Raw genomic sequence first — 56,146 nt, 5'->3', positions numbered from 1 at the left:
GTTGGCGATCGATCCGACGCCGTACTTGCCGATCGTGAAGGCCATGGCGCCGAAGGCGCCGATCGGGGCGGCCTTCATCAGGATGGCAACGAGCTTGAAGACGGGGGCCGTCAGGGCGTTGAGGAAATTGACGACCTGCTCGCCCTTTTCGCCAACCATGGCGAGCGCGATGCCGAAGAGCACCGAGAAGAACAGCACCTGCAGAATATCGCCATCGGCAAAGGCGCCGACGATCGTCGACGGGATGATATTCGTCAGGAAGCCGACGATGCTCTGCTCATGCGCCTTATCGGCAAAGGTGGCGACGGCCTTCGGGTCGAGGGATGCCGGATCGATGTTCATGCCGGCGCCGGGCTGGACGACGTTGGCGACGATCATGCCGATGACGAGCGCCAGCGTCGAGAAGGTCAGGAAGTAGAGCATCGCCTTGCCAGCGACGCGGCCGACCTTCTTCAGGTCGCTCATGCCGGCAATGCCGGTGGCCACCGTCAGGAAGATGACCGGCGCGATCACCATCTTGACGAGCTTGATGAAGGCATCGCCGAGCGGCTTCAGCTGGGTGCCGAGGTCGGGATAGAAATGACCGAGAATGATACCCGCAGCGATAGCGGCGAGAACCTGGACGTAGAGATGGGAATAAAAGGGCTTCCTGCCCTTGCTGTCTGCGACTGTATCGAGTGGTGCTGCGATCATGATTTCCTCCTAAAGGCTCGTCCGGAACGAACTCCGGCCTCCCGAGCCGTTCGCTTCAATCCAACAGCTCAGCCGTTGTTGCCATCTCTTTCGCAAGCGCCGTGCCAGTTTCGCGCCACCTTTCTAGAGCCTTGTATTTCCAGCATAAAAACTTTCTGTAGGCCGATGGCTCGTTCAGGAGATGCGAAAAGCCACACAAATCTATTTGCGTCTCGTGCGGAAAAATGCACAAATCCCCCATGTCCTTGTCAGTCTCGCAAAGGCCTTGGCCCGCCTTGCCCTTGCAGCACCGCATCCGCCGGATGTGGTGGGCCTATGCAGTGCTCGCCCTCTCGGCCATCGTCGCAAGCCTCTGGGTCAGCGGCGAGATCGGCCGGCGCCGGGCGGAGGCTGCCCTGGAGGAACAGGCCCGCAACGATGCGAGGATGAACGTGGCGCTGCTGCGCACCGTCCTCGAAAAATACCGGGCGCTGCCCTTCGTGCTGTCGCAAGATGCCGCGCTCGCCGCCGCCCTGGCTGGACGCGACGCCGGCACTTTCGAGCAGTTGAACCGGAAGCTTGAGACACTGGCCGCCGGCACGAAGGCCGCCGTCATCTATGTCATCGACAAGAACGGAATCGCGGTTTCAGCCAGCAACTGGCGCGAACCGACGAGCTTCGTCGGCAACGACTATCGTTTCCGCGAGTATTTTCAGGGCGCTGTCGCTCGAGGGCAGGCAGAGCATTTCGCGCTCGGCACCGTCAGCAAGAAGCCCGGCCTTTATATTTCCGAGCGGATATCAGGCGATGACGGTCTCCTGGGCGTCGTCGTCGTCAAGGTCGAATTCGACGATATCGAGACGGATTGGAATGGCTCGGGCGCCCCGTCCTACGTCATCGACGATCGTGGCATTGTCCTCATCACCAGCATTCCCTCCTGGCGGTTCATGACGATCGGCCGTATCGCCGAGGATCGGCTGACGGCGATCCGCGAGAGCCTTCAATTCGGCGACGCGCCGCTTCAGCCGCTGCCGCTCGATATCATCAGTCACCTAGGCGACAGGCTTGATGTCGTCGAGATCGTCACGCCCGGCGGCGCGGGAAAAACCAGCTTTCTCGATGTGGGGATGCCGATCCCTGCGACCGGCTGGCATCTGCAGCATCTTGTTGCATTGGGGCCGTCCATCGATGCCGCGGTCCGCGAAACGCGCATGCTGGCGCTGCTCTTGCTTTTGCCGCTGCTGGCGGGCGCAGCCTTCCTCTTGCGCCGCCGCCAGACGACCACCCTTCGAATTTTCAGGGAGCAGCAGGCGCGCGAAGAACTGGAACGGCGCGTGGCCGAACGGACGCTTGATCTCAGCCAGGCGCGGGATCGGCTGCAGGCCGAGATCGCCGGTCACCGCAGCACCGAGCAGAAGCTGCAGGCCGTGCAGCAGGATCTGGTGCAGGCCAACCGGCTGGCAATCCTGGGCCAAGTGGCCGCCGGCGTCGCCCACGAGATCAACCAGCCGGTGGCGACCATCCGCGCCTATGCGGACAATGCCCGCACCTTCCTCGACCGCGGCCAGACGGCGCCCGCCGGTGAAAATCTTCAGAACATCGCCGCTCTGACGGAGCGCATCGGCTCGATCACCGAGGAGCTGAAGAGCTTCGCCCGCAAGGGCCGCGGCAGCGCCGAGCCGACAGGCCTGAAGGACGTCATCGAGGGCGCGGTGATGCTGCTGCGTAGCCGATTTGCCGGACGCATGGATACGCTCGACATCGAGCTGCCGCCGGCCGAACTGCAGGTCATGGGCAGTAGGATCCGTCTCGAGCAGGTGCTGATCAACCTGCTTCAGAATGCGCTGGAGGCCGTGGCCCCGAAAGCCGACGAGGCGCGCGTCGAGGTCAGGACATCGAATGACCAGGAGATCGTGACGCTGACGGTCGCCGACAACGGCCCCGGCATTTCGCCCGATATCCGCAAGGGCCTGTTCACGCCCTTCAACACCTCGAAGGAAAAAGGTCTCGGCCTGGGCCTCGTTATCTCCAAGGATATCGTCGGCGATTACGGCGGCCGGATGGAGGTGGAGAGCGATGGCAGCGGGACAAGGTTCATCGTTCATCTGAGGAGGGCCTGATCATGGCCACACCGATGCCCGTTGCGCTGATCGACGACGACAGGGATCTGCGCCGTGCCACCGCCCAGACCCTCGAACTCGCCGGCTTCTCCGTCTCGGCCTATGACGGCGCGAAAGCCGCCCTGGAGGAACTAACGGTCGATTTTGCCGGCCCCGTCGTCACCGATATCCGCATGCCCGAGATCGACGGGCTGCAGCTGTTCGCCACGCTGAAGGGCATGGACGGCGACCTGCCGGTGATATTGATGACCGGCCACGGCGATATTCCGATGGCCGTTCAGGCCATCCAGAACGGCGCCTATGATTTCATCGCCAAACCCTTCGCTGCCGATCGGCTCGTGCACAGCGTACGCCGCGCAGGCGAGAAGCGGCAGCTTGTTCTGGAAAACCGCGCGCTGCGCCGGGCCGCCGAAGACGCGCAGGAGACTTTGCCACTGATCGGCCAGACGCCTGCCATGGAAAACCTGAGGAAAATTCTGCGCCACATCGCCGATACCGATGTCGACGTGCTGGTCGCCGGCGAAACCGGCAGCGGCAAGGAAGTCGTCGCCCAGATCCTGCATCAGTGGAGCCACCGCCGGAAGGGCAATTTCGTGGCGCTGAACTGCGGGGCACTCCCCGAAACCGTCATCGAAAGCGAACTGTTCGGCCACGAGGCCGGCGCCTTTACCGGCGCGCAGAAGCGCCGTATGGGCCGCATCGAGCATGCAAGCGGCGGCACGCTTTTCCTCGACGAGATCGAAAGCATGCCTGTCGCCACGCAGGTCAAGATGCTGCGCGTGCTTGAAATGCGCGAGATCACCCCGCTCGGCACCAACGAGGTGCGCCCGGTCGATCTGCGCGTCGTCGCGGCCGCCAAGATCGACCTTGGCGACCCCGAGGTGCGCGGCGATTTTCGTGAGGACCTCTATTACCGGCTGAATGTCGTGACGATTTCGATTCCGCCGCTGAGGGAACGCCGCGACGATATTCCGCTGCTGTTTTCCCACTTTACCGCCCGCGCCGCCGAGCGCTTCCGCCGCGATGTGCCGCCGCTTTCGGAGGCGGTTCGCCACCACCTTGCCACCCATTCATGGCCAGGCAACGTCCGCGAACTCTCCCACTATGCCGAACGCGTGGTGTTGGGCCTCGAAGGCAGCGCAGACCCATCCTCTCCCCCGCAGCCGACCGGCGGCACGCTGCCCGAGCGGCTGGAGCGCTACGAGGCGGAAATCATCCGCGACGCACTCGCCAGCAACAACGGCGACGTGCGCCGCACCATCGAGGCGCTCGGCATTCCGAGAAAGACCTTTTACGACAAGCTGCAGCGCCACGGCATCCACCGGGGCGGCTACGCCTCGCGCAAATAGCCATGTCGCGCAAAAGTGTGCAGCGGTTTTGCGGCAACGACATGGGTAAAAGCAAAACCTAAAGCGCAACGAGCGAATCTGAAAGATCGCGACGCGCTTTAGGTTGTTTCAGACTTCGACCAATCCGAGCTTCTTTACCTGCCGGATCGTCAGCATGGTGCGCACGGTGTCGACATGCTCGTTCGCCGTCAGAATCTCTATGACGAAATCCTGGAAATGGGTGAGATTCTCCGCCACGCAATGCAACAGGAAATCGCTGTCGCCCGAGACCATCCAGGCCTGACGCACCAGCGGCCATTCGGTGGTGGCGGCGGCAAACGCCTTGAGATTGCCTTCCGACTGGTGTTTGAGCCCGACCATGCAGAAAGCGACCAGATCGAAGCCGAGCTTCGGGCTGTTCAGCATGGCGTGATAGCCTTCGATGATCCCGGCTTCCTCGAGTTTGCGGACCCGGCGTAGGCAGGGCGGCGCCGAGATGCCAACGCGATCGGCGAGTTCGACATTGGTCATGCGGCCATCGGCCTGCAGCTCCCGCAGGATCTTTATGTCGATGACGTCGAGTTCCGTGCGACCCACATCGCGGCCTTTCTTTAATTCGTAGCGGCGAGCTTCTATATAAAGCGGCGAAATACGCAAGAAAGTTTCAAGCCGATGACGGAATCTTGCACAACAGCGTGATTTGCCTTGTTGGTAATGCAAGGCTGCCCTTGAATAATAGCATTGGACGTTCATAAATGGCGCATGGACCGCGAAACGGCCGCAATCGCCTTTTAGCCGCCGCCCTCCTGCCAGTCGAAAGGAAATGACATGCCCGCCCGCCATACGAAGGTGCTCATCATCGGTTCCGGACCCGCCGGCTATACCGCCGCGGTCTATGCCGCGCGCGCCATGCTGAAACCGGTCCTGATCGCCGGTCTCGAACAGGGCGGCCAGTTGATGATCACCACCGATGTCGAGAATTATCCGGGCTTTGCCGATCCGATCCAGGGCCCCTGGCTGATGGACCAGATGCTGCAGCAGGCAAAACATGTCGGCGCCGAGATCGTCAACGACCTCGTAACCGAAGTCGACCTGAACCAGCGTCCCTTCGTCGCCCGCACCGACAGCGGCCAGGTCTGGACCGCTGATACGCTGATCATCGCCACCGGCGCCAAGGCGAAGTGGCTGGGCATCGAAAGCGAGCAGCATTTCCAGGGCTTCGGCGTTTCCGCCTGCGCTACCTGCGACGGTTTCTTCTATCGCAACAAGGACGTCATCGTGGTCGGTGGCGGCAACAGCGCCGTCGAAGAAGCGCTCTATCTCTCCAATATCGCGAAGTCGGTCACATTGGTGCACCGCCGCGACTCCTTCCGCGCCGAGAAGATCCTGCAGGAGCGCCTGTTCGCCAAGGAAAACGTCAAGGTGCTGTGGAACACCGAGGTCGCCGAAATCACCGGTACCCCGGCCAAGCCGCCGATGCCGCAATCGGTGACTGGTGCGCGTCTGCGCGACGTCAGAACCGGTGCGATTACCGAAATGCCGATCGACGGCGTCTTCGTCGCCATCGGCCATGCCCCGGCAACCGAGCTTTTCAAGGGCAAGCTGAAGCTGAAGGACAATGGCTACCTCTGGACCGCGCCGGATTCGACCGCGACCAGCCTGGAGGGGGTCTATGCCGCCGGCGACGTGACCGACGATACGTTCCGCCAGGCAATCACCGCCGCCGGCTTGGGGTGCATGGCAGCGCTCGAAGCCGAGCGATATCTGACGGGCCACATGCCTATCGCCGTGGCTGCGGAGTAAGACCGGCATGAGGGGTGGGGGAATGCCATTGGATTGGGACAAGCTGCGTATCTTTCACGCAGCTGCCGAGGCGGGTTCGTTCACGCATGCGGCGGACAAACTGCATCTGTCCCAATCCGCCATCAGCCGCCAGGTCAGCGCGCTGGAGCAGGATGTCGGTACCAAGCTGTTTCACCGCCACGCGCGCGGCCTGATCCTGACGGAACAGGGCGAGTTGCTCTACCGCACCGCTCATGACGTGCTGCTGAAGCTCGAAACCGTGAAGATGCAGCTCACCGAGACGACCGAGACACCGTCCGGCAAGCTGCGTGTCACAACGACGGTCGGCCTCGGCCAGGGTTGGCTCACCGACAAGATCCAGGAATTCCTGCAGCTTTATCCCGACGTTCAGATCCAGCTGATCCTCGACAACGAGGAAGTGGATGTGAACATGCGCCATGCCGACTGCGCGATCCGGCTGCGCCAGCCGCAGCAATCCGACCTCATCCAGCGCAAGCTCTTCACCGTGCACATGCACGTCTATGCGGCCCCCTCCTATATCAATCGCCATGGCGAACCACAGAAGATCGAGGATCTCGACAATCACCGTATCATCACCTTCGGCGAGCCGGCGCCGAGCTACCTGCTGGACGTCAACTGGCTCGAAGTCGCCGGCCGCTCCTCCGACAACAAGCGCATCCCGCATCTGCAGATCAACAGCCAGACCTCGATCAAGCGCGCCTGCCTGCTCGGAATCGGCGTCGCCTGCCTGCCGGACTATATCGTCGGCCGCGACCCTGGCCTGATTCAGCTGCCGATCAATGCCGACGTGCCGTCTTTCGACACCTATTTTTGCTATCCCGACGAGATCAAGAATGCCGCCAAGCTGAAGGCTTTCCGCGATTTCATCGTCAGCAAAGCGAGAAACTGGAACTTTTGAGCCAGTTTTATGGAATGATTTCCATACTATGCATTGCGTGCATGACTGGCATGCACAAATGAGGGTTGCCGTTTGCCCATTAAACCACCATATCGCACATAGCTGATGCACATGGTGGCTTTTCCTCCCAGTTCCACCGCATTAGCTGTTCCCCTCTGGAGGTTTTTGAACCTTCACAATTATAAGGGCCCTGGTTTTCCAGCGGCCCTCTTTTTTTTGCCTTGCCGCTTCGAGAAATGCCGCGCCGCAAAAAAATTGTGCGGCGCATAGCAGGCATGCACAAAAAAGCATTGAAACCTGCCTAAGGAAGCACCATATCCAATCCAGCTGATGCATTTCGTGGTTTCTCTCCCAGTTCCACCGCATTAGCTGTTCCCCTCTGGAGGTTATTGACCTTCACAATTCAAAGGGCCCTGGTTTTCCGGTGGCCCTCTTTTTTTGCCCAAAATTTGCCCAATCAACAAAAGCTGCCGCCTCACGTCTCCGTGATTTGCATATCGGCATCCCACGATCAATATATCGTTCAAACACGATTTATAGTTCGGTAAGCGACGATGGACAAAGACGAGATCATCAAGGCTCTCGCCCACCCTACCCGGATGGACATTCTGAGCTGGCTGAAGAATCCCGCGGAACATTTCCCCACGCAGGAGCATCCCTTTGAAATGGGCGTCTGCGCCAGCCAGTTCGAGCGTTGCGGCCTATCTCAATCCACCGTCTCGGCTCATCTCGGAACCCTGCAGCGCGCCGGCCTCGTCACCACGAAACGTGTCGGCCAGTGGATCTTCTACAAGCGCAACGAAGAAACGATCGCTGCTTTCCTCAAGCAGCTGACACGGGATCTCTAGAATGCCCCTCGCCCTTCTCGTCCTCGCCTTGAGCTCCTTTGCGATAGGCACGACCGAATTCGTCATCATGGGTCTGCTGCCGGAAGTCGCCGCCGATCTCTCGGTGACCATCCCGCAAGCCGGACGGCTGGTGACGGGTTATGCGCTCGCGGTCGCGATCGGCGCACCCGTCATGGCAATTTCGACAGCGAAGCTGAAGCGCCGCATCGCCCTGATTGCGCTGATGGCCTTCTTCATCGCCGGCAACCTGCTTTGCGCTCTGGCGACCGATTATTGGGTGCTGATGATCGCTCGCATCGTGACCGCGCTCTGCCACGGCGCCTTCTTCGGCATCGGCTCGGTCGTCGCCGCCGGCCTGGTCGCCGAAGACCGCAAGGCCCGCGCCGTCGCGCTGATGTTCACCGGCCTGACCCTTGCCAACGTCCTCGGCGTGCCGCTCGGCACCGCGATCGGCCAGGCCTATGGCTGGCGCGCCACGTTCGGCGTCGTCACCGTCATCGGCACCGTCACCATTTTTGGCCTGATCGCCATCCTGCCGAAGGACAAGAAGCAGCAAACCGGCAGCATCCTGCGCGAGATTGCGGCACTCAGGAATGGCGGCCTTTGGCTGGCGCTTTCCACCACCGTCTTCTTCGCTGCCTCGATGTTCGCCCTCTTCACCTATATCGCGCCGCTCCTGCGTGACGTCACCGGCGTTTCGCCTGAGGGCGTCACCTGGACGCTGTTCCTGATCGGCCTCGGGCTGACTGTCGGCAATCTCATCGGCGGCAAGCTTGCCGATTGGCGGCTCGGCGTCACACTTGCCGGCGTCTTCGCCGCCATCGCCGTCACTTCGATCGCCTTCAGCTATACGAGCCGTTTCTTCATCCCGGCTGAAATCACCCTCTTTCTCTGGGCGACCGCAAGCTTTGCCGCCGTGCCGGCGCTGCAGGTCGGCGTCGTCGGTTTCGGCAAGGATGCGCCGAACCTCGTCTCGACGATCAATATCGGCGCCTTCAACACCGGCAATGCGCTCGGCGCCTGGGCGGGCGGCCTGGTCATCGATGCCGGCTTCGATCTCACCCGCGTTCCGCTCGCCGCAGCCCTGATGGCCCTGATCGGCCTGGGTGCGACGGCGCTCACCTATCTCTCCGCCAAGGGCCGAGCTGCGCTTGCCCCCGCAGAGTGATCCTCCCGCAAAAGAAAGGACCATCATGGCCAAGCTTTTCGAACCCACCAAGGTTGGCGATATCGCCGTCAGGAACCGCATCGTCATGGCGCCGCTCACCCGCAACCGTTCGCCGGGCGCGATCCCCAACGACCTCAATGTCGAATATTACCGCCAGCGCGCCACGGCGGGCCTGATCATCACCGAAGCGACCGCGATCACCCATCAGGGCCAGGGTTATGCCGACGTGCCCGGTCTCTACAGCAAGGAAGCGCTCGACGGCTGGAAGCGCGTGACCGACGCCGTCCACACCGCCGGCGGCAGGATCGTCGTCCAGATGTGGCATGTCGGCCGCATCTCGCACACGACGCTGCAGCCGGACGGCGGCAAGCCGGTTTCCTCGACCAATCGCGTCGCCAAGGCAAAGACCTATCTGGTCAACGCCGACGGAAGCGGCAGCTTTGCCGATACCTCCGAGCCCCGCGCGCTCGAAACCTCCGAAATCCCCGGCATCGTCGAGGATTACCGCAAGGCAGCCCGCGCCGCGATCGATGCCGGCTTCGACGGTGTCGAGATCCATGGCGCCAATGGTTATCTGCTCGATCAGTTCATCCGCGATGGCGTCAACGATCGCACCGACCAATATGGCGGCTCGATCGAGAACCGCGCTCGCCTGACCTTCGAAGTCGTCAATGCTGTCGTCAGGGAAGTCGGCGCAGGCCGCACCGCAATCCGCATCTCGCCGGTGACGCCGTCGGGCGAAAGCTATGATTCCAATCCGCAGGCGACCTTCACCCATGTCGTCGAAGGGCTGGCGAAATACGGCCTCGCCTATATCCACGTCATCGAAGGCCAGACCGGCGGCGAGCGCGACTACAAGCAAGGCGACAACCCCTCCTTCGATTACAAGGCGCTGCGCCAGGCCTATGAAACCGCCGGCGGCAAGGCCAGCTGGATGGTCAACAACGGCTATGACCGCGATCTCGCGATCGATGCCGCCGAAAGCGGCCGCGCCGATCTCGTCGCTTTCGGCAAGCCCTTCATTGCCAATCCCGATCTCGTCGAACGGCTGGCAAAGAACCTGCCGCTCAACACGCCCGACCAGTCGACCTTCTACGGTGGCGCCGCCAAAGGCTACCTCGACTATCCCACCCTCGAAAAGGTCGCTTGAGACTTCTTCTACGCATCAAGAAATCCCATCGAGAGGTGGGATTTCTGCGTTGAGTATCCCTATATGGGACGCATGTTTGCTTCCCATCTCGATCGCTGGTCCCTCATATCGGACGGCGAGCCCATCATCACCCATTCGAGCCGCCTGCTGCCGGTCCTCTGGCAGGAGAGGCCCGCCATGTTGAAAGTCGCGACCGATATCGACGAACGATACGGCGCCCTGTTGATGCAATGGTGGGACGGCGACGGCGCTGCGCATGTCTATGCCCACGAAGACGACGCCGTATTGCTGGAAAGGGCAACTGGGAAACGCTCGCTGCTTGCCATGGCGATGAACGGAGAAGACGACGAAGCGAGCCGCATTCTCTGCCGCACCGCAGCCCGGCTGCATGCTCCGCGCGAAAGACCGCTCCCCGATCCCATTCCCCTCACCCTCTGGTTCCGCGAACTCGAGCCAGCCGCCGCCAAATATGGCGGCACGCTTGCCGATTGCTCGGCGGTCGCCAACGTCCTCCTTGCCGATCAGCGCGATCTCTCCGTCCTCCATGGCGACATCCACCACGGCAACATTCTCGATTTCGAGGAGCGCGGCTGGCTGGCGATCGATCCGAAACGGCTCCGCGGCGAGCGCGGTTTCGATTTCGCCAATATCTTCGCCAACGAGGAATTGCCCACCATTACCGACCCCGCCCGTTTCCGCCGCCAGCTCGACATCGTCTCGGCAGAAGCCCGGCTGGAGCCGAAGCGGCTGCTGCAATGGATCGCCGCCTATTCGGGCCTTTCCGCCGCCTGGTTCCTTGGCGACCCCAATATCGAGCAGGCGGAGACGGCGTTGACGGTCGCGCGGATCGCGCTTTCCGAGCTTCGGGCCTAGAGCATGTCGCAGCACAATGAGGTTGGCGCCTCAACTGGCGCTGGGTCGCGGATTGATTCCTCAGAGATTTTCCTTGAGAAGGACCTCGATCCTTATTCTCTCCTGTTCCGCCAGCGGCTCGCGGGCGTCCGAGCGAGCCCGCATGATACGGATTGCGCTGCGCACCGCATGACCAGGGTCCTGTGCGATGACGGCGTCGATGCGGTCGTCGCGCAAGGCTTCCTCGCTGAACGGCGTACGCTCATGGACGACCACTGCGAGGTTGACGAGATCGACTTTCCCAGCGGTTGCCGAAAGAGGAATGCGCGCCTCGGAACTCAGAACATAAACGGCAATGATGTCCTTGTTGTTATCGAGCACGCGCCCGATGATCTCGTTCGCGCGCCGCTCATCGGCATGCGTCTCTATCGAAGGAAGAGACCTAAGGAACGGGAATCGCTCATTAATTATGGTGTCGAAACCGTGCCGGCGCTGAATGCTGTCAAGCGATTGCATCGTCTCGGCCACCACCATCACCTTGCCCGGCGTTCGGCAGGCAAATGTGCCGATCAGCTTTCCGGCGGTCGCCCCGGCCGCGAAATTGTCCACGCCGACGAAATCGGCCGCGGGAAGCTTTTCCTGGCCGGACAGAAACTGCACGACCTTGATGTTTCGTTCGAGCAGCCGCGCCACGGCATCGCGCACCTGGGGCGATTCCGGCGCCATCAGCGCCACTCCGTCGAGCTCTTCCTCACCTATTCCAGCAAGATACTTCGCCACCCCATGCGCGTCGTCGGTGGAAATTTGAACATAATCGATATCGGTAAGATCGCCCTTCAGGGCTTGCCCCAACTCCTCCACCCGTCGCAAAAGCTCGCGAAGATAAAGATCGCCAGACTTGGGCAGGACAAACCTGAACCGATAGCTCTTGTTGCGCGCCAGGCTCACAGCCGCCGGGTTGCGGATAAAGCCAATCCGTTCAATGGCTTCGTGAACGCTGCGAACCGCTTTTTTGCTCACGTTCGGGCGATCGTTCAATACGCGATCAACGGTCGCGAGGCTGACGCCGGCGGCTTCCGCAAGGTCTTTTGCTGTTGGCCGCATAAGGGCTCCTGATGCGATTTGGACGGTTCACGTTTCCCTCAAAAAAATGAAAATTGCAAGAATTGAAGTGCGCACCTCAAAATTTGCTTGCGCTGAGGTGCGCACCTCAGTTATAAATAATTTACGACGGGCTCTTCGGGCCAGACCGGAAAGGGCAGTCGATAACGCGGCCACAGCGCGCTCCAGCATATGCGCCCTTGCCGCAATGCTTTTCATTCACCCTCGCGATGGAGGTCGGGAGGTTCAACGGGAGGATCGCAGTTATGAAGTCTCTTTTGATGAGCTCGGCACTCGCTGCCGGGATGTATATCGTCGCGTCTGCCGGTACGGCTTCGCATACCCAGGCCGCAGACCTCACCCTGTGCTGGGCGGCATGGGATCCTGCCAATGCGCTCGTCGAGCTCAGCAAGGATTTCGAGGCGAAGAGCGGCAACAAGATGCACTACGAATTCGTGCCGTGGCCGAATTTTGCAGATCGCATGCTCAACGAACTGAATTCCGGCGGCAAACTCTGCGACCTGCTGATCGGCGACAGCCAGTGGATCGGCGGCGCGGCCGAGAACAAGCAGTACGTCAAGCTCAACGATTTCTTCGACAAGGAAGGAATCAAGATGGACGATTTCATCCCGGCTACCGTCGTCGGATATGCCGAATGGCCGAAGAACTCGCCCAACTACTGGGCAATGCCGGCCTTCGGCGACGTGGTCGGCTGGACCTATCGCAAGGACTGGTTCTCACGTCCCGAATTGCAGGCCGAGTTCAAGAAGAAATACGGCCGTGATCTCGCCGTTCCGAAGAACTGGGACGAATTGGTCGATATTGCCCAGTTCTTTCAGGGGCGCGAAATCGACGGCAAGAAGGTCTACGGCGCGGCGATCTATACGGAACGGGGCTCCGAAGGCATCACCATGGGCGCGATGAATGCGCTCTACAGCTACGGCTTCGAATATCAGAACCCGAAAAAGCCCTACGATCTCGAAGGTTTCGTCAACTCGCCCGATGCAGTCGCCGGGCTTGAAGAATACAAGAAGCTCTACGATTGCTGCACGCCGCCCGGCCATTCCGACGCCTACATGACCCAGGACGTCGACGCCTATAAATCCGGCCAGGTCGCATTGCAGATGAACTTCACCTTCACCTGGCCGGGGATCAACGCCGATGGCAATGTCGGCGGCGACAAGTCTGGCTACTTCCCCAATCCGGCCGGCCCGAAGGGTGTGCAGTTTGCCCAGCTCGGCGGCCAGGGCATTTCGGTCGTCGCCGCTTCCGACAAACAAACGGAAGCGCTCGACTACATCAAGTGGTTCGGTCAGCCTGAAATCCAGCAGAAATGGTGGAAGCTCGGCGGCTACTCCGCGCTCCGGGCAGTCGTGGAAGATCCGGGCTTCGCCTCCAGCCAGCCCTACTCCAAGCCGTTCCTCGATTCGATGGCGATCGTGAAGGACTTCTGGGCCGAACCTGCCTACGCCTCTCTCCTCCAGGCATCGCAGAAGCGCTTCCACGACTATGTGGTCGCAAACCAGGGCAGCGCTAAAGTCGCGCTCGACGGCCTCGTGAAGGATTGGAGGGGCGTCTTCGAGGACGACGGAAAATACTGACGCTGACAGCCGCTTTCTCCCAGCAGTGAGCGTCGCGCAGGGCCGGCCATGTGGACCGAGCCGGCCCTGCATACCACCATCTTTCATGCCAAGGAGATGAACATGCTCCATTCCCCGATCGATCGGGTCGCCAGCGCGACTCCGCCTGCAATCGCGGCCCGGGTCAAAGGCCTGTCCGATCGCGCAATAGCCTGGCTCTTCGTAACACCGTCGATCGTGTTGCTGCTCGCCATCAACATCTTTCCACTGATCTGGACGATCAGGCTGAGTTTCACCAACTTCAGGGTGAACCGGCCCAACGCGCCGATCGAGTTCGTCGGCTTGCGCAACTACATCAACATCCTGACGGATAGCGATATCTGGCAGAGCATGCAGGCCACCGCTCATTTCCTGATCTGGACCATCGTGCTGCAGGTGCTGATCGGCTTTTCGCTTGCCTATCTGATCAACAAGAAGTTCCGCGGCAACGACCTATGGACGACGATCATCGTGCTTCCGATGATGCTGAGCCCCGCCGTCGTCGGCAACTTCTGGACCTTTCTCTACCAGCCGCAAATCGGCCTGTTCAACTACGTGGTCGGCTTCCTCACAGGGAACGATCCTTCCAGCTTCTCGATGATCGCCAACACGTCGCTGGCACCTTGGGCCATCGTCATCGTCGACACCTGGATGTGGACGCCCTTCGTGATGCTGATCTGTCTTGCAGGACTGCGCTCCATTCCAGACAGCATTTACGAGGCGGCCGAATGCGACCGCGCGAGCAAATGGCGTCAGTTCTGGACCATCACCATCCCGATGGTGCTGCCGTTCCTGATGCTGGCCGTCCTCTTCCGCGGCATCGAGAATTTCAAGATGTTCGACCTCGTGGTTCAGCTGACCGGCGGCGGTCCGGGATCGATCACCGAACTGACCTCGATCAATTTGAAGCGCGCCGCTTTCGAGCAATGGCGAACCGGCTACGCATCCGCCTACGCCGTCATTCTTTTCGTCACCGTCTTCGGCCTTGCGTCGATCTACGTCAAAGCTCTGAACAAGGTGAAACAACGATGAGCTATTCCGTAACCGAACCATCCGGGCGTCAGAAGTGGGTTGCCGGTATTCTGGTCGTCTTCTACGCCGTCGTCACCCTCCTTCCGCTGCTGTGGATCATCGGGACCGGTTTCAAATCACCTGAGGACGCGATCGCCTATCCGCCCAAAATGGTGTTCCAGCCGACGGTCGAGGGATATGTGAACCTCTTCACGACCCGCACCCGCGTGCCTGAGGATCAACTCAAGGCACTGGGCGAACCGACGACCTGGTACGATAAACTGGTCCGCAAGGAGGGCGTCGTCATTACCGGTGCTTCGCGCTTTGCCGAGCGGTTCTATAATTCCGTCATCATCGGATTTGGCTCGACCGTCCTGTGCATCACGCTCGGCACGGCGGCTGCCTATGCCTTTTCGCGGTTCAAGGTGCCGTTGAAGGACGATCTTCTCTTCTTCATTCTGTCGACGCGCATGATGCCGCCGATCGCCGTCGCCATCCCGATCTTCCTGATGTTCCGATCGCTGGGTCTCAGCGACACGCATGCCGGCATGATCCTGCTCTATACCGCGGTAAACCTGTCCCTCTCGGTCTGGCTGCTGAAGGGTTTCATCGACGAAATCCCGATCGAATACGAAGAGGCGGCACTGATCGACGGCTATACGCGCTTCCAGGCCTTCTACAAAGTCGTGCTGCCCCAGGCCGTCACCGGCATCGCATCGACGGCGATCTTCTGCCTGATCTTCGCATGGAACGAATATGCCTTTGCCGTCCTCCTCACATCGGGCAACGCGCAAACGGCGCCGCCGTTCATCCCGACGATCATCGGCGTCAGCGGCCAGGACTGGCCCGCCGTCGCCGCCGGCGCCACCATCTTCCTGGTGCCGGTCATGGTCTTCACGATCCTGCTTCGCAAACATCTCCTGCGCGGCATTACCTTCGGAGCGGTCCGCAAATGACGACCTTTCTCAATCGCCTGTTCCGCCTGCGCCGCGATGCATGGGAAATGGTGGCGTCGATCCTGATCGCGCTTGGCGTGGTGATGCTGATGCAGCCCCTGTCGCTGTCGCTCTACTCCTACTCTTTCATCGTGACGCTTGTGGGAACAGTGATGTTCGTCGTCGTCAGCCATTTCCCGGAGTGAAGCATGGCACAGATCAGAATTCAGAATGTGCGCAAGGATTTCGGAGCCTTCAACGCGGTGAAGGCTTCCACCTTCACCGTTGAAGACGGCGAGTTCTTCATGCTTCTCGGCCCGTCCGGCTGCGGCAAGACGACAACCCTGCGGATGATGGCGGGGCTCGAGCTTCCAACCAGCGGCGAAATCTACATCGGCGGCGAAGAGGTGGGGATGAAGAGGGCGAGCGAGCGCGACATCGCCTTCGTCTTCCAGATGTTCGCTCTCTATCCCCACATGAACGTCCGCAAGAACATTTCCTATCCCTTGGTGAGCCAGGGCATGAGGAGGGCCGAGGTCACCGCGCGCGTCGCGGAAGTCGCAAAGATCCTGAAGATCGAGAACATCCTCGATAAGCCGGTCGGTGGCCTCTCCGGCGGCGATCGGCAGCGCGTCGCGCTCGGTCGCGCCATCGTGCGCAATCCGAAGGCCTTCCTCATGGACGAGCCGCTCGGCGCGCTCGACGCCGAGTTCCGCGAGCACATGGCCGAAGAATTGCGGGCTCTGCATGATCGCATGGGCGCGACCACCGTTTATGTGACCCATGACCAGCTGGAAGCCATGCAGATGGGCGACAAGATCGTGGTGATGAACCACGGCGTCGTCGAACAATTCGGCAAGCCCCAGCAGATCTACGACTGGCCAGCGACGAAGTTTGTTGCGAAATTCATCGGCTCGCCGCCGATGAATTTCCTCGAATTTGAAGGCTCGATCGGCGCCGGCGACGACCAGGTCAGCCTCGCCGGACACGTGGTGAAGGTTCCGGTCTGCCGGGACGAACGCCTTGGCAAACTCGCCCTGGGCGTAAGACCCGAACATATCAGCTTCACCGACGATTCAGCCTATCGCGGGCGGGTTATTGCCGTCGAATATCTCGGCACGACGCAGATCGTCACGATCGACACCGCCCACGGTGAGATCAAGGCCCGCACACCGTCCAATCAATCCGCACATGTCGACGAACTGATCGGCCTGGATTTCGATTCCAGGAACCTGACGATCTTTGACTCTGCGACCGGAAACGCGCTTGTTTCCGAGGCCAACGAAGGAGTGGTGCGCCGTGGCTGAGGTCATCCTGAAAAACATCACCAAATCCTTCGCCGGCCATCGTGCACTCGATGACGTCTCGATGATCGTCCCCGACGGCTCGTTCGTGGTCCTTCTCGGACCGACGGGTGCGGGCAAGACGACGACTTTGCGTATGGTGTCCGGCCTCGACAACCCCGATGTCGGCGAAGTCATGATCGGCGGACGGTCCATGCGCGGCCTGACGCCGGCCCAGCGCAACGTCGCCATGGTGTTCCAGCAATATTCGCTCTATCCGCATCTGTCGGTCCGCCAGAACCTGGAATTTCCCCTGAAGTCGCCCTTGCTGAAGACGCCGCAGCGCGTGATCGACGAGAAGGTGAACGCGATTGCGGAAATCCTCCAGATCTCCCACAAGCTCGACAACAAGGCGACCGCGCTATCGGGCGGAGAAATGCAGCGCGTGTCGATCGGGCGCGCACTGGTCAGGAACCCGCAGATCTATCTGATGGATGAGCCGCTGAGCTCACTCGACGCCAAGCTTCGCGCCGATCTCCGAATCGAGCTCAAGAATATCCAGGCCAGATCCGGCGCGACGCTGCTCTATGTCACCCACGACCAGGTCGAGGCGATGACGATGGCAACCCATGTCGGCGTTCTCCAAGAGGGCAGGCTCGTCCAGTTCGGCTCCCCGCGTGAGATCTACGAACATCCGGTCAGCATCTACGCCGCGACGCGCCTCGGGCAGCCCCGCATCAATGTCATTCCCGCGGAGCTCTTCCCAGGCGCGCCGGCGAAGGCCAAATCGATCGGCTTGCGGCCCGAGCATATCGATCAGGGCGATGGCCAGGATGCGACGGTTACGCGCGTCGAACATCTCGGCGATCAGACGCGCCTCCATATCACGTTCAAGACACATAATCTGATCACCGTCACCGACGCCCATACCGAGCTCAAGGGCGGTGAAACCATCAAGATCCAGCCGAACAAGCCGCTCTATTTCGACGCGGCCGGCATGCGCTTAGTTTAAGGGAGGCGAGAATGTCACAGTTCCTCAACAGCAAGGAAAACGCGGTCACCGAAGCACTCGACGGCCTTCTGGCCGCATCCGGCGGCGCGCTCAGCCGCCTCGACGGATATCCGCATATTCGCGTCGTCGTCCGCTCCGATTGGGACAAGGGCAAGGTTGCGATCGTCTCCGGCGGCGGCTCGGGACACGAGCCCGCACACGCCGGTTTCGTCGGCAAGGGGATGCTGACTGCAGCCGTATGCGGCGATGTCTTTGCCTCGCCGAGCGTGGACGCGATCCTTGCCGGTATCCTGGCCGTCACCGGACCAGCCGGCTGCCTGCTCATCGTGAAGAACTATACCGGCGACCGCCTCAATTTCGGTCTCGCCGCCGAACGCGCACGCGCCTTTGGCCTGAACGTCAGCATGGTCATCGTGGATGACGACATCGCGCTGCCGGATCTCCCGCAGTCCCGCGGCGTGGCCGGAACCCTGTTCGTTCACAAGATCGCGGGTGCGCTCGCCGAGAGCGGCGCCGACCTCGGGGCGGTGAGCAAAGCCGCGCGCCGGGTGATCGAAAACACCAGTTCGATCGGCATGTCGCTCGATACGTGCACAGTGCCGGGCTCTCCGAAGGAGCACCGAATTCCGGACGGTCACGCCGAGCTCGGTCTCGGCATTCACGGTGAAGCCGGTGTCGAGCAGGTCGAATATTCGGGTGCGAAAGGCGCGGTCGCCGCGATGGTCGAGCGTCTTGCGCAATCGATGGATGACAGATCTCACGTCGTCCTCGTGAACAACCTCGGCGGCACCTCGGTCCTGGAAATGTCGGTCGTCGTTCACGAACTCCTCCAGTCAGCCATCGCGGGCAGGATTTCACACATCGTCGGACCGGCGCCGATGATGACGTCTCTCGACATGCAGGGATTCTCAATCTCGGTCTTCCCTGCCGGCAAGGCAGAACTGGAGCTTCTTTCCAAGCCGGTTGAACTTGCCGCCTGGCCGGGCGTGACAGCCGTCAAACCTGTTACGGTGCTTTCGCTGCCGGACGGATTGACGCCGATCGCCCCGATTGCATCAAGGCACGAACCCACCCGCCAGTTCCTGACGGATTGCTGCAATCTTCTCATCGGCGCGGAGAGGGACTTGAATGCGCTCGATGCGAAGTCGGGCGACGGCGATACCGGTTCGACCTTGGCCGGTGCTGCCCGCGCGCTCATCGAGGCGCTTGATCGTCTCCCCCTCTCTGATCACACCCAGCTCTTCCGGGCCATGGGGCAGGAACTCAGCCAGACCATGGGCGGCTCCTCGGGTGTGCTTCTCGCAATCTTCTTTGCCGCGGCCGGCGATGGCGCATCGAGCGGGCTGAGCATTCGCGAAGCCCTCAAGGCCGGCCTCTCCCGAATGCAGGAGATCGGCGGCGCGCGTCTGGGCGATCGGACGATGGTCGATGCTCTCTCGCCGGCCCTGGATGCGCTCGACGTGGGATTTGCCGCGGCTGCGGAAGCCGCCCGCGCCGGCGCGGACCTGACCGCCACGCTCGTTCATGCGAAAGCCGGACGCGCCGCATACATCAACGCCAAGCAGCTCGAAGGCCATATCGATCCCGGCGCGGAAGCGGTGGCCCGGCTCTTCGAATTCCTGGCTCTCCGCCCCGATGAGGCGGCAGAGACCGGCAGGCGCATCACCGGCTGAATGTCGACAATGACGATTATCCAGGACATGGAACTTGGCGGGCCTATCTCAGCGATCGAAATGAAGCGTTACCAACCTTAACGAGGTGAAACCGGCGAATGCGCAATGAAGGCGGCCGCTGTGTCGTGATGCGGTTCGGGCAGGCAGCCGAGGGCCACGAGTGTGGCTCTCACCGCCTCATCGATCGGTGTGCGCGGCTCCTTGCCGAGTTCGGCCACAAGCTTGGCGTTGCTCATCCTGAGCGGCACCTTCCAGAGATAGCGCATTTCCTTGATCTCCCTCATGATGGGCATAAAAGGCGCGGCGAGCGGCACGATCCACCACGGGAAGCCGGCGATCTTTGCTTTGCCACCGGAAACGCGCTTGATCATTTCCGCCATCTGCATGCCATCGGCATCCCAGAAGCCATCCATATGATAAACGGCAAAGGGCGGCAGCCGATCGGCCCGCTCGATGAGCTGGACGATGGTTTCCGCCATGTCGGGCAGAAAGGTCCACTGATGGCCGACGCCGCGCCGTCCCGGATTCTTGATCGTGCCAACCAGCTTGCCCGGCGTCACCAGCCCCGATGAAAACCAGCTGTTGGCCGTTGCGCCCGGACCGAAGAAATCGCCGGCCCGCACGATGATCGCGCCCGCGCCGGATTGCGATGCCGCCTTCAGCCGCGTCTCCATCTCGACACGGATCGCACCCTTCCTGGTCACCGGATGCTGCGGGCTTTCCTCCGCCGGCGCCGGCAGAGCATCGGGACCGAAATTATAGACATTGCCCGGCAGAACGATGCGCGCACCGACGGCGCGAGCGGCGGCAATGGTATTGTCGAGCATCGGCAGCACGAGCTTTTCCCAGTCGCGATAGCCGGGCGGATTGACCGCGTGGACAATCAGGTCAACACCTTCAGCCGCCTCCAGCACGTCGCTGGCATTCATCGCGTCGCCCTGCACCCATTCGAATGCCGGCTCGTTCTTCGATGCCTTGGCGGCGTCGCGGTTGAGCGCCCGGATGCGCCACCCGCGGGCGAGAAGCTTGCGGGCGATTGCGCCGCCGATGCCGCCGGTCGCGCCGAGAACCAGCGCCGTGATCTTCGTCTCTCCACTCATCGCAATCATCTCCTTTCAATTGCATGAGATGACTATGCCCCTGCTTCCAGATAAACAAAATTGACGAAATAAGTGGATCAGTTATACAAAAACATATGCCTCTCGAACCAAGCTGGGATTTCTACCGCAGTTTCCTGACCGTGCTCCAGCAGGGGTCGCTTTCGGCCGCCGCGCGCGAACTGGGGCTGACGCAGCCGACCATAGGCCGCCATGTCGACGCACTGGAACAGGCGATCGGCGCCGAGCTCTTCATCCGGTCGCCGAACGGCCTCGTGCCAACCGACGCCGCACAGGCGCTGAAACCCTATGCCGAAACGCTGGCGGCAACCGCCGCCGCCCTTTTGCGCACCGCATCCGGCGAGCGCGAGAGGGTAGCCGGAACGGTCAGGGTCAGCGCCAGCGAGGTCGTCGCCGTCGAGATCCTGCCTCGGATTCTCGGGCCGCTGCAGGAAGCCTATCCCGAACTCCACATCGAGCTCTCGGCATCCGATGCGATCGAAGATCTGGTAAATCGCGAGGCCGATATCGCCGTACGCATGGCCGAGCCGCAGCAGGATGCTCTCATCGTGCGCCGCATCGGCGACATCCCGATCGGCTTCCACGCCCACCGCCGCTATCTCGAACGGCACGGCATTCCGCAAACCATGGCGGACCTCGCCAACCACCGGCTCATCGGCTTCGACCGGCAGACGGCCTACGTCCGCATGGTGATGAAACGCTATCCGGCGCCCGAAGGGATCAAATTCTCCTACAGGACCGACAGCAATCTTGCCCAGCTCTCCGCAATCCGCGCCGGCGTCGGCATCGGCCTCTGCCAGATCGGACTGGCCCGCGAAAACCCCGACCTCGTGCATGTGCTTCCCGATGCGTTCGAGATTCCGCTCGGCACATGGGTGGTCATGCACGAAAGCCTGAAGACCTCACCGCGCTGCCGCGCCACTTTCGACGCGCTGGTCAAGGGGATCCGGGCTTACCATCGTCATTCCACCGGCGCGCAAGCGGAGATCGAGATCGATTTTCGATGAGAATCATGGGCAATCTCGCAGCATCTATGGAGATAACGATGCACAAGCCGGTTGAACTCGTGAGCTATGACAGGGAATGGCCGGAAGCTTTCCAGCGCATCCGAGCCAAGCTGTTGGCTTTGCTGCCGCAGGCGCTCGCCATCGATCACGTCGGCAGCACCGCCATACCCGGTATGGCCGCCAAGCCCCTCATCGATATCGACATTGTCCTTCCCGGTCTGGAGCATATCGAGAATGCGACGCAGGTGCTTCTCTCGGAAAACTACGAACCGCGCGGCAACCGCTATGACGACGAGGTTTGGGCATTCTTATCGAGAGGTTCGATGCCGGCGGAGCGCGTCTACCTTTGCCCGGCCGGCAACGGCACGCATCGAAACAGGCTGGCTTTCCGGGATTATCTCATCGCGCATCCCGAGGCGGCGGCCGATTATGCCGCGCTGAAACGCAGGCTGGCAGCTGAATTCCGAATGGATGGCGATCGCTATACCACTGAGAAGCGCGAGTTTGTCGACACGATTGTCACGCGGGCATTGAGGGGCTAGGTGCATGTCGCGCAAAAGCGCGCGGTTGTGCGATAACGGCATGCGCAAAGACAAGGACCTAAATCACAGCGAGCGAATCTGAAAGATCACGACGCGCTTTAGGGTTAATGTCCAGCGCTCTGCGAGGCTCCAGCCGATCGCTCCTGCCATAAGCCGTCGACCACCTCGGTTTCCGGCCGGTCACCGCCCTCAGCATATTCCTCATGCCATTTGCCGTTTTCGTCCTGCCAGCTGATCTCGGCGGAATCGCCGCCGACCTGCTGTTCGGCCGCGACGATGCGCGCAGCTTCCAGCGCCTCGGCATGGGTCGGGAATGCCTCGGAATAGACGCCTCCAAGCCTGTAGGCCCAACCGCCGTCATGCGGCACGACTTCATAGACCACCTTGATCATGCATCCGTCTCCTCATCATCTTGTTGCGCATTCGCATGCTTCCGGACAGGGTCCGGATCATCGCGGCCGCGTGACGAGAATTCGAGGACGCCGCGATCTGCTTTCCGGCCCCGATGGCGTTCAGTATTCCATTAAACGCCGAAGACTGCAAATAGCAGAGTGCCACCGTGCGCTTCCCTTCCGAAATCAGTGACTTAGTTAAAAGGCGTGAATCACAACGGGAGCCGAGGCTTGGGTATCGCGTCACGCCTTAACGAGGAGAGGTTTCTGGTCACCGCACTCGTCGTCGCGGTGATGGCCTATCTTCTGGAACACACGGTTATCGAGATGGGGCGCGGCTTGGCGCTCATCGCCACCGCCGCCTTGGTCGCCACCATCGTACTCGCCTCCATCCGCGTCGCCCATCATGCCGAACTCCTCGCCGTCAAGGTCGGTGATCCCTACGGCACGATGATTCTGACACTTTCGGCTCTCGCCGTCGAAGTCATCATCCTCGCCACCATGATGAGCGGCGAGAGCTCGCCGACGCTCGTGCGCGACACGATCTACTCGGCCCTGATGTTCGATATCAACGGCATCCTCGGCCTCGCGGCCCTCCTTGGCGGCCTCAAGCATGGAGAGCAGCCCTACAACGACAATTCGGGCAAGACCTACGGCGTGATGATCCTGACCGCCATGGGCATTTCGATGATCGTGCCGGAATTCGTGCCGAGCGATAAGTGGCACTATTATTCCGCCTTTACCATCGTCGCGATGATCGCTCTCTACGGCCTCTTCCTGCGTATGCAGGTCGGCCAGCACAGCTATTTCTTCAGCTACAGCTATCCGCGCTCCGAGCGGAAGCGGGAAAGTCAGGAAGAACACGGCGCCGACGGACCGGCCGCTGTCTCGATCGCCACCATCCTCGTCGGCGTCGTCATCATCGGCCTGCTGGCGGAGTTCATGTCGGCTTTCATGACCGAATGCCTGCGCGACAGCGGCGCGCCGATCGCGGTGACCGCCGTCGTCGTCGCGGCGATTTCGGCCGCGCCTGAAATCCTGACCGCGTTGCGGGCGGCGCTCAAGAACCGAATGCAGGCGACCGTCAACATCGCCATGGGCGCCTCGCTGTCGACGGTGATCCTGACGGTGCCCGTCATGGAGGCGATCGCACTCTATACCGGCCAGCCCTTCATGATGGCGATGACCCCGGTGCAGACGGTGATGGTAACGATCACCTTGATTGCCGCCGCGATCAACCTCAACGACGGCGAGACCAACGCCATAGAAGGCATGACGCATTTCATCCTCTTCGCCACCTTCGTCATGCTGACGGCGCTTGGTCTCTGAGGGCTCCCTCACCGCGGAAAAAGGGAAAGAACAGGCTGTTTAGGCGGACTGTTGGGCGAAGAGCAGGCGTTCGCGGGCCGCGAACCATTCCTCGGCGTAATCGTCGTTCTTGTGTTCCTCGAAATAAGGCCCGCCATCGGTGAAATGGACGTTCTTGGCGTCTTCGCGGTAGTCGTATTCATTGACGAGGTAATTCCACGTCACCGGCAATTCGCCGATGAGGTCTTCATTCTCCAGCCATTTGAACTGATGGAGTTGCAGCCCGGTCGCGGTATTGACGTAGTCGGGCGTCAGCGCGCGGCATTCGTCATTGTTGAAGAGGATGAGGCTCGACCAGTTCTTCTTTTCGTACTTGGTCTGTGCCTGGCCGAGGAACTTGGTGTCGATCTTCGGCTGGTAATCGTGTTTGACGCACATGGCGGCGTAACGCTCGTCGCGCAATGCCCAAAGCTCGGCGATATCGGCACGCATCAGCATGTCGCAATCCATGAAGATGCTCCAGCCGTCGTAACCGCTGAGATAGGGCGTCAGGAAACGCGAGAAGGAAAACTCCGTGGATTGCATCGCGTTGCGCTGGCGGGTGAAAATCCCGCCAAGGTTGGAGAGCGCAATGGGCGAGAACTCGATTGGGATCGACGACTTCTCGATGATGCTCTGCACGAGAACGTGGTAGGCGACCACTTCCTTGGGATCGAATCCCACAAATATTCGAACGTTCTGTTGTTCCATTGTCCACCTTGATCGCCAGTATCGGCAACAGCTTTCGTGGCCACCCACGCCTGTTAGCAAAGGCCCGCGACAGTCATCCCTTCGACTTTTCGAGAAAACGCTGCTTGCGGGTTTTCGGTTTGAACCGCCGAAAGAAATTGTCGACGGCGCGGATGAACTTGGTGACGGACATCAGCCTGTCGATCTGGCTGTTCGTATTGTCGAGCCGCTCCGACAAGACCTCAGCCGCAGTCATCGCGATCTCGATCGGCGGCACCTCAGGAAACCGTTTGGCGAGCGCCGAATAGGGGCTGGCATCGACGCCGCCCATCATCGAGATCGATCCCATGCGCGCAAAGAGACGCAGGAAGATCTGCTCGAACGTCCAATCGTGCACGTCGAACACCTTCCACTTCTCGCTCCGTTTCGCCGAAAAGCCGGCAAGCAGGATCTTGCCCGGCAACTGCAGATCGGCGAGCCACAGCGCCACCGCAAAGCCGCTCGTCGCGATCTTGCCGATCGGATAGAGATCGGCGAGCATTTGCGTCAGATCAAGGTGACGGGCCTTAGCGCCTTCGAAGCGGCTCTTTTCGCTGAGATTTTCCTTGACGGAGACCCGGATGTTGACGACGCCGAGGAAATCGTCGCCGCCAAAGAACCGCAAGACATCCGCCGCCTCGCGCCGGTGGACGATATGGGCGCCCATCACGTCGCTGCGGGCAACCAGCATGGAATGGCCGACGAAGGGTTCGTCGAGCACCTTGTAGACCTTGTTGAAGAAGACGTAGAGCGCCGTCTCCGGCAATTCGCTCCGCAGCCGTTCAATATCGACCGCCTCGCTGTTTGCTACCAGCACGATATGGGAATAGCCCGACAACAACGCCTTCCACGCTTCCGGCGTCAGGAAATTGAAGCCACCATCCGGAGTGGTCGTAGCCTTGTTATCGCTGGGGATTGCTTCCATATCGCCTCACATGCACTTTCCAAGGACGACGCGTTCCGCCCGCCCGACTAGCTGTTGCTGAAATAGGCGCGCATCCGGGCAAGCCGCGTCAGCCCGCCGATCTGCTTTCCCACATGCGAGAGGAAGCCCGCCACTCGGTCCGTCGTCGACGGTTGCCTGCAGAAAGACGCCCAGGACGTGTTGCGAAGATCTTCGGCATAACGATCGGCCATCCGCCGGTGCACCCAGGGAACGTTCGCCTGCCACGGCTTCTTGCGGCCGGTAAAATGAAAGATGGCCGGCCGGCCGACGAAAGGCAGCAGGCCCGTCTGCGTATTCCAGCGCGGATCGAGCACCAGCCAATCGCTATCGAAAGTGACGTTCAGTGCATCCTGGTCGTTGTTCTCGAACAGGTGCGACCGTTCCTCGAAGATCTCCCGGGTCCTTGCGAAAAGCCCCCTCGCCCGGCAGGCCGACCAGTCGAACAGCAGCACGCCGGCATTGAAGTAACGGCCGCCCTCGCTCATGCCGATCTTGCGCTGGCGTGCGCCGGCCTTTTCGGGAAAGGCCATGACATAGTCGTCGACGGCAGCAAGCGCCTTGCCTTGGAGATCCCGCGTGAAGAGTTCGTCGACGGATGCCACTGCGAGCACATCGGCATCGAGGTAAAGCAGGCGCTCGATATGTTCTGGTATATCCCGATCCATATAGAGCCGCGCCAGCGTGGCGGCGGACCAGCGGCCCCGCGCCTGGAGGCCGGTGTCGGGCGTCTTATAGGGCAACACCCTGATCGCCATACCGTGAAGCCGCCCAAAATTATCGACCTCGGTGACCTCGTGCGGCTTGAGGTCAATGCCGAGAAGCAGGAACTCTACATCAGCATTGGTAAGATTGCGCTTGACGGAAAGCAGAGTGCAGCAGGCGGCCGGGAGCATGTTAACGTCAGAACAGACGATGACGGCACTCTGCTGCAAAATCCGGACCCCCGAAGCGGCAATTTGAACTTGATGCCGGATATCTAGTTGGTTTGGCGTCCGCCCGCAACAGCAGATCACCCGCCCCACCGGCACTCCCCGTCACGTTTTGAATCGGAATTCAACGACTTGCGAGGCGAAGTGGATTCAATGCGGCAACGGGTTGAATCGGGATGTGAACTTGGAGCCTTTCCTGGTCAGATTGCAGCATTCTGTTGGCTCAAACGGAGTTGGATGGTCGACCGGCCGGCGCGCGTCGGGCGATCGGCTCGGACGTACCTGCGGGTATGCCCGTCGCCAATCGCCTTTGCCCTGACGAAAACCTGCTCCGGCAGAACGCTGCAATCTGACCAGGAAAGGCTCTAAAGCCGCAGCGCCAAAGGATGATCGACGAGCAGCCGGTCGACGGTGGCAAGCTGCAAGCCTTCGACCTTGCACTGCGCCAGCAGCAGCCGATCAAAGGGATCACGCGTCTCCGGCTCGGGGTCGGCGGCAGTAATCACATGCTGAATTTCGATCCCCAGCAGGATCAGCCCTATTTCCTCAAGAGAACCGGCAATGTCTTCGAGCGGCATGCCGGGATCCAACTTTCCCAGACGAGCCTTGATCGCCGTTTCCCAAAGGCTCGCGACGCTGACGAAGCCCACGGTTTTGCTGTCGCCGAGCAGCGACGCGATCTCCGGAAATCGCGCGCCAGCATCCTTCCTCAGGATCGCGAGAACGATGTGAGTATCAAGAAGAAGTCTCATGACTCCGGCAAAGGCCTCAGGAGGAAATCCTCCGGCAGCGGATCGTCAAAATCATCCGCGATGAACGGCACCGGATTGGTAATACCCCGAGCACGAAGATAGGCCTGACCGGCCTCCAGATTCAAACCGCCGCGTTTCTGATGCGGCACCAGGTCGAACACCGGTCGGCCGTTCCGCGTGACGACAATGGTCTCGCCTGCCTCGACCTCGCGGGCAAGCTCGGTCAGGCGGTTCTTCGCGTCACGGATCGAAACGGTCTTCATGATACCAAATGTAGCCACATGCAGCCACACCGTCAACGCCGGATAAATAAAAGGCCCGCCGTCACCGGCAGGCCTTCGATCGATATGATCGCGGTTCGTTTTACTTGCAGGCGCCGCAGAAGCGCTGGATGCGGCGGCAGGCTTCCTCGAGCAGATCTTCCGACGTCGCATAGGAGATGCGGAAATTCGGGCCGAGGCCGAAGGCGGAGCCGTGAACGACGGCGACGCCTTCCGATTCCAGAAGCTCGGAAACGAAATCTTCGTCCGTCTCGATGACCTTGCCCGACGGCGCCGTCTTGCCGATCAGGCCGGCGCAGGACGGATAGACGTAGAAGGCGCCTTCCGGCACCGGGCAGACGATGCCCTTGGCCTGGTTCAGCATGGACACGACGAGGTCGCGGCGACCTTCGAAGATTTTCTTGTTCGCCGGGATGAAGTCCTGCGTGCCGTTCAGCGCTTCGACAGCCGCCCACTGGGCGATCGACGTCGCACCCGAGGTCTGCTGACCCTGGATCATGTCCATTGCCTTGATGAGATGGAGCGGGCCGGCGGCATAACCGATACGCCAGCCGGTCATGGCATAGGCCTTGGAGACGCCGTTCATCGTCAGTGTGCGGTCGTAGAGGCTGGGCTCGACCTCCACGGGAGTGACGAACTTGAAGTCGCCATAGGTCAGGTGCTCGTACATGTCGTCCGTCAGCACCCAGACATGCGGATGCTTCATCAGCACGTCGGTCAGCGCCTTCAGTTCGGCACGCGTATAGGCCGCACCCGTCGGGTTGGACGGCGAGTTGAAGATGAACCACTTGGTCTTCGGCGTGATCGCCTTTTCGAGATCGGCGGCCTGGAGCTTGAAATTATGCTCCTGGGTGGCCGAAACGAACACCGGCGTGCCGCCGCAGAGCGCCACCATCTCCGGATAGGACACCCAGTAGGGCGCCGGAATGACGACCTCATCGCCCGGGTTCAGAGTCGCCATGAAGGCGTTGAACAGGATCTGCTTGCCGCCGGTGCCGACGATCGTCTGCTCCCAGGAATATTCCAGGCCGTTCTCGCGCTTGAACTTGGCGGCGATCGCCTTGCGCAGCTCAGGGATACCGGAAACCGGCGTGTACTTCGTCTCGCCGCGGTTGATCGCGTCGATGGCGGCCTTCTTGATATTGTCGGGCGTATCGAAATCCGGCTCGCCCGCGCCGAGGCCGATGACGTCGCGTCCTTTCGCTTTCAGCTCGCGCGCTTTCTGGGAAACGGCGATGGTGGCTGAAGGCTTCACACGGGAAAGAGCATCGGCAAGGAAGGCCATGATATCGGTCCTATTGGTTAAAACGGGCAGAAAGCCGGGACCGGAGTTCTGCGGTTAGCTCTATGTCCAATGTATGACGGCATTTCAAGGGCAAAGGCGTGATGGGGGCAATGATTCTTATCGATCGTTTTGCCGCACCGGCGGGCGGACCCGCCGTCGTTCTCACCGGGACTTGCAGCGCGCAGTCGAAACGCACCGCACACTCTTGTTTGGCTGGCCGCAGCTGTCATCCTCTATCTGGCTGCGGCGGGCGAGATCACCAGCAATGTATGGAACTTGCACATCTTCCATGTGCCGGCCGCGATATTTGCGGCCACGGCGCGCTTCTTCTGGCAAAGCTTTCATCTAAGACAACCCCGGCGGTCGTGCTCCGCTTGATCTGCATCGTGGTCGTCGCTGTGGGCTGGTCGACCCTTCCCCCTCGTCAGGACGATGAAGAAGCCAATCGCCATGAAGGGCAAGCTGCTTGACGAGGAACTGGCGCGGCTGGCGAAACCGGGCGACCTTGTCGTCGCCATCGCACCCGAGGGCCGGCGATCCCGTCGCGGTCTAATACAGCAGGGCGCGCGGATGGGTGTTTCCACCCGGCGGAGGCGATTCCGAATGGTCGAAATTCGTCGCCAATGACGCCACGGCGATCGGGCAGCTCGAGGACCTGCGCGGCAGGGGGCGGATCTGTTCGGCGTGGCGAAGAACGCCGCCGACAAGCAGGATCTACGGTTCATCGAGCATCATGTCGGCGTCATCGATTATCTGAACAAGACCGCAACCAAGCTTGTGGATTCGGATGATTTGCTGGTCTACAGAATTACCCATCCATGAACGTCACGACAATTGGGGGCACGGGATTTGGGCAGGGTATGACCCCGGCCGCGGTATTTTCACGGTGACGATGATCATGTTTTTCGTCTTTTAAAATCAGAGAGATCGCCGGATTTCAATCGCGCCACGAATAAGCCGCAACAAATGCCGCCCGCCGCCGCAATTCGGTCGCGAGCGCGCCGAGATCGAAGCTGCATCATTCCCTCATCCAAAATTGGTTATTGAGGGTAGGCCAATGTTTCTGGAAGATGAGTTCGCCATTGGGCGCATGCGCATGCGCCGGATCTCCATTTCATGTCTTGTCGCCGTCACCGCCTTTGTCGCCTGCATCGCTGCGATGCTGGGGCTTGCCTCTGCCGCCCGCGCCGAGACGCGGCAGGCATCCGGCCAGCTCGCGGCCCTTCTACGGCCGAACGACGTCAATAGCGGCTCGCTGCTCTTCCCGTCGAAGGAACCGGGCTTTTATGTCGAAGCGCCGCGGCTGAAGACCGACGTCGCAATCGCTGTTTCCGGCCCGATCGCCAGGGTGAAGGTGACCCAGCGTTTCCAGAACCCGAGCCAGGGCTGGGTCGAGGGCACCTACGTCTTCCCGCTGCCGGACAATTCCGCCGTCGATGCGCTGAAGATGCAGATCGGCGAACGCTTCATCGAAGGCCAGATCAAGCCGCGCCAGGAAGCCCGCGAGATCTACGAGCAGGCCAAGGCTGAGGGCAAGAAGACAGCGCTGCTCGAACAGCAACGGCCGAACATCTTCACCAACCAGGTCGCCAATATCGGTCCCGGCGAAGAGATCGTCGTGCAGATCGAATATCAGCAGACGGTCCACCAGTCCGGCGGCGAATTCTCGCTGCGTTTCCCGATGGTCGTCGCGCCGCGCTACAATCCGGCGCCGATCGTCCAGACCGTCGAGTTCAACAACGGTGCCGGCTTCGCAACACCGAGAGACCCGGTGGAAAATCGCGAGAAGATCGAAGCCCCGGTGCTCGATCCGCGCGAGAATGCCAAAATCAATCCGATCTCGTTGACAGTCAATCTCAAGGCTGGCTTCCCGCTCAGTGGAGTGAAGTCGTCCTTCCACGACGTCGATATCCGGGAGGACGGCGACCAGGCGAGAACGATCAGCCTGAAAGGAGACGCGGTTCCTGCCGACAAAGATTTCGAGCTCACCTGGAAAGCCGCTCCGGGCAAGACGCCAGGCGCCGGCCTCTTCCGCGAAGCGATTGATGGCAAGACCTATCTGCTTGCCTTCGTCACCCCGCCCACCGCGCCGGATGCGGCAGCGCCGGCAAAACGCGAAGTGGTCTTCGTCATCGACAATTCCGGCTCCATGTCCGGCCAGTCGATCGAGCAGGCAAGACAAAGCTTGGCGCTTGCCATCTCCAGATTGAACCCGGACGACCGCTTCAACGTCATCCGTTTCGACGATACGATGACCGACTATTTCAACGGCCTCGTCGCCGCTACTCCCGATAACCGCGAAAAGGCCATCGCTTACGTCCGGAGCCTGAACGCCGATGGCGGCACGGAAATGCTGCCGGCGCTCGAGGATGCACTTCGCAACCAAGGCCCCGTCGCAACCGGCGCTCTGCGCCAGGTCGTCTTCCTGACGGATGGCGCGATCGGCAACGAAAAACAGCTCTTCCAGGAAATCACCGCAAACCACGGCGATGCCCGCGTATTCACCGTCGGCATCGGCTCGGCGCCGAACACTTATTTCATGACCAAAGCCGCCGAGGTCGGCCGCGGCACCTTCACCCAGATTGGCTCGACCGACCAGGTGGCAAGCCGCATGAGCGAACTCTTCGCCAAGCTGCAGAACCCCGCAATGACCGATATCGCCGCAGCCTTCGAAGGCATCGAAGCCGAGGATATCACGCCGAACCCGATGCCCGACCTCCATAGCGGCGAGCCCGTCGTTCTGACTGCGGAATTGCCGCAGGAAAAGCCTACCGGCAAGCTGCAGATCGTCGGCAAGACAGGCAACCAGCCCTGGCGCGTCGAGATGGATATCGCCAATGCCGCAGACGGCAACGGCATTTCCAAGCTCTGGGCGCGACGCAAGATCGACGATTTCGAGGCCCGTGCCTATGAGCGCCAGGACCCCGCGGCACTCGACAAGGACATCGAGACGGTGGCGCTCGCCCACCACCTCGTCTCGCGCGTCACCAGTCTGGTCGCCGTCGACGTCACGCCGTCGCGGCCGGCAACCGAACCGCTCGGCTCGACGAAGCTGCCGCTCAACCTCCCCGAAGGTTGGGACTTCGGAAAGGTCTTCGGCGAAAATGCTGTCCCTTCTGGCGGCGCCGAACGCCATGGCGCGGCCACGCCGGTTGGAAGAGCCGAACCGCAACGGACCGCAGCCGCAACCCAGGATCTCGCCGCATCGCCCGAGATCGCCAACTTGATGGCCGCGGCGCCGACGGCGAAAGCCGCCATGCTGATCGCGCAGAAGAGCTCAACCGTGAACTTGCCGCAGACGGCGACGCGCGCCGACGAGCAGATCATGCGCGGGCTCACCATGCTGCTGCTGGCGCTGGCGGCGGCGAGCGGGCTCGCCATCTGGCGCCGCCGCCTCAAGGGTCTCGTCACTGCCGGAGCCAAGCGCGATGGCTTCTAGCAACAATCAGGAAGCGGCCGAATTCGAGCCGCTTCCGACCTATCTGGAACTCGCCATGGCCGCCGCCACGGCCCACGACATGCCGAAGGCACGGAGGAGAAAGGGTTTCTTCCTCTGGCGTCTTTCGCCGATCGAAAAGACGATCGCCTTCGCCATTGCCGGTCTTGCTTTCTACGGCTTGACGCTGATCGGCGACGGCCTCCTGCTGAAGGCGAAGGCAGAAATCTCTCAGGTCCTGCTGAAGCGTGCTTTTGCCGCCGAACTGAGCGGCAAGGAGACGAAACCCTGGCCTTGGGCCGATTTCATCACTGAAGCGAGGGTGCGTGCGCCGCGCCTCGGCAAGGAGGCGATCGTGCTTTCCGGCGCCTCCGGCCAAGCGCTCGCCTTCGGTCCGGCCTGGCTCGCCAATACACCGCAGCCGGGCGACGAAGGCACCTCCGTCATCGCCGCCCATCGCGACACCCATTTCCGCTGGCTGCAATATATAAGGCCGGGCGATACGATCGAAGTTACCCGCCGCGACGGCAAGCTATTGACATTCAAGGCCGGCGAAGGCCGCGTTGCCCCCTGGGACGCGAGCGGCATCGACCCCTCCTCCGATGGCCGCCGCCTTGTACTGACCACCTGCTGGCCTTTCGATGCGACCGAACGCGGGCCGCTGCGCTACATCCTCGAAGCCGAACTGGTCGATGGTAACGCGGCCGGCTCCGTTCAACCGGCAAACACAAAGCCGTTATTACAGACAGACTGAGGCTTGAAGCTCTGCCCTGCCCACTCCACGTTCCGGATGGAGAGACGACGGGGAAGCAAATGACAAGAATATCCGCCTTCCATTTCGCCGCGACGCTGATTCTTTTCGGCGCCACTTCGGCCAATGCGGCCGATACCGTCAACACGCAGGGTCCTACGGTTCGCGTCGAAAAACTGGCCGATGGTCTCGAACACCCCTGGGCGGTCGAAGTGTTGCCCGACGGCGCCTATCTCGTCACCGAGCGGCCGGGCCGCATACGTATCATCCGCAATGGCAAGCTTTCCGAGCCGATCGGCAACGTGCCCAAAGTGAATGCCCGCGGCCAGGGCGGTCTTATGGACGTGGCGCTTGCCACGGACTTTGTCGCGAGCAGAAAACTCTATTTCACCGCCGCCATCGCCAACAAGCAGGGCTCCGGCACCGAGGCCTTCAGCGCGACGCTATCTCCTGACGAAAAGACGCTTGAGGCGGTGACGCCGATTTTCACCATGAAGCGCTTCACCTCAGGCAACATCCAATATGGCGCGCGTATCGCGATTGCCCCTGACGGCACGCTGTTCATCAGTGTCGGCGACCGCGGCGACCGCGACCGCTCGCAGGACTGGCAGGACGATGCCGGCTCGATCGTTCACATCAATGCCGACGGCAGCATCCCCGCCGACAATCCGTTCAAGGACGGCGGCAAGGCGCTGCCGGAGATCTGGTCGAAGGGCCACCGGAACCCGCAGGGCATCTCTTTCGATGCCAAGGACGGCAAGCTCTACACCGTCGAGCATGGCGCACGCGGCGGCGACGAGATCAATCGGATCGAAGCCCGCAAGAATTATGGCTGGCCGATCATCACCTACGGCCGTGACTATTCGGGCGCCGAGATCGGCGAAGGCACCGCCAAAAAAGGGCTGGAGCAGCCGCTGCACTATTGGGATCCTTCGATCGCGCCCGGCGCGCTCGCTGTCTATCGCGGCGCCATGTTCCCGGAATGGGACGGCGACTTCCTCGTCGCGGCACTGAAATTCCAGCTGCTCTCGCGCATGCAGCGCGACGAGAGCGGCGCCTTCGTCGCCGAAGAGCGCTTGTTCGAAGGTGATTACGGCCGCATCCGCGACGTCATCGTGGCGCCCGATGGCGCGCTGCTGATGGTGACGGACGAGGACGACGGCGCGCTGCTCAGGGTCTCGCGCGCTCCGGCCAGCAACGGTTGAGCGATCACAGCGCGCTGCGCAATTCCTTGCGAATGACGAATTTCAGCCCCGACCAGGTCCCGTCGACAGCGCAGACCTTGATGTCGACCAGGCCAGTTGGCAGCAGGATCTCCCGCAGCACGTCTTCGGTGATATCGGTCGGCACGCGTGAACTCTTCTTCGGCCAGGAGATCCAGATCATGCCGTCGGGCTTTAGGACCCGCAAAAGCGTTGGCGCCGCCGCTTCCAGCACCATGCGCTCAGTGACAAATAGATGCACATAGTCAAACGCCCGCAAAAGCGTCTCGGGAAGCACGCGGACGACCGAAGCAAAACCGGCGAAACCAACGATGTCTTCGATCGTTTCGGGAACATCGAGAAGAGCGGCAGCCTGCCCATGCGCAAGCCCGAGCTTCCTGGCAAGCGGCGTACCGGAATAGCTTGCCGTTCCGGGTGCAGCCATGTCGCTCGCCGGCCGCTGTTTTTCGTGTTGCATGCCTCCACCTCCCCCATCAGCACCAAGTCTTCGCCCTTGCCTAGCGGAAAGGCAACTGCTAACCGCTCGGACACATCTCCCTTCCCTTGGAGGACGACATGACGCGCATTCAGGCGAATCTCCTCCTGTTGTTTGCCGCCGCCATCTGGGGCGGCGGATTCGTCGCACAATCGACGGCGATGAAGGCGATCGGCCCCTTCTGGTTCATCGCCCTGCGTTTTGCAGTTGCCACATTGGCCGTCTTGCCTTTCGTTCTTCTGGAAGCGCGCAAGGCAGAGGCGAAGACCAGCGCGCGCCATGCCAGGCTCTACGTCCTTACCGGCCTTGCCCTTTTCAGCGGCGCTGCCACCCAGCAGGTCGGCCTGCAGACGACGACGGTAACGAATTCCAGCTTCATCACCGGCCTCTATGTCGTCTTCGTGCCGCTCATTGCCGTGTTCTTCCTGCGCCGTGCCCCGCATTGGATCATCTGGCCGGGCGCGCTGATGGCGCTCGCCGGCATCTATCTCCTATCCGGCGGTCATCTTTCGGCGCTCACCTCAGGCGATCTCCTGACCGTGGTCTGCGCCGTCTTCTGGGCGATCCAGATCACCCTTGCCGGCACGACCGTCTCCGAGAACGGAAGGCCACTCGCGCTGGCGGCCACGCAATTTGCCGTTACCACTGTCTTCGGGCTGGCCATTGCCGCAACGGTCGAACCGATCAGCCTTTCCGCGATTTGGTCCGCAGGACCCGAGATCCTTTATGTCGGCATCTTCTCGTCCGGTCTGGCCTTCGTGCTGCAGGTAATCGCGCAGCGCTACACGACGCCGTCGCAGGCGGCGATCTTCCTTTCGTCCGAAGCGCTCTTCGGTGCATCGCTCGCAGCCCTGATTCTCGGTGAGTCGATGCCGGCGACAGGATATACAGGTTGTGCGCTAATGTTTATCGCTATGCTTGTAGTCGAGATCGTCCCCGGATTTGCTCGCCGCCGCTTGCCAGCCGTCTGAACACGCCTCCAAATATGGGTGGACGCCGGATCTGGAAAAAAATTTTAGGAACCCGCAAGGCCCGTTTACGTTGCATTTTTGGCAAAATCTGCCCGAAACTTACATTGCGGACGATATGAATCGTTAATCATCCTCCGTTCGCGACGGAAATTTTGCGTTTTTGCGCAAACCAGATGTCGGGAGCAGTGTGCCCGGAAGGACACGTTAAAAAACTTTTGCTTGCCAAAATCCCTTAAACGCAGCACTCTCGGCTCGTTCGGGCATTTTGCGAGCATGGGAAGTCCTTAAGTATTTGCGCGCCGGGAACGCTAATATTCCGGTCAGCCGGTTCCAGAAAAAGCAGGCGAAAGCCCTGCTTGGAACAGGCCGAGGTAGAGGGGACCTTTTTCTCACATTTCAAGACTTGCCTGCTAACGCCTCCCGCAAGGAGGCAATGCTATGATGCTGCCCGTGTGGATGGCGGGCAGAGAGAAAAGGACCTGACGCATGGCCGAGACTGGCACTGTAAAATTCTTCAATACCGACAAGGGCTTCGGCTTCATCAAGCCGGACCGGGGCGGCGCCGATATCTTCGTTCACATTTCTGCCGTACAGGCCTCCGGGCTGGCCGGTTTGACGGAAAACCAGAAGGTAAGCTTCGACACGGAGCCGGATCGCCGCGGCAAGGGCCCCAAGGCTGTCAATCTGCAGATTGCCGGCTGAGCCCTTAACTAGGCTGTCGAATTCGAGTTGAAGCCCGGCAGCAATGCCGGGTTTTGTCGTTCAGCCTTCGTTCAGCTAGAAATCTCTAGGACTGACACCATCGAGAAGGAGCCGGAGTTCGGTTTCCGAGATTGGGACTTGATGGTTATGAACAGGCTCGCCAAAACTCTTCTGCTGACGGCAACGGCTGCCGCGCTTACTCTCTCCGTCATCGGCGACGCCTCGGCCGGCGACCGCCACTGGCGCCATCATAACAACAACGACGCCTTGGTCGGCGGCGCTGTCGGCCTCGCCACCGGTCTGATCGTCGGCTCGGCCATCGCCAACGCCAATAACGGCCCTGTTTACGACGAACCCCGCTACATCGACCCGCCTTACGAGCCGGGATATTACGAGCCTGCTCCGGTCTATCGCGCCCCGCGCCGCGTCTATGTCGAGCAGCCGCAGTATGTCGAACAGCCGAGATATTATGCGCCCGTCCGCACCTCGGTGGAGCCCTGGTCACCGCAATGGGAGCGTTACTGCTCCTACCGCTACCGCTCCTTCGATCCGCGCAGCGGCACCTATATCGGCAATGACGGCCGCAGCCATTTCTGCACTGCAGGCTGATTGTTCAAAATTCCTGATACAAAGCGCCGCTCCTCAGCGGCGCTTTTGTTTTTTGCCGAGTTTAGGCGGTCTTCTTTTCCCAAGGCATTAGGCCCGCTTCGGCATCCGGGTCAAAATCAGTCGAGACGCTGACGGCACGCCATTCTCGATCGGCCTCGATGCGCGCCGCATCCGCTTTCTCGACATTGCGAACCGCATCGCTGCCGAGCAGCAACCGGAACGGCGGTTGTTCGAGCCCTGAAATGTGGATGACGACCGCAGCCGCCTTGGCAGGATCGCCAGGTTGACGGCCGTCATATTCACGCTGGAAGCGCACTGTGGCGCCGACCGTTTCCGCATAGTTCGCTCGCCCCTCGGCCAGCACCGTCGAGGCACCGGCAAAATCCGTTCTGAAGCCGCCCGGCTCGATCACCGTCACCCTGATGCCGAATGGCGCGATCTCTTTCGACAACACCTCCGAAAAGCCCTCGACGGCGAATTTGGCTGCCGAATAGGCGCCGCGTCCAGCCGGTCCGATACGGCCACCAACGGATGAGAACTGGATGATATGGCCCGCACCCTGTTCGCGCATCAGGGCGATCACCGCCTTGGTCATGATAACAGTGCCGAACAGGTTGGTCTCGATCTGGGCCCGGAAATCGGCAAGGCTGGTATCCTCGATCGGGCCGACATTGCCGTAGCCGGCATTGTTGACAAGCACGTCGATACGGCCGAACCGCTTCACGCCAGCTTCCACCGCGGCAGCTGCCGCCTGCTCGTCGGTCACGTCAAGCGGCAGCGTCAGCACCTGACTGCGGTACAGTTCGGAAAGAACGGCAAGCTGAGCGGGATCGCGCGCCGTCGCCACCAGATTGTCGCCGGCTGCCAGAACCGCCTCCGCCAGCGCCCGACCGAGACCACGCGAACTGCCTGTAATCAACCACACCTTCGACATCGGTAACCTCTCCTTGATTGGTTCCCGGAGCATGTAGGTCGTATTGTTTCCATTCGAAAGAAGGTACCAGTATGATCTATACACACCCTGAGGTAACTGGGAATGGCCGGCGAAATGTTCGATTTCTGTTGCAACATGACCGACGAGCAGGATGCGCGGGCGCGCGCCTTGATCGAGCGGGCGGCGGCGAAATGGCCGCTGCGCATCCTGCACGTCTTGTCCGATGCCGGCGCGCCCTTACGCTTCTCGCGCCTCATGGAGCGGGTTGAGGGCATCAGCCAGAAAGTGCTGACTCAGACGCTGCGCACGCTCGAAAACGACGGCCTCATTATTCGCACGCTCTATCCCGAGATTCCACCGCGCGTCGAATATGAATTGACGCCGCTCGGCCGCAATCTGCTCATGCAGGTTGTCACTCTCTGGCGCTGGATCGTCGAGCGCCTGGATGAGTTCGATGCGCGCAAGGCCGTGAAGCTGACGGCAACGGACATTTAAGCGGGAATGCGGATCGTCGCCCTCAAGCCTCCGAGTGGACTGTCGCCGAGCGTGACGTTGCCCCCATGGCTGCGCGCAATATCACGGGCGATCGCAAGACCGAGGCCAGTGCCCGACGCATCGAGGTTGCGGGCCGTGTCCAGCCGGAAGAACGGCTTGAACACGTCTTCGCGATTCTTTTCCGGAATGCCCGGCCCGTCATCGTCAAAAATAACAGTCAGCCACTTGGCATTGTGCTTGGCCTCGATGTCGAGCCTGTCGGCATAACGGCGCGCGTTCGAGGCAAGGTTGGTGACGAGACGCGTGAACGCATTCGGTCTGACGGAAATGTCGTCGTCGCCCTCGATCGAATAGCTGAACCTTTTACGATGCAGAACGAAATCGGATTCCAGCTTGGCGAAGATCTCGCTGAGCTTCAGTTCGCCAACATCCTCTTCGACCTCGCCGCGGGCGAAGGCCATGTAGGCTTCCAGCATCGTCTGCATATCATTGACGTCGTCGTTCAGGCCATGCAGGTCGGGATTGTCGCCGGCGAGCGCCAGTTGCAGCTTGAAGCGGGTGAGAATGGTGCGCAGATCGTGGCTGACGCCGGAAAGCATCGCCGTGCGCTGCTCGATCTGCCGTTCGATGCGTTCACGCATCAGAATGAAAGCAAGGCCGGCGCGCCTGACCTCGTCGGCGCCGCGCGGATAGAAATTGTCGGGCTTCTGCCCTTTGCCGAAGCTTTCGGCAGCCCGGGCCAGCATCAGGATCGGCCGAATCTGTCCGCGCAGGAAGAGGATCGAGATGCCGATCAGCACCAGCGACGTGCCGACCATCCAGACGATGAAGATATGGGTGTTTGAGGCATAGGTCTGACTGCGTTTGGCCAGCACCCGCAGTATCTTGTTCTCGAGCTTGATGCGGATTTCGACGAGATTCGAGTTACCAACCGTGTCGATCCAGAAAGGCCGGTGAATCTCATCGGTGATCTCATCGCTGAGAATGCCGTCAAGGATCGAGAAGAAGGGCTTGACGCGCGGCGGCGGCAGATCGCCGTCCGGCTCGATCGAAATCTGCAAGTTGAGCTGATCGCGCGCGATGCGGATGATCTCGCTATAGTCCGAATTCTGCGGATAAGTCTCGACGATCTCGATAATCGCGGCGATGTCGCGGGTGACGGCGAGCGACAGCCGTTCGGTCACCATTTGCCAGTGACGCTCCATGAAGACGGCGGCCACGACGGATTGCAGCAGCACCATCGGGATGATGATGATCAGCAGTGAGCGCGCGTAGAGTCCGGTGGGCAATCGGCGCCGCAGCCAGCGGACGATCCAGCGCCAGCCCGCCGCCGGAGCGCGGTCTTCCCGCCGCAAACTGTCCATTGTCACCATCGTCGGTCCCGGCCGTTCAGAGCACGATGCGGGAAAGTGTGAACGTCATCGGCATCATGCTCCACTTCTCAAATCTAGTCGATGCTCAGCCTGTATCCGATGCCGCGAACCGTCTGCAGCCAGACGGGGTTGGCCGGATCCTCCTCGATCTTGCGCCTGAGCCGGTTGATCTGCACGTCGATCGTCCGCTCCCCGACCTCGGTGTCATTGCCGATCAGTTCGTGACGGGGGATGGTGTCACCGGCGCGCCGCGCAAAGAGCAGCATGATTTCCTGCTCGCGATCGGTAAGCCGGATCACCTCACTGGCTTTCTTCAGCTCCTTGCGGGTCAAGGAGAAAGTGTAGGGCCCGAACATGACCTGTTCAATCTTCAGCCCCTCACCGCCAGCGTTGCGGCGCAGGATATTGTTGATGCGCAGGACCAGCTCGCGCGGATCGAAGGGTTTTGAGAGATAATCGTCGGCGCCGGCCTCGAGGCCTTCGATGCGGTTGCCCGATTCCGCCAGCGCCGTCAGCATGATGATCGGCACATTCTTGATGGCCCGAAGCCCGCGGGTGACGTCTATGCCGGATTCGCCCGGCATCATCACATCCATGATGATGAGATCGAAATCGAGACCGGCAAGTTTGCGCTGCGCCTCGGCGCCGTCGGCCGCGACAGTGACGCGAAAGCCGTTCTCCGCGAGATAACGATTGAGCAGCGCGCGGATGCGGGAGTCATCGTCGACCACCAGCAGATGCGCCGCATCGTCGGAAATACCTGTCCTGACCGCCATTCAATCCGCCTTCTTTCTGTCCCGCATGCCTCCGAGGAAGGCCTTCACGCCCTCCCGCTCCTGCGCAGAGGCTCCTTCGAATGCCCGCTCAATGCGGCGCGATTGCGGCTCTGCAAGGGCAAGCGCCAGCTCGCGGCCCGATTTCGTCGGATAAAGCTTGCGCTGCCGCCGATCCTCAGGACCGGCCACCTGGCGAATATAGCCTGAGTCGATCAGCTGTTTCAGCACCCTTGCAAGACTCTGCTTGGTGATCTTCAGTGTGTCGAGAAGATCAGCCACCGTCATGCCCGGATTGCGGTTGACGAAATGCACGACGCGGTGATGCGCCCGGCCGAAGCCGCTCTTCTCGAGGATGGCGTCAGGATCGGAAACGAAGTCGCGATAGGCGAAGAAGAACAGTTCGATGATCTCGAAATCGATACCGCCTGTATCTTCCATCGGCGTGGCCAACGGCTCCGGCTTGCCTGCTTTCAGACCGGTCTGTCGTGACACTCGGCATTTCCTTTCTCGTTCCGCATGTTGCGGGAAACTATCCGCAAAATATAGATCAGTATTGTTGGCATAAATTTACGCGGCTGCCAGCTTTGCCGAACTTTCGTGGGAGCCCCCAGCTTCTCAGTTTCCCTGACACTTCTTTTGGAAACCAAGGTCCGCCGGAATTTCCGACCGCAATAAGTAATTCCCTTACCGCCTGTGGATAAAACGTAATGGGGACAACAATCAACAGGCAGGGCGCGTTAAGCGCCGGAGAAGGTTTGGGATCGCCTGGCATCGAGGTGATCGAGGGCGCGATCCGGCCGGAGGAACTGCCTGATTTCAGCGAATGTTTCCGGTTCGGTCGCACCGGTTAGGCCGCGGAAGCAACGCCGGTCTCTAAGAGGCCGAACTCTTAATATATTATTATCTTCTCATACAAAGAAAGAAAGCTGGGAAAATCCATCCTTGCGGGATTGAGGCGGGAGGAGGAATTGCCCGGACGAGGCGGCCTGCCGACCGCCTCGTTTCGGATTTCCCGATGATCTTACTGATAGACGTAGACGATCCGACGCGTACCTGGATCGACCAGCACCGGCCGGTCGTTGATCCTTGTGTAGCGGTATTCATAGTCCGGAATCGTCTCGAAAGTCACGTCGGCAGGCACTTCCGCGCCGACGACCACATCGCCGCCAAGCCGGACTGTCTCGGTCGGATTGGTCTCGATGTAGGTCCGCACCGTCTCCGGCGGAGTGATCGTTTCGACGGCTCCAACGGGGCCGATCAATTCATCGCCCGGCGCCGGCTGTGGGTCAGCCGGGACAACGCTGGCGGTCGACTCGTAGGTCACGACGGGAACGCCGATCTCGGCGCGATGCTGCTCGACGATAACCTGGTTGCCGCCGTAGTCCATCTGCAGATAATCCGCATAGACCCAGCCGCGCATGCCATTGACGTCGACACGGCACCAGCGGCTGCCCTCGATACAGCCGTCGAGCACCGCGGTCGAGCCGCGGGTGGCAAGGCCGACTGCCGGATATTGCGGGCCCGGACCGGCGCGGACGTTGAGATCGTTGACCGTGGTCGCCACCATCTCCGCCTGCGCCAGACCGCCGCTCGCCAGGAGCACGGCTCCAGCCAATAGGATGTTTCTCGTCAAGGTCATGTGAGCGTCTCCTTGGTTTCGATGGCCGGACAACGCGCGGCGTTCTACGATGTTCCCACGCGCCCCGACCCGACAAAACAACACCTGTAAATACGCGCTGGCAAGCAATTGAAAAATCATAACAAAACTGGACTTCCCCGATGGGCCTAACGGTGGAAGGGACGTATAAACTTGTGTTGCAGTGGGTCTTGCTGCCGTGAAACACGCGTCAAAAGCCGAAGATTTCGGCTGTCCTCGACGCCGTTTCAGACTATACCCTGAGCACCCGAGACACCCAAGCGAGGCACTTATGGGCATGCTCCAGGCCGGCATCATTCCGGTGACACCCTTTCAGCAGAACTGCACGGTCTTCTTCGATCCCGATACCCGGGAAGGCGTCGTCGTCGATCCGGGCGGCGACGTGCCGCTGATCCTTCAGGCGATTGAGAACGGCGACCTGACCATCAAGGAAATCTGGCTGACGCACGGTCATCTAGACCATGCCGGCGGCGCCAGGGAGCTGAAGGAAGCGCTCGGCGTCGACATCGTCGGCCCGCATCAGGACGACCTGCCGCTGCTGCAGCGGATTGAGACCCAGGCCGCGACATACGGCATATCCGGATTGCGCAATGTTCTGCCGGACCGCTGGCTGAAGAACGGCGACAAGGTCTCCTTCGGCGCCCACGAATTCGAGGTCTATCACACGCCCGGCCACGCCCCCGGCCACGTAATCTATTTCAACCGCGCGCAGAATTTCGCCCATCTCGGCGACGTGCTCTTCAACGGCTCGATCGGCCGCACCGACCTGCCGGGCGGCAATCATCAGCAGCTGCTGGATTCGATCCGCGACAAGGTCCTGCCGCTCGGCGACGATGTTGGCTTTATCTGCGGCCACGGGCCCGGCAGCCGCATCGGCGACGAACGGCGAAGCAATCCCTTTCTGCAGGAAATCAGGCCTCGTTGAGCATCCAATGCAGACACATCAGGCACCCGGCAAAACGATGTGAGCCGATACTCACATCATCTTCCTGCCGTTCGGCACCGGCTGTTCGACCGCCGCAAGCACGATCGCGCCATTCTCGTCCTCGAATCCCAGCGTCAGCACTTCCGAACGGAGCGGCCCGATCTGCCGCGGCGGGAAGTTGACGACGCCGAGCACCTGCCGGCCCATCAGGGTTTCCAGCGTATAATGCACGGTGATTTGCGCCGAGGATTTCTTGATGCCGATCTCAGGGCCGAAATCGATGAGCAGCTTGAAAGCCGGCTTGCGCGCCTCCGGAAAGAGGCTAGCTTCGATGATCGTACCGACACGGATGTCGACACGCTCGAAATCGGCGTAGCTGATCTCTTCCGCCATGTGGTTCTTCCTCAGCCGGCCAGTTCCTCGGCCCGCTTGCGCGCTGCCGCGAGCGCCTTGTCGAACAGGGGCTGCATGCCGTTCTCCGCCATCAGCACGGCGAGCGCCGCCGCCGTCGTGCCGCCGGGAGACGTCACATTCTGGCGCAGCCGCGAAGCATCGTCGGGGGACTGGTGCAAGAGTTCACCAGCCCCCGCGACCGTTTCCCGCGCAAGACGCATGGCGAGGTCCGCCTGCAGGCCGAGCTTTCGGCCTGCCTCCGCCATACATTCGACGAGATAGAATACATAAGCCGGGCCACTGCCGGAAAGCGCCGTCACGGCATCGATATCGGCCTCGGCAGGCACCCATTCGACCGGGCCGGAGACGCTGAGAAGGGCATGGACGCGTTCGCGCTGCGGATTGCTGACCCCTGAATTGGCAAAGGCCCCGGTCACACCGCGGCCGACCATAGCCGGCGTGTTCGGCATGGCTCGCACCATGGCGGCTTTGCCGAGATGTCTTTCGAGAAAACCGAGCGTCTTGCCGGCTGCGACCGAGACAACGACCGTCGCCGGTCCGACGGCGCTCTTCACCGCCGGCAACACCGTCTCCATCACCTGCGGCTTGACCGCGAGGAATAAGACACTCGCCTTCAATTCCGCAGGGACCGTGGTCAGATGCATCGCACCGGCTTCCTTGATCGTCGCCAGCATCGCCGACGAGGGGCCGGGATCCACAACGATGACGGCCGAACCCGGAACGCCGCTCTTCAGCCAGCCGGAGAGCATGGCTCCGCCCATGTTTCCGGCGCCGATCAGCACGATGGGATTTACCGAGGAGAAAGCCTTCGCTGGCATCTTATGCCTCGCCTACCGTTTCGAACAGCACGGCTTCCATCGCCTTCGCCGCGTCCATGCCGGACCAGACAACGAACTGGAATGCCTGGAAATAGGCTTCGCAGGTGTCGAGCGCGCTGGAAAGCAGCACCTCTACCTGGCGATTGGTCGGCTCCGCGCCGCCTGCAAGCAGCAGCGACTGCCTGAAGATGACGACATCTTCCTGACGCCAGAGGTCGAAATGACCCATCAGCACCTGCCCGTTGATCGCCGAGAGCAGCTTGACCACCTCGTTGACCCTGATGTCGGGGACTTTGATATCGAAAGCGCAGCCAAGATGCAGCGCCTCGAATTCCTCCATCCATGAAAAGGAAACGTGATAGTCCGCCCAGCGCCCCTCGACCGTCATTGCGATCTCGTCCTCGCCGGACCGCTCGAACGACCAGTCGTTGTTGGAGGCCACGTACTCGATCATATCGACCGGGTTCGACTGACGCTCGACTTCCAATTCCATCAGGTTCATGCAGCACCTTCTTGACCGGAACGAATGCGGCTTAGCTTGGGATACGAACACAAGAAAGACACACGCAATACCGGAAACCACCATCGGATGATCGTTGAACCGCTGCCAGACTTAACGCAGATAACCTGCCCGGAGCTTACCAAGTCGCTTCGAATCATCATTTAAAATCAGTGTATAATGACCCTTGCCACCTGCCAGCCCCCAGAAGGGAAAATAGGGCGGACCTGCTGTGGAAAGCACTTCGAAACTCAATTCAGAAGGGAGATTAAACGACTCTGCGTATTGGCTTTTTTGGCTGTGTCCACAGGTGGAAAACTCACCTGGAATTTTTTGTGACAGATGCGGCGTGTGGCATGAAGGCAACGCCGCATCTGCGCCATATGGGAATTTAGTGGCTCTCGCCGGCGAGCTTGGCCTCCAACGCCGCGATACGGGCGGCAAGCGCCTCATTTTCATCACGCGCCTTGATCGCCATCTCGCGCACGGCCTCGAATTCCTCGCGCTTGACGACGTCCATGCTGTTCAGCCAACGCTCGGCCTGCGCGTTGAAAGCCGTCTCGATCTCCTTGCGGACGCCCTGGGCGGCACCTGCCGCGTCGGTCATCAGCTTGGCGAACTCGTCCATGATGCGGTTCGTTCCGGTCGTCATGGCGTTTTTCTCCCTTCGTATAAGGTGAATTCAGCCCTTCGGGGCCCCGAAGATTGAGGTAGGGCTTCGCCACCTGGGATGCAAGCGCTTTGCGCGGGATAGCCTTATCCTGAAGCAGGTAGCGGAGGAGCGATCACGAACAATGCACTTGACCGTCCGGGATCGCGGCGGCATGTTCCGCCGACCTCAACGGATGGGAAAATCTTGCCGACAGCAGCCAATCTCCTTGCCATCATGCCTTTCCCGGACATCGATCCGATCGCTTTTTCGCTCGGTCCGTTGGCGATTCACTGGTACGGCCTGGCATACGTCGCCGGCATCCTGCTTGGCTGGGCCTATGCGCGCCGCCTCGCCGCCAACGACAGTCTCTGGCCTGGCAATACATCGCCGATGACGAAGACGCAGCTCGACGATTTCATCGTCTGGGCCGCCCTCGGCGTCGTGCTCGGCGGCCGTCTCGGCTATATCTTCTTCTATGACCTCTCCGCCATCCTGCGCGATCCCATCCGCGCAGTCGAAATCTGGAACGGCGGCATGTCCTTCCACGGCGGCCTGACCGGCACGACGATCGCCATGATCATCTTTGCCCGCCGCAATGCCATTCCGATCTGGAGCCTGTTCGATATCGTCGCCGCCGTCGTTCCCTTCGGCCTGTTCTTCGGCCGCATCGCCAATTTCATCAATGGCGAGCTCTGGGGCCGGCTGAGCGACGTCCCCTGGGCCGTGGTTTTCCCGACCGGTGGTCCCTTCGCCCGCCATCCGAGCCAGCTCTACGAGGCCGGCCTTGAGGGCATCGTTCTGCTCCTGGTGCTTGCCGCCCTCGTCTACGGCATGCGCGCGCTGAAAAGCCCTGGCTTCATCACGGGCGTCTTCGTCTGCGGTTATGCACTGTCGCGCATCTTCGTCGAGTTCTTCCGCGAGCCGGACGCCCAGCTCGGTTACCTCCTCGGCACCAACTGGCTGACCATGGGCATGATCCTGTCCTCCCCGATGATCCTGCTCGGCCTCTGGGCGATCCTGCGGGCCCGTCGCCAGGCCGCGCCGCAGCTCTAAACCGGCAGGACGCGCGACATGACCACCGCTCTAGGCGAAAAGATCAAGGCGATCATCCAGGCCAACGGCCCGATCAGCGTCACCGACTATTTCTCGCTCTGCCTCGCCGATCCCGAGCACGGCTATTACCGCACCCGCGAGCCCTTCGGCCGTTCCGGCGATTTTGTCACCGCGCCCGAAGTCAGCCAGATCTTCGGCGAGATGATCGGCGTCTTCGTCGTCCATGCCTGGCAGCGTCATGGCACGCCGGCAGATGTGCGCCTGGTCGAGATCGGCCCCGGCCGAGGCACGATGATGGCGGATATGCTGCGCGTCATCGCCCGCATTGCCCCGCCGCTCTTCGACACGATGAGCGTGCATCTCGTCGAAACCAGCGAGCGCCTGCGCGACGTCCAGAGCCAGACACTCGAAGCTTATGGCGAAAGGATCGCGTGGCACGGTGGCTTTGATGAGGTCCCGCCGGGCTTCACGCTGATTGCCGCCAACGAATTGTTTGACGCGATCCCGATCCGGCAGTTCGTCCGCACGCAAACGGGTTTCCGCGAGCGCATGGTCGGTCTTGACGCCGATGGCGAACTGACCTTTGCCGCAGGTGTCGCGGGCATCGATCCTGCCCTACTGCCGGAACCGGTGCAGAACCTGCCGCTCGGCACGCTCTTCGAGATCTCGCCCGCCCGCCAGGCCGTGATGATGGCGATCTGTGAGCGGCTGCGCGCCTTCGGCGGCACGGCGCTGGTCATCGACTACGGCCATCTCGTCACTGGCTTCGGCGATACGCTGCAGGCGGTGCGCATGCATGAATTCGATCCGCCGCTCGCCCACCCCGGCGAAGCTGACCTGACGAGCCATGTCGATTTCCAGCAGCTCGCCGAGACGGCGATGACGGCCGGCCTCCATCTGAACGGCGCCCTGCACCAGGGTGACTTTCTGACCGGCCTCGGCATTCTCGAACGCGCCGCCGCCCTCGGGCGTGACCGCGAACCGCAGACCCAGCAGGTGATCCAGTCGGCGATCGACAGGCTTGCCGGCGCCGGTGAGGGTCGGATGGGCGAACTCTTCAAGGTCATGGCGGTCTCCCACCCTGCCGTTGATCTCATGCCCTTTCGCCCGGTGGATTGACAGGGCGCAGGCGGCTGAGCCAACATCCGCGCGAAACAGGAACTTGAAGCGCGCCGTGGATGCGATGCGCTCGGGACAAAACAAACCCCTCGAAAAACCCGGAATTACAGATGCAGGACGCGGCCTCTCCCGCACCGATCCAAAGCACGCTGCTGAACGAAGCGACGGGCGGCACCATCCGCCACGGTTATTTTACCCGGAAAGGCGGTGTTTCCGAAGGGATCTATCGCGGTCTCAACGTCGGCCTCGGCTCCAACGACGAGCGCGGGAACGTCGTGGAAAACCGCCGCCGTGTCGCCGCCTGGTTCGATCTGCCGCTCGAGCGGCTGGCAACTGTTCATCAGGTGCATTCGCCCGACGTCGTGACGATTGGCGCCGATTACGATGGCGCCCGTCCCGACGCGGACGCGATGGTGACGGCAGTTCCCGGCATTGCCCTTGGCGTGCTGGCCGCCGATTGCGGCCCGATCCTCTTTGCCGACCCCGAAAATCGCGTCATCGGCGCCGCCCATGCCGGCTGGAAGGGCGCGCTGACCGGTGTTCTCGAAAACACCATTGCCGCCATGGAAGCATTGGGAGCCGACCGCGCCAGCATACTGGCCTGCCTCGGCCCCTCGATCAGTCAGGCGAGTTACGAGGTCGGGCCGGAATTCGTCGATCGCTTCGTCGCCGAGAATTCGGACTACGAACGCTTTTTCAAGCCGTCCGCAACGCCGGGCCGCGCCATGTTCGATCTGCCGGCGCTGACGATCGACAGGCTGACGCGGGCTGGCGTGCAGGCCGAAAGCCTCGGGCTCTGCACCTATCCGGATAGCGAGCGCTTCTTTTCCTATCGCCGGACGACACATCGCGGCGAGCCGGACTACGGCCGCCAGATTTCAGCGATATCAATCAGGGAGACTTGAGCAGAATGGCACTGCACTTCGAAAAGGCCGAGTTCGCAAGCCGGCTTGCGCGCCTCACCGAGAAGATGAAGGAAGAAAAGCTCGACGCCCTGCTGCTCTTCGCCCAGGAAAGCATGTACTGGCTGACCGGCTACGACACCTTCGGCTATTGCTTTTTCCAGACGCTGATCGTCAAGAGCGACGGCACCATGGCGCTGATCACCCGCTCGGCGGATCTTCGCCAGGCCAGACACACATCGATCCTTGAGGACGTCCACATCTGGGTCGACAGGGTCAATGCCGATCCGACGCTCGACCTGAAGAACCTCATGGTCGAGATGGATCTGCTCGGCGCCCGCATCGGCGTCGAATATGACACCCACGGCATGACCGGCCGCGTCGCCCGTCTGCTCGACGCACAATTGACCACTTTCGGCCAGATCGTCGACGCCTCCTATCTCGTCAGCCGTCTTCGTCTCGTCAAGAGCCCGACGGAGGTCGCCTATGTCGAGCGCGCCGCCGCTCTCGCCGACGACGCGCTCGACGCCGCGATCCGGCTGACCAGGCCCGGCGCTGACGAAGCCGATATCCTCGCCGCCATGCAGGGTGCGGTCTTTTCCGGCGGCGGCGATTATCCCGCCAACGAGTTCATCATCGGCTCGGCTGCCGACGCCCTGCTCTGCCGCTACAAGGCCGGCCGCCGCAAGCTTGACGCCAACGACCAGCTGACGCTGGAATGGGCCGGCACCTATGCGCATTACCATGCCGCCATGATGCGCACGATCGTCATCGGCGAGCCGATGCAACGCCATCGCGAGCTCTACAATGCCTGCCGCGAAACCATCGAGGCGATCGAGACGGTGCTGAAGCCCGGCCACACCTTTGGTGACGTCTTCGACATGCATGCCAGGATCATGGACGAGCGCGGCCTCGCCCGCCACCGGCTGAATGCCTGCGGTTATTCGCTCGGCGCCCGCTTCTCGCCCTCCTGGATGGAGCACCAGATGTTCCATGTCGGCAATCCGCAGCCGATCGAGCCGAACATGTCGCTGTTCGTGCACATGATCATTGCCGATTCCGATACCGGCACGGCAATGACGCTCGGACAGACCTACGTGACGACCGCGGATGCGCCGCGCGCACTTTCCCGTCATTCGCTCGATTTCATCGGCCTTTGAAGACCGGGGCTGACCGGTGAGAATCCGGAATTGACAGAGTACCATCCCCGCCCGCATAAATCCGGGCGGGCTGGTACGATTGTGGGAAGGACGGATCACGGGATGACGCGAACTGCGACTGTGCCCACGCTCCTGTTCGTCATTGCTCTGCTGACCGCCTGCAACACCACCGACGCGCTGACGCCGCTAGTCGGCATCGGCGAATCCTCCGGAACTCCGCCGTCAAGTCCGGTGACGCAGGGCGAGGCAGAACGTCTGGCCGGCACCCGCCAGCCGGTTTTTGCCGGGAGCACGCAGCCGAGTGGCTATCATCCGGCCTATGATCAGTCGCAAAGAACCTATCGACCCGGCAGCGGCGCGCCGCCGACGACGATGCAGGAGCAGGCAGACGCGCTGTCGAGAAACGGCTCCTCGCCCGCCGCCTCCGCCCCGATCGAGGGACAGGCGCTGCCGCCGGCCGCTGCCGGCGCCGAGACTCCAACACAGCCCGGCCAGCTGCTTGACACGCAGCAACCGCAGCAGACCGCCTGCCTCGCGCCCGGCGCATCTTCCGCGCGTGGCAATACGGTGCGCTTCCTGCCGATCATCGGGGCGCCGGTGCAAGCCGTGACTCCGCTCTCGCGCCAGCTCGGCGCCGAGGCGCGCGCCCACGGCCTTTCCATCAAGAGCTCGAATGACACGAGCAGCGATTACATCCTCAAAGGTTACCTCTCTGCCTTCGGTGACGAAGGCAAGGTCACCGTGGTCTATGTCTGGGACGTTCTCGATGGCGGCGGCGCCCGCCTGCACCGAATCCAAGGCCAGGAAAGCGTGCCGACAGCCGCGGCCGACCCTTGGGCGGGTGTCCCGGCTTCGGTGATGCAACAGATCGCTTCGAAAACCATCGCGGAATTCACCTCCTGGCGGCAAACTCAGGGTGGTTAGTCACAAACTTTTTGCAAATATGAAAGTCTGTGGCGCCTTTGCCCTTGCATTCACGGGGAAGCTGACTAAAAAGCGCGGCTATCAGCGCATAATAGGCGGACCAAAATGAAGGTTTTCGCAGGCAATTCGAACCGGCAACTCGCCGAAGCGATCTGCAACTATCTCAATGTTCCTTTGGGAAGAGCCAGTGTCCGAAGGTTTGCCGACCAGGAAATCTTCGTGGAAATCCAGGAAAACGTGCGCGGCGAGGACGTCTTCCTCGTGCAGCCCACCGCCTTTCCCGCCAACGACCACCTGATGGAGCTGCTGATAATGATCGACGCGATGCGTCGTTCGTCGGCACGCCGTATCACGGCCGTTCTTCCCTATTTCGGCTATGCCCGTCAGGACCGCCGCGCATCCGGCCGCACGCCGATCTCCGCCAAGCTGGTTGCCAACCTCATCACCGAAGCCGGCGCGGATCGCGTCATGACGCTCGATCTCCATGCCGGTCAGATCCAGGGTTTCTTCGATATCCCCACAGACAACCTCTTCGCCATGCCCGTGCTGACGCGCGACATCAAGAGCCATTATGACCTCAGCAACGTCATGGTCGTCTCGCCCGACGTCGGCGGCGTGGTGCGCGCCCGCGCGCTCGCCAAACGGCTGGACTGTCTTCTGGCCATCGTTGACAAGCGTCGCGATCGGCCGGGTGAATCCGAGGTCATGAATATCATCGGCGACGTCACCGGCAAGGACTGCCTGCTGATCGACGACATCGTCGATTCCGGCGGCACCCTCTGCAATGCGGCCGACGCACTGCTCGCCCAGGGTGCCTCCAGCGTCACCGCCTATATCACGCACGGCGTTCTCTCGGGCGGCGCGGTCACCCGCGTCACCTCCTCGAAGCTGCGTGAACTCGTCATCACCGATTCAATCCAGCCGACAACGGCGGTGCTTTCAGCGCACAATATCCGCGTCGTGACGACGGCCCCGCTGATCGGCGAAGCCATCAGCCGCACGAGCCAGGAAGAGTCGGTCTCCAGCCTTTTCGATTAAAAAGCCTCCTCCGTCATACTCGGCGTGCCGAGCATCTGGCCCTTGCAATTCCTTGGCAGGAAAGCATTATTTTCAGATATTTAATCGGCCGGATGAGATCCTCGGCACAAGGCCGAAGATGGCGACACGGCTTTTGCAGTGGTTTGTCAGCGGCCTGAAGGCCGGCACAAGCCGGCCTCTTTCTTTTTCGATTCCAATCGAGAACCTTCAAGGCTGCTGCGGCGGCGCAGGTATCACGTCCTGTCCTTGATCCGGTTCCTGCTCCTGGTCCGACTCCAGCCCCTGATCCTGATTCGGGCCATCCGGTCCCTTGATCTGCTGGCCATTGACCGCCACGGAACCGTCGCGGCTGATGCTGACGTCCCAGCGCGAACGGCCATCCGGATCGATCTTGGCAAAGCCCTTCACCATCATGATGCCGAAGGAGACCTGGTTGAGATCGGGGTCCGTCTTGGCAAGCTCCTGGACCGCCGCGATCGTCTTGTCGAGATCGCGGGCGAGGATCGTCGCCTCCATCGAATAGTCCTTCTCGGTATCGACGCGACCTTCGATCCTTCCGGTTATATCGACGTCATAGACCTGCGATTTGGCACTGATCTTCGGAAACTCGACGGCAAGCCGGCCATCGCGGAAGAGCTTCTTCGCCATCTCCTCGCCGGTCTTCTCGGACGCCGAATCTTTGAAATCCATCGCCATGAGGGCGTCGCCGAAGCTTGCGAAATCCAGGTTCGGAAGCGCGAGCTGGAAATCGAAGTTGCTCGGCATGAAGGCCGAATAGTTTGCCGGCATCAGCGGTGTGTCGAGGCTGATCTCCTGCGCATTCATGCCGAAGCCAAAACGCATTGCGTCACTGGGCCCATCGATGGCGAGGTTGTAGCCGAATGCCTTGGCGCCGCCCTTGCCCATCTCGCTGCTGACGGTCAGGTCGTTGACCCCGATCGTCTCGCTGAACAAGGTCAGAAGGGGGAAGGCTTCCTTCACTATTCCCTTTATCTTGTCACTGTTTTCCGGGCTCAATTCCTTCTCATCGAGATGGTCGAGCACGAAGAAGACTATCTCGCGAATCTGCTTGGCCGGCAGGCCGTTCACCTTGGCATCGACATCGATTGAGCCGGCACGAAGTTCGATGGGCGGCATTTGCAGGCCGGAAACCTGCTCGACGAAATCAGACATCGAGCCGCTGCCGGCAAAATCGATACGTCCATTGCCGCCTGTGCTGTCGGTCGAACTCAGCTTCTGGTCCATGCTGGCGATGCTGGCATGGACTTCCTCGGTTTCGGACTTGCTTGATACCTTGATGTCTTTAGCCGCGAAGGTGCCGGAGCGCAGATAGCTGATCGCCGGGTCGAAGACGCCGGTGTAAACAAGCGACGCGATGGAATAGGTGAAATCCGTCGGCTTCTGGTCTGGACCCTTGAAATGGCCCGAGACGTTGAGCTTGTTGTCGCCTTCGACGTTCCAGAGCCCGCTGTCCAATGGCGTGGCGAACATCGAAAACGGTGTCAGCCCTGTGATCGCAAACGTCGCCGGATCGGCCTTGGTAAGCAGCTTCGCCAGATCATAGATGACCTCATAGCGCGTGCCGGCCGGATTGACGGTGATGAGACCGCTTTTTGCCAAATCCTGCGGAAGCAGCTTCGTCAGGGTCTCCTTGACCGCATTGGCGCCCTCCTGGTTGATCTCCGCGCCCTCGGCCCCGGTGAAAAGGCAAAGGGCAAGCATACTCGTTGCCGTGACAAGTTTGAGACGCATGGTCCGGTTTTCTCCTCAGCCGCTTTTCGGTTGCGGCCATCCAAAGATGCGAAGCGCGCCGATGTCAAGCCAAGCGGCGATAGGCACTGGCAATCTTGCCTTTGACCAGGTGCAGATCGCGAGTGATTTCGACAAGGTTCTCGCATTGGGATGGGTGCGGATGCAATCTGGGCGAGTTCGCTCTTCTCAAATGATGGAGCGCCCCGGCGAAAGCCCCTCCATCGTCGGAAAACCGGCGCTATCGGCAACTTGCGTTTCAGGACGACTTATACTATAGGCCACCGGTCCGCGTAGACACCCTTGGAGGCAACGCGGATGAGGACGGGAAAACCCGCCTCCGGTTCGACGGAACAAGGCTTTTGCCCGCCGCCGAACTCTCCAAATAACCTCGAAAGGAAAAGCCATGAGCCAGGAAACTTACGAGCTCAAGGCCGAGGCGCGCGAACGGGTTGGTAAGGGGTCCGCCCGTGAACTTCGCCGCAACGGTTTGATTCCCGCTGTCATCTATGGTGACAAGCAGGCCCCCATTGCCATCGCTATCAACACCAATGAGGTGACGAAGCGCATTCATGCCGGTGGCTTCATGACCACCGTAGCGACCATCGAAGTCGACGGCAAGAAGTACAAGGTTCTGCCGAAGGACTACCAGCTCGATCCGGTCCGCGACTTCACGCTGCATGTCGATTTCCTGCGGGTCTCCGGCAACACCCAGGTGACCGTCGAAATCCCGGTTCACTTCGTCAATGAAACGAAGTCTCCGGGCCTCAAGGTCGGCGGCGTTCTGAACATCGTCCGCCACGCAGTTGAAGTTCACTGCCCGGCCGATGCGATCCCGGAATTCTTCAACATTGACCTCAGCGGCAAGAAGATCGGCGACAGCATCCATATTTCGGAAGTCACCCTTCCGAAGGGCGTCAGCCCGGTCATCGACCGCGACTTCACGATCGCCACCATCGTCGCTCCGGCTGCCGGCGTCGACGAGAGCGCCACGGAAGCTGAAGGTGAAGCCGAAGCCTGATCGCTTCGACCAATTGAAAGCATATAGCCCGCCTCCCCGGTGAACTGGCTCTAGAAAGTTGCCATCCAACTTTCTAGAGCCAGCTTACGGGGAAGGCGGGCTTTTCATTGCCTGCCAAGCCTCCGTTTCAGCAACATTTAACATATTCGTGAAAGCATGGGCCGTCAGCTGCGAAGAAGCCGGCCCGAACGCGCGACAGCAAATATGCCGGCCTGGGGGAGTAGACGGAACCATGAACAATTCCGTTGAGAACAGGTTTTTTGGGATTGTTTGCGGAGCGCTGCTTGTTTTTGTCGCTCCGCTTTTTGTTCTCTTCCTTTTTCTTTCCTCGGAGCGCGCCGACAAAGAAATACGCGACCATATCTCTGTTCTTCTTGTCGCCAACGCTCAGGCGCTGGCAAAACCGCTCTGGGACCTCGACGAGGAAAGTGTCACCCAGATCAGCGCGACGGTCGTTTCCCAAGGCGCCATCGTCAAGGTCGAGGTGCGTGATCAGTCGGGCCAGCTCGACGTCAGCCAATCCACGATTCCGCGTTCCTTTGACGGCAAGCTCGTGCAGGTGTCGCGTGCCATCATCTACAACACCGTCGACGGTCCGAAGAACCTCGGCAGCATCAGCGTCTATTATCCCGCCCTCGGACTGTTTTCCGGTCTGAAGCAGGAAGAGGTCGTCTTCATTTCGATCTTCATCTTCGCGGTTCTGACCGTTTTCGGCACAGCGCTGATCGGCAACCGATTCTTCGTCATCCAGCCGCTGATGCGTCTGACGGCGGCAATCGAGGCCACCCGGCAGCTCGGCTCGCGCCATCATGTAGACTGGCAGTCGAACGACGAGATGGGACGGCTTGCCCGGAGCTTCAACGAGATGCAAACCAAGCTCGAAAGCGAGGAGATGGAGCTGAAGCTCGCCCATCGTCGCGCCACCGATATCTACAATCTGACACCCGCCATGCTCTTCTCGCTCGATGAGGAAGACCGCATCACCGCCGTCAGCGACTATTGGCTGCTTGCCACCGGATATAGCCGCCCCGAGATCATCGGCCGCAATTTCGCAGATCTGGTGACGTCAAGCAGCCGCGATAAGTTCGTCAAGCGCCGCCAGGGCGAAAATGGCATGACGGTCACCGTCAAATTCGTCTGCCTGGACGGCCGCACCATGGACGTCCTCATTATGGAATCGGAAGCCGCCGCCGGCGCTCACGATCGCCTCTCGCTGTCCGTCATGACGGATGTGACCGAGCTCAAGGCTTCGGAGGACCGCAACCATCGCCAGGCAATCACCGACCATCTGACCGGGCTCCTCAACCGCCAGGGCTTCGAGGCGGTGCTCGACAACAAAATCGCTGCCGCAGACGCCGCCGGCCAGGAACTCGCCTGCCTCTTCGTCGATCTCGACCGCTTCAAGTGGATCAACGACAATATGGGGCACGCTGCCGGCGACACGGCGCTGATCGAACTCGTCGAGCGCCTGAAGACCCATCTTGCCCCCTCCGACGAGGCGGCCCGTCTCGGCGGCGACGAGTTCGCCATCCTGCTGCCGGCGAAAGACGCCGAAACACGCGCAAAGGCGATGTGCGAGCAGATCGCCTCAATCTTCGAAACGCCATTTGCCCCGGACATGCATCTGAGCGCTTCCATCGGCATCGCC

56 protein-coding genes and 2 pseudogenes (2 of these 58 cut by a window edge) are annotated in these 56,146 nt (G+C 61.1%); 35 read left to right on the top strand and 23 right to left on the bottom strand.

The window, feature by feature from the left end; translation table 11 throughout:
* Positions 1 to 693 carry the 5' portion of a dicarboxylate/amino acid:cation symporter gene (locus HJC00_RS18190; protein WP_221164434.1) on the bottom strand. Its footprint begins 642 nt before the window's first position, so the window shows 693 of its 1,335 coding nt (coding positions 1-693); the start codon lies at positions 691 to 693; its stop codon lies off the left edge, out of view.
* Positions 694 to 917: 224 nt separating this feature from the next.
* Between HJC00_RS18190 and HJC00_RS18185 the strand changes: the two genes are divergently transcribed.
* Positions 918 to 2,792, top strand: coding sequence for an ATP-binding protein (locus tag HJC00_RS18185; protein WP_221155684.1), 1,875 nt, complete (start codon positions 918 to 920; stop codon positions 2,790 to 2,792).
* 2 nt (positions 2,793 to 2,794) lie between these two features.
* Entirely contained in the window at positions 2,795 to 4,141 is a 1,347-nt protein-coding gene (locus tag HJC00_RS18180; RefSeq protein WP_221155683.1) for a sigma-54 dependent transcriptional regulator, read from the top strand.
* 108 nt (positions 4,142 to 4,249) lie between these two features.
* Here the strand turns inward: HJC00_RS18180 and HJC00_RS18175 are convergent, their stop codons facing one another.
* Positions 4,250 to 4,717, bottom strand: coding sequence for an Lrp/AsnC family transcriptional regulator (locus tag HJC00_RS18175; protein ID WP_064695956.1), 468 nt, complete (start codon positions 4,715 to 4,717; stop codon positions 4,250 to 4,252).
* A 231-nt stretch (positions 4,718 to 4,948) separates the two neighbouring features.
* On the opposite strand from HJC00_RS18175, the gene trxB reads away from it, so the two are divergent.
* The 6 genes from trxB (at position 4,949) to HJC00_RS18145 (ending at position 10,881) form a co-directional block, all read left to right on the top strand.
* Positions 4,949 to 5,923: a thioredoxin-disulfide reductase gene (gene trxB, locus HJC00_RS18170; protein ID WP_210630513.1), complete on the top strand. Its 975-nt coding sequence runs from the start codon at positions 4,949 to 4,951 to the stop codon at positions 5,921 to 5,923.
* 22 nt (positions 5,924 to 5,945) lie between these two features.
* Positions 5,946 to 6,842, top strand: a complete 897-nt coding sequence (locus tag HJC00_RS18165; protein WP_085778879.1) for a LysR family transcriptional regulator VtlR — start codon at positions 5,946 to 5,948, stop codon at positions 6,840 to 6,842.
* Between the two features lie 554 nt (positions 6,843 to 7,396).
* Positions 7,397 to 7,690, top strand: a complete 294-nt coding sequence (locus HJC00_RS18160; protein ID WP_210630512.1) for a helix-turn-helix transcriptional regulator — start codon at positions 7,397 to 7,399, stop codon at positions 7,688 to 7,690.
* A 1-nt stretch (position 7,691) separates the two neighbouring features.
* Positions 7,692 to 8,858, top strand: a complete 1,167-nt coding sequence (locus HJC00_RS18155) for an MFS transporter (protein WP_221164433.1) — start codon at positions 7,692 to 7,694, stop codon at positions 8,856 to 8,858.
* A 25-nt stretch (positions 8,859 to 8,883) separates the two neighbouring features.
* Positions 8,884 to 10,008 carry an alkene reductase gene (locus HJC00_RS18150; protein WP_221164432.1) on the top strand — a complete coding sequence of 375 codons (1,125 nt, stop codon included), beginning with the start codon at positions 8,884 to 8,886 and terminating at the stop codon, positions 10,006 to 10,008.
* Positions 10,009 to 10,080: 72 nt separating this feature from the next.
* Entirely contained in the window at positions 10,081 to 10,881 is an 801-nt protein-coding gene (locus HJC00_RS18145; protein ID WP_210631586.1) for an aminoglycoside phosphotransferase family protein, read from the top strand.
* 60 nt (positions 10,882 to 10,941) lie between these two features.
* Here the strand turns inward: HJC00_RS18145 and HJC00_RS18140 are convergent, their stop codons facing one another.
* Complete coding sequence (locus HJC00_RS18140) at positions 10,942 to 11,964, bottom strand: LacI family DNA-binding transcriptional regulator (RefSeq protein ID WP_210630509.1); 1,023 nt, start codon at positions 11,962 to 11,964, stop codon at positions 10,942 to 10,944.
* Between the two features lie 27 nt (positions 11,965 to 11,991).
* Positions 11,992 to 12,180, bottom strand: coding sequence for a hypothetical protein (locus HJC00_RS18135; protein ID WP_221146985.1), 189 nt, complete (start codon positions 12,178 to 12,180; stop codon positions 11,992 to 11,994).
* Positions 12,181 to 12,227: 47 nt separating this feature from the next.
* Here HJC00_RS18135 and HJC00_RS18130 point away from each other — a divergent pair, with 47 nt between their 5' ends.
* From HJC00_RS18130 to HJC00_RS18100, 7 genes are all read left to right on the top strand, one after another.
* On the top strand, positions 12,228 to 13,562 hold the full coding sequence (locus tag HJC00_RS18130; protein ID WP_221155680.1) for an ABC transporter substrate-binding protein: 1,335 nt from the start codon (positions 12,228 to 12,230) through the stop codon (positions 13,560 to 13,562).
* Positions 13,563 to 13,664: 102 nt separating this feature from the next.
* On the top strand, positions 13,665 to 14,612 hold the full coding sequence (locus tag HJC00_RS18125; protein WP_210630507.1) for a carbohydrate ABC transporter permease: 948 nt from the start codon (positions 13,665 to 13,667) through the stop codon (positions 14,610 to 14,612).
* Positions 14,609 to 15,547, top strand: a complete 939-nt coding sequence (locus HJC00_RS18120) for a carbohydrate ABC transporter permease (RefSeq protein WP_210630506.1) — start codon at positions 14,609 to 14,611, stop codon at positions 15,545 to 15,547. The genes HJC00_RS18125 and HJC00_RS18120 overlap by 4 nt, the downstream gene beginning before the upstream one ends.
* Complete coding sequence (locus HJC00_RS18115; protein WP_097610864.1) at positions 15,544 to 15,732, top strand: hypothetical protein; 189 nt, start codon at positions 15,544 to 15,546, stop codon at positions 15,730 to 15,732. The genes HJC00_RS18120 and HJC00_RS18115 overlap by 4 nt, the downstream gene beginning before the upstream one ends.
* Positions 15,733 to 15,735: 3 nt before the next feature.
* On the top strand, positions 15,736 to 16,833 hold the full coding sequence (locus tag HJC00_RS18110) for an ABC transporter ATP-binding protein (RefSeq protein WP_210630505.1): 1,098 nt from the start codon (positions 15,736 to 15,738) through the stop codon (positions 16,831 to 16,833).
* Complete coding sequence (locus HJC00_RS18105; RefSeq protein ID WP_221146982.1) at positions 16,826 to 17,821, top strand: ABC transporter ATP-binding protein; 996 nt, start codon at positions 16,826 to 16,828, stop codon at positions 17,819 to 17,821. The genes HJC00_RS18110 and HJC00_RS18105 overlap by 8 nt, the downstream gene beginning before the upstream one ends.
* An 11-nt stretch (positions 17,822 to 17,832) precedes the next feature.
* Complete coding sequence (locus tag HJC00_RS18100) at positions 17,833 to 19,494, top strand: dihydroxyacetone kinase subunit DhaK (RefSeq protein WP_221164431.1); 1,662 nt, start codon at positions 17,833 to 17,835, stop codon at positions 19,492 to 19,494.
* A gap of 77 nt (positions 19,495 to 19,571) precedes the next feature.
* Here the strand turns inward: HJC00_RS18100 and HJC00_RS18095 are convergent, their stop codons facing one another.
* Entirely contained in the window at positions 19,572 to 20,594 is a 1,023-nt protein-coding gene (locus HJC00_RS18095; protein ID WP_221146980.1) for an NAD-dependent epimerase/dehydratase family protein, read from the bottom strand.
* A gap of 95 nt (positions 20,595 to 20,689) precedes the next feature.
* Here HJC00_RS18095 and HJC00_RS18090 point away from each other — a divergent pair, with 95 nt between their 5' ends.
* Both HJC00_RS18090 and HJC00_RS18085 read left to right on the top strand, forming a co-directional pair.
* Positions 20,690 to 21,619 carry a LysR family transcriptional regulator gene (locus HJC00_RS18090; RefSeq protein WP_221155674.1) on the top strand — a complete coding sequence of 310 codons (930 nt, stop codon included), beginning with the start codon at positions 20,690 to 20,692 and terminating at the stop codon, positions 21,617 to 21,619.
* A gap of 32 nt (positions 21,620 to 21,651) precedes the next feature.
* Complete coding sequence (locus HJC00_RS18085; protein ID WP_210631585.1) at positions 21,652 to 22,161, top strand: GrpB family protein; 510 nt, start codon at positions 21,652 to 21,654, stop codon at positions 22,159 to 22,161.
* A gap of 104 nt (positions 22,162 to 22,265) precedes the next feature.
* Here the strand turns inward: HJC00_RS18085 and HJC00_RS18080 are convergent, their stop codons facing one another.
* Entirely contained in the window at positions 22,266 to 22,553 is a 288-nt protein-coding gene (locus tag HJC00_RS18080; RefSeq protein ID WP_064804010.1) for a DUF2188 domain-containing protein, read from the bottom strand.
* A 231-nt stretch (positions 22,554 to 22,784) separates the two neighbouring features.
* Between HJC00_RS18080 and HJC00_RS18075 the strand changes: the two genes are divergently transcribed.
* Positions 22,785 to 23,882, top strand: coding sequence for a calcium:proton antiporter (locus tag HJC00_RS18075; RefSeq protein ID WP_221164430.1), 1,098 nt, complete (start codon positions 22,785 to 22,787; stop codon positions 23,880 to 23,882).
* 39 nt (positions 23,883 to 23,921) lie between these two features.
* Here the strand turns inward: HJC00_RS18075 and HJC00_RS18070 are convergent, their stop codons facing one another.
* The 6 genes from HJC00_RS18070 to HJC00_RS18045 form a co-directional block, all read right to left on the bottom strand.
* Positions 23,922 to 24,611: a glycosyltransferase gene (locus HJC00_RS18070; RefSeq protein WP_210630499.1), complete on the bottom strand. Its 690-nt coding sequence runs from the start codon at positions 24,609 to 24,611 to the stop codon at positions 23,922 to 23,924.
* A gap of 73 nt (positions 24,612 to 24,684) precedes the next feature.
* Positions 24,685 to 25,554 (bottom strand): 3-deoxy-manno-octulosonate cytidylyltransferase, encoded by an 870-nt coding sequence (locus tag HJC00_RS18065; RefSeq protein ID WP_221164429.1) that lies wholly within the window; start codon positions 25,552 to 25,554, stop codon positions 24,685 to 24,687.
* A gap of 47 nt (positions 25,555 to 25,601) precedes the next feature.
* Positions 25,602 to 26,507 (bottom strand): glycosyltransferase family 8 protein, encoded by a 906-nt coding sequence (locus HJC00_RS18060; protein WP_221164428.1) that lies wholly within the window; start codon positions 26,505 to 26,507, stop codon positions 25,602 to 25,604.
* A gap of 362 nt (positions 26,508 to 26,869) precedes the next feature.
* Positions 26,870 to 27,256 (bottom strand): type II toxin-antitoxin system VapC family toxin, encoded by a 387-nt coding sequence (locus tag HJC00_RS18055; RefSeq protein WP_210630496.1) that lies wholly within the window; start codon positions 27,254 to 27,256, stop codon positions 26,870 to 26,872.
* On the bottom strand, positions 27,253 to 27,519 hold the full coding sequence (locus tag HJC00_RS18050; RefSeq protein ID WP_210630495.1) for a type II toxin-antitoxin system Phd/YefM family antitoxin: 267 nt from the start codon (positions 27,517 to 27,519) through the stop codon (positions 27,253 to 27,255). The genes HJC00_RS18055 and HJC00_RS18050 overlap by 4 nt, the downstream gene beginning before the upstream one ends.
* A 100-nt stretch (positions 27,520 to 27,619) precedes the next feature.
* On the bottom strand, positions 27,620 to 28,822 hold the full coding sequence (locus tag HJC00_RS18045; RefSeq protein WP_221164427.1) for a pyridoxal phosphate-dependent aminotransferase: 1,203 nt from the start codon (positions 28,820 to 28,822) through the stop codon (positions 27,620 to 27,622).
* Positions 28,823 to 29,029: 207 nt separating this feature from the next.
* Between HJC00_RS18045 and HJC00_RS18040 the strand changes: the two are divergent.
* From HJC00_RS18040 to HJC00_RS18020, 4 genes and pseudogenes are all read left to right on the top strand, one after another.
* Positions 29,030 to 29,644 (top strand): annotated as a pseudogene (locus HJC00_RS18040) (glycosyl transferase); the annotation flags it as partial.
* Between the two features lie 235 nt (positions 29,645 to 29,879).
* The gene (locus HJC00_RS18030; RefSeq protein WP_221164426.1) at positions 29,880 to 32,261 is read left to right on the top strand and encodes a marine proteobacterial sortase target protein; all 2,382 of its coding nucleotides are present in this window, start codon (positions 29,880 to 29,882) and stop codon (positions 32,259 to 32,261) included.
* Positions 32,251 to 33,012, top strand: a complete 762-nt coding sequence (locus HJC00_RS18025; RefSeq protein ID WP_210630492.1) for a class GN sortase — start codon at positions 32,251 to 32,253, stop codon at positions 33,010 to 33,012. Before HJC00_RS18030 ends, HJC00_RS18025 begins: the two co-directional genes overlap by 11 nt.
* A 59-nt stretch (positions 33,013 to 33,071) precedes the next feature.
* Entirely contained in the window at positions 33,072 to 34,214 is a 1,143-nt protein-coding gene (locus HJC00_RS18020; protein ID WP_210630491.1) for a PQQ-dependent sugar dehydrogenase, read from the top strand.
* 4 nt (positions 34,215 to 34,218) lie between these two features.
* Here the strand turns inward: HJC00_RS18020 and HJC00_RS18015 are convergent, their stop codons facing one another.
* Positions 34,219 to 34,689: a DUF3052 domain-containing protein gene (locus HJC00_RS18015; protein WP_210630490.1), complete on the bottom strand. Its 471-nt coding sequence runs from the start codon at positions 34,687 to 34,689 to the stop codon at positions 34,219 to 34,221.
* 98 nt (positions 34,690 to 34,787) lie between these two features.
* On the opposite strand from HJC00_RS18015, the gene HJC00_RS18010 reads away from it, so the two are divergent.
* From HJC00_RS18010 to HJC00_RS18000, 3 genes are all read left to right on the top strand, one after another.
* Positions 34,788 to 35,678 carry a DMT family transporter gene (locus HJC00_RS18010; RefSeq protein ID WP_210630489.1) on the top strand — a complete coding sequence of 297 codons (891 nt, stop codon included), beginning with the start codon at positions 34,788 to 34,790 and terminating at the stop codon, positions 35,676 to 35,678.
* Between the two features lie 486 nt (positions 35,679 to 36,164).
* A complete protein-coding gene (locus HJC00_RS18005) occupies positions 36,165 to 36,380 on the top strand; it encodes a cold-shock protein (protein ID WP_003561293.1) in 216 nt (71 codons plus the stop codon).
* Positions 36,381 to 36,527: 147 nt separating this feature from the next.
* The gene (locus HJC00_RS18000; protein WP_210630488.1) at positions 36,528 to 36,989 is read left to right on the top strand and encodes a BA14K family protein; all 462 of its coding nucleotides are present in this window, start codon (positions 36,528 to 36,530) and stop codon (positions 36,987 to 36,989) included.
* Between the two features lie 61 nt (positions 36,990 to 37,050).
* Here the strand turns inward: HJC00_RS18000 and HJC00_RS17995 are convergent, their stop codons facing one another.
* Positions 37,051 to 37,923: an oxidoreductase gene (locus HJC00_RS17995; protein ID WP_221146976.1), complete on the bottom strand. Its 873-nt coding sequence runs from the start codon at positions 37,921 to 37,923 to the stop codon at positions 37,051 to 37,053.
* A 71-nt stretch (positions 37,924 to 37,994) separates the two neighbouring features.
* On the opposite strand from HJC00_RS17995, the pseudogene HJC00_RS17990 reads away from it, so the two are divergent.
* A pseudogene (locus HJC00_RS17990) lies at positions 37,995 to 38,418 on the top strand (winged helix-turn-helix transcriptional regulator).
* Here HJC00_RS17990 and HJC00_RS17985 read toward each other — a convergent pair.
* From HJC00_RS17985 to HJC00_RS17970, 4 genes are all read right to left on the bottom strand, one after another.
* Entirely contained in the window at positions 38,415 to 39,791 is a 1,377-nt protein-coding gene (locus HJC00_RS17985; protein WP_210630485.1) for an ATP-binding protein, read from the bottom strand. The pseudogene HJC00_RS17990 and the gene HJC00_RS17985 sit on opposite strands and share 4 nt — an antisense overlap.
* 74 nt (positions 39,792 to 39,865) lie before the next feature.
* Positions 39,866 to 40,567: a response regulator gene (locus tag HJC00_RS17980; protein WP_210630484.1), complete on the bottom strand. Its 702-nt coding sequence runs from the start codon at positions 40,565 to 40,567 to the stop codon at positions 39,866 to 39,868.
* The gene (locus HJC00_RS17975; protein ID WP_210630483.1) at positions 40,568 to 41,059 is read right to left on the bottom strand and encodes a MarR family winged helix-turn-helix transcriptional regulator; all 492 of its coding nucleotides are present in this window, start codon (positions 41,057 to 41,059) and stop codon (positions 40,568 to 40,570) included.
* A 529-nt stretch (positions 41,060 to 41,588) separates the two neighbouring features.
* On the bottom strand, positions 41,589 to 42,206 hold the full coding sequence (locus HJC00_RS17970) for a DUF1236 domain-containing protein (RefSeq protein ID WP_221155664.1): 618 nt from the start codon (positions 42,204 to 42,206) through the stop codon (positions 41,589 to 41,591).
* Positions 42,207 to 42,495: 289 nt separating this feature from the next.
* Here HJC00_RS17970 and HJC00_RS17965 point away from each other — a divergent pair, with 289 nt between their 5' ends.
* Positions 42,496 to 43,149: an MBL fold metallo-hydrolase gene (locus tag HJC00_RS17965; RefSeq protein ID WP_221164425.1), complete on the top strand. Its 654-nt coding sequence runs from the start codon at positions 42,496 to 42,498 to the stop codon at positions 43,147 to 43,149.
* A gap of 51 nt (positions 43,150 to 43,200) precedes the next feature.
* Here HJC00_RS17965 and HJC00_RS17960 read toward each other — a convergent pair whose 3' ends face one another.
* The 4 genes from HJC00_RS17960 to HJC00_RS17945 form a co-directional block, all read right to left on the bottom strand.
* Positions 43,201 to 43,542 carry a tRNA-binding protein gene (locus tag HJC00_RS17960; protein WP_221146972.1) on the bottom strand — a complete coding sequence of 114 codons (342 nt, stop codon included), beginning with the start codon at positions 43,540 to 43,542 and terminating at the stop codon, positions 43,201 to 43,203.
* A gap of 11 nt (positions 43,543 to 43,553) precedes the next feature.
* Entirely contained in the window at positions 43,554 to 44,381 is an 828-nt protein-coding gene (proC, locus tag HJC00_RS17955; protein ID WP_221146971.1) for a pyrroline-5-carboxylate reductase, read from the bottom strand.
* Between the two features lies 1 nt (position 44,382).
* Entirely contained in the window at positions 44,383 to 44,883 is a 501-nt protein-coding gene (locus tag HJC00_RS17950) for a YbjN domain-containing protein (protein ID WP_004680153.1), read from the bottom strand.
* A gap of 388 nt (positions 44,884 to 45,271) precedes the next feature.
* Positions 45,272 to 45,532 (bottom strand): accessory factor UbiK family protein, encoded by a 261-nt coding sequence (locus HJC00_RS17945; RefSeq protein WP_210630478.1) that lies wholly within the window; start codon positions 45,530 to 45,532, stop codon positions 45,272 to 45,274.
* A 204-nt stretch (positions 45,533 to 45,736) separates the two neighbouring features.
* Here HJC00_RS17945 and lgt point away from each other — a divergent pair, with 204 nt between their 5' ends.
* The 6 genes from lgt (at position 45,737) to HJC00_RS17915 (ending at position 51,728) form a co-directional block, all read left to right on the top strand.
* A complete protein-coding gene (gene lgt, locus HJC00_RS17940; RefSeq protein ID WP_221146970.1) occupies positions 45,737 to 46,585 on the top strand; it encodes a prolipoprotein diacylglyceryl transferase in 849 nt (282 codons plus the stop codon).
* Between the two features lie 18 nt (positions 46,586 to 46,603).
* Entirely contained in the window at positions 46,604 to 47,704 is a 1,101-nt protein-coding gene (locus tag HJC00_RS17935) for a class I SAM-dependent methyltransferase (protein WP_210630476.1), read from the top strand.
* A gap of 110 nt (positions 47,705 to 47,814) precedes the next feature.
* Entirely contained in the window at positions 47,815 to 48,609 is a 795-nt protein-coding gene (gene pgeF, locus HJC00_RS17930; protein ID WP_210630475.1) for a peptidoglycan editing factor PgeF, read from the top strand.
* Positions 48,610 to 48,614: 5 nt separating this feature from the next.
* Positions 48,615 to 49,766, top strand: a complete 1,152-nt coding sequence (locus HJC00_RS17925) for a Xaa-Pro peptidase family protein (protein ID WP_221155659.1) — start codon at positions 48,615 to 48,617, stop codon at positions 49,764 to 49,766.
* Between the two features lie 102 nt (positions 49,767 to 49,868).
* Positions 49,869 to 50,690 carry a hypothetical protein gene (locus HJC00_RS17920; protein ID WP_221164424.1) on the top strand — a complete coding sequence of 274 codons (822 nt, stop codon included), beginning with the start codon at positions 49,869 to 49,871 and terminating at the stop codon, positions 50,688 to 50,690.
* Positions 50,691 to 50,795: 105 nt separating this feature from the next.
* A complete protein-coding gene (locus tag HJC00_RS17915; RefSeq protein ID WP_210630472.1) occupies positions 50,796 to 51,728 on the top strand; it encodes a ribose-phosphate pyrophosphokinase in 933 nt (310 codons plus the stop codon).
* A gap of 207 nt (positions 51,729 to 51,935) precedes the next feature.
* On the opposite strand, the gene HJC00_RS17910 is transcribed toward HJC00_RS17915, so the two are convergent.
* A complete protein-coding gene (locus HJC00_RS17910) occupies positions 51,936 to 53,480 on the bottom strand; it encodes a hypothetical protein (protein WP_221146967.1) in 1,545 nt (514 codons plus the stop codon).
* Between the two features lie 403 nt (positions 53,481 to 53,883).
* On the opposite strand from HJC00_RS17910, the gene HJC00_RS17905 reads away from it, so the two are divergent.
* Together HJC00_RS17905 and HJC00_RS17900 are read left to right on the top strand one after the other, a co-directional pair.
* Complete coding sequence (locus tag HJC00_RS17905; protein WP_210630470.1) at positions 53,884 to 54,498, top strand: 50S ribosomal protein L25/general stress protein Ctc; 615 nt, start codon at positions 53,884 to 53,886, stop codon at positions 54,496 to 54,498.
* Positions 54,499 to 54,730: 232 nt separating this feature from the next.
* Positions 54,731 to 56,146 carry the 5' portion of an EAL domain-containing protein gene (locus HJC00_RS17900; RefSeq protein ID WP_210630469.1) on the top strand. It continues 936 nt past the right edge of the window, so 1,416 of the gene's 2,352 nt are visible here — the first part of the coding sequence; it begins with the start codon at positions 54,731 to 54,733; its stop codon lies beyond the right edge, outside the window.

This window comes from Rhizobium sp. NLR22b, from assembly GCF_019685295.1.
GTDB lineage: Bacteria > Pseudomonadota > Alphaproteobacteria > Rhizobiales > Rhizobiaceae > Rhizobium.
This window is presented reverse-complemented; position numbering and strand designations above follow the sequence as displayed.

Excerpts from the sequence above, each read along its gene's own strand:
- HJC00_RS18185 (WP_221155684.1), top strand. The coding sequence starts at position 918 with ATGCACAAATCCCCCATGTCCTTGTCAGTCTCGCAAAGGCCTTGGCCC.
- HJC00_RS18180 (WP_221155683.1), top strand. The coding sequence starts at position 2,795 with ATGGCCACACCGATGCCCGTTGCGCTGATCGACGACGACAGGGATCTG.
- trxB (WP_210630513.1), top strand. The coding sequence starts at position 4,949 with ATGCCCGCCCGCCATACGAAGGTGCTCATCATCGGTTCCGGACCCGCC.
- HJC00_RS18165 (WP_085778879.1), top strand. The coding sequence starts at position 5,946 with ATGCCATTGGATTGGGACAAGCTGCGTATCTTTCACGCAGCTGCCGAG.
- HJC00_RS18160 (WP_210630512.1), top strand. The coding sequence starts at position 7,397 with ATGGACAAAGACGAGATCATCAAGGCTCTCGCCCACCCTACCCGGATG.
- HJC00_RS18155 (WP_221164433.1), top strand. The coding sequence starts at position 7,692 with ATGCCCCTCGCCCTTCTCGTCCTCGCCTTGAGCTCCTTTGCGATAGGC.
- HJC00_RS18150 (WP_221164432.1), top strand. The coding sequence starts at position 8,884 with ATGGCCAAGCTTTTCGAACCCACCAAGGTTGGCGATATCGCCGTCAGG.
- HJC00_RS18145 (WP_210631586.1), top strand. The coding sequence starts at position 10,081 with ATGTTTGCTTCCCATCTCGATCGCTGGTCCCTCATATCGGACGGCGAG.
- HJC00_RS18140 (WP_210630509.1), bottom strand. The coding sequence starts at position 11,964 with ATGCGGCCAACAGCAAAAGACCTTGCGGAAGCCGCCGGCGTCAGCCTC.
- HJC00_RS18135 (WP_221146985.1), bottom strand. The coding sequence starts at position 12,180 with ATGAAAAGCATTGCGGCAAGGGCGCATATGCTGGAGCGCGCTGTGGCC.
- HJC00_RS18130 (WP_221155680.1), top strand. The coding sequence starts at position 12,228 with ATGAAGTCTCTTTTGATGAGCTCGGCACTCGCTGCCGGGATGTATATC.
- HJC00_RS18125 (WP_210630507.1), top strand. The coding sequence starts at position 13,665 with ATGCTCCATTCCCCGATCGATCGGGTCGCCAGCGCGACTCCGCCTGCA.
- HJC00_RS18120 (WP_210630506.1), top strand. The coding sequence starts at position 14,609 with ATGAGCTATTCCGTAACCGAACCATCCGGGCGTCAGAAGTGGGTTGCC.
- HJC00_RS18115 (WP_097610864.1), top strand. The coding sequence starts at position 15,544 with ATGACGACCTTTCTCAATCGCCTGTTCCGCCTGCGCCGCGATGCATGG.
- HJC00_RS18110 (WP_210630505.1), top strand. The coding sequence starts at position 15,736 with ATGGCACAGATCAGAATTCAGAATGTGCGCAAGGATTTCGGAGCCTTC.
- HJC00_RS18100 (WP_221164431.1), top strand. The coding sequence starts at position 17,833 with ATGTCACAGTTCCTCAACAGCAAGGAAAACGCGGTCACCGAAGCACTC.
- HJC00_RS18095 (WP_221146980.1), bottom strand. The coding sequence starts at position 20,594 with ATGAGTGGAGAGACGAAGATCACGGCGCTGGTTCTCGGCGCGACCGGC.
- HJC00_RS18090 (WP_221155674.1), top strand. The coding sequence starts at position 20,690 with ATGCCTCTCGAACCAAGCTGGGATTTCTACCGCAGTTTCCTGACCGTG.
- HJC00_RS18080 (WP_064804010.1), bottom strand. The coding sequence starts at position 22,553 with ATGATCAAGGTGGTCTATGAAGTCGTGCCGCATGACGGCGGTTGGGCC.
- HJC00_RS18070 (WP_210630499.1), bottom strand. The coding sequence starts at position 24,611 with ATGGAACAACAGAACGTTCGAATATTTGTGGGATTCGATCCCAAGGAA.
- HJC00_RS18065 (WP_221164429.1), bottom strand. The coding sequence starts at position 25,554 with ATGGAAGCAATCCCCAGCGATAACAAGGCTACGACCACTCCGGATGGT.
- HJC00_RS18055 (WP_210630496.1), bottom strand. The coding sequence starts at position 27,256 with ATGAGACTTCTTCTTGATACTCACATCGTTCTCGCGATCCTGAGGAAG.
- HJC00_RS18050 (WP_210630495.1), bottom strand. The coding sequence starts at position 27,519 with ATGAAGACCGTTTCGATCCGTGACGCGAAGAACCGCCTGACCGAGCTT.
- HJC00_RS18045 (WP_221164427.1), bottom strand. The coding sequence starts at position 28,822 with ATGGCCTTCCTTGCCGATGCTCTTTCCCGTGTGAAGCCTTCAGCCACC.
- HJC00_RS18030 (WP_221164426.1), top strand. The coding sequence starts at position 29,880 with ATGTTTCTGGAAGATGAGTTCGCCATTGGGCGCATGCGCATGCGCCGG.
- HJC00_RS18025 (WP_210630492.1), top strand. The coding sequence starts at position 32,251 with ATGGCTTCTAGCAACAATCAGGAAGCGGCCGAATTCGAGCCGCTTCCG.
- HJC00_RS18020 (WP_210630491.1), top strand. The coding sequence starts at position 33,072 with ATGACAAGAATATCCGCCTTCCATTTCGCCGCGACGCTGATTCTTTTC.
- HJC00_RS18015 (WP_210630490.1), bottom strand. The coding sequence starts at position 34,689 with ATGCAACACGAAAAACAGCGGCCGGCGAGCGACATGGCTGCACCCGGA.
- HJC00_RS18010 (WP_210630489.1), top strand. The coding sequence starts at position 34,788 with ATGACGCGCATTCAGGCGAATCTCCTCCTGTTGTTTGCCGCCGCCATC.
- HJC00_RS18005 (WP_003561293.1), top strand. The coding sequence starts at position 36,165 with ATGGCCGAGACTGGCACTGTAAAATTCTTCAATACCGACAAGGGCTTC.
- HJC00_RS18000 (WP_210630488.1), top strand. The coding sequence starts at position 36,528 with ATGAACAGGCTCGCCAAAACTCTTCTGCTGACGGCAACGGCTGCCGCG.
- HJC00_RS17995 (WP_221146976.1), bottom strand. The coding sequence starts at position 37,923 with ATGTCGAAGGTGTGGTTGATTACAGGCAGTTCGCGTGGTCTCGGTCGG.
- HJC00_RS17985 (WP_210630485.1), bottom strand. The coding sequence starts at position 39,791 with ATGGTGACAATGGACAGTTTGCGGCGGGAAGACCGCGCTCCGGCGGCG.
- HJC00_RS17980 (WP_210630484.1), bottom strand. The coding sequence starts at position 40,567 with ATGGCGGTCAGGACAGGTATTTCCGACGATGCGGCGCATCTGCTGGTG.
- HJC00_RS17970 (WP_221155664.1), bottom strand. The coding sequence starts at position 42,206 with ATGACCTTGACGAGAAACATCCTATTGGCTGGAGCCGTGCTCCTGGCG.
- HJC00_RS17965 (WP_221164425.1), top strand. The coding sequence starts at position 42,496 with ATGGGCATGCTCCAGGCCGGCATCATTCCGGTGACACCCTTTCAGCAG.
- HJC00_RS17960 (WP_221146972.1), bottom strand. The coding sequence starts at position 43,542 with ATGGCGGAAGAGATCAGCTACGCCGATTTCGAGCGTGTCGACATCCGT.
- proC (WP_221146971.1), bottom strand. The coding sequence starts at position 44,381 with ATGCCAGCGAAGGCTTTCTCCTCGGTAAATCCCATCGTGCTGATCGGC.
- HJC00_RS17950 (WP_004680153.1), bottom strand. The coding sequence starts at position 44,883 with ATGAACCTGATGGAATTGGAAGTCGAGCGTCAGTCGAACCCGGTCGAT.
- HJC00_RS17945 (WP_210630478.1), bottom strand. The coding sequence starts at position 45,532 with ATGACGACCGGAACGAACCGCATCATGGACGAGTTCGCCAAGCTGATG.
- HJC00_RS17935 (WP_210630476.1), top strand. The coding sequence starts at position 46,604 with ATGACCACCGCTCTAGGCGAAAAGATCAAGGCGATCATCCAGGCCAAC.
- pgeF (WP_210630475.1), top strand. The coding sequence starts at position 47,815 with ATGCAGGACGCGGCCTCTCCCGCACCGATCCAAAGCACGCTGCTGAAC.
- HJC00_RS17925 (WP_221155659.1), top strand. The coding sequence starts at position 48,615 with ATGGCACTGCACTTCGAAAAGGCCGAGTTCGCAAGCCGGCTTGCGCGC.
- HJC00_RS17920 (WP_221164424.1), top strand. The coding sequence starts at position 49,869 with ATGACGCGAACTGCGACTGTGCCCACGCTCCTGTTCGTCATTGCTCTG.
- HJC00_RS17915 (WP_210630472.1), top strand. The coding sequence starts at position 50,796 with ATGAAGGTTTTCGCAGGCAATTCGAACCGGCAACTCGCCGAAGCGATC.
- HJC00_RS17910 (WP_221146967.1), bottom strand. The coding sequence starts at position 53,480 with ATGCGTCTCAAACTTGTCACGGCAACGAGTATGCTTGCCCTTTGCCTT.
- HJC00_RS17905 (WP_210630470.1), top strand. The coding sequence starts at position 53,884 with ATGAGCCAGGAAACTTACGAGCTCAAGGCCGAGGCGCGCGAACGGGTT.